The organism is Ensifer sp. LC163 (assembly GCF_001695855.1).
GTDB lineage: Bacteria > Pseudomonadota > Alphaproteobacteria > Rhizobiales > Rhizobiaceae > Ensifer.
Genome location: NZ_MBSS01000045.1, coordinates 1 through 54,770, shown reverse-complemented (window position 1 = coordinate 54,770; position 54,770 = coordinate 1). Strand labels below are relative to the sequence as shown.

At 60.4% G+C, this 54,770-nt stretch carries 59 protein-coding genes, 4 tRNA genes and 1 pseudogene (1 of these 64 running past the window's edge); 27 read left to right on the top strand and 37 right to left on the bottom strand.

Annotated features, from left to right (window positions below; genetic code table 11):
• The 3 genes in view from glmS to BC360_RS25010 are tightly spaced (at most 18 nt apart) and all read left to right on the top strand, a layout consistent with a single transcriptional unit that may run on beyond the window.
• Positions 1-1,042: the 3' portion of a glutamine--fructose-6-phosphate transaminase (isomerizing) gene (gene glmS, locus BC360_RS25020; RefSeq protein WP_065797261.1), read on the top strand. The gene continues 785 nt to the left of window position 1, outside the view; the window shows 1,042 of its 1,827 coding nt (coding positions 786-1,827); the start codon falls outside the window, past its left edge; its stop codon occupies positions 1,040-1,042.
• The gene (locus BC360_RS25015; RefSeq protein WP_065781545.1) at positions 1,042-1,539 is read left to right on the top strand and encodes a GNAT family N-acetyltransferase; all 498 of its coding nucleotides are present in this window, start codon (positions 1,042-1,044) and stop codon (positions 1,537-1,539) included. Before glmS ends, BC360_RS25015 begins: the two co-directional genes overlap by 1 nt.
• Before the next feature lie 18 nt (positions 1,540-1,557).
• Positions 1,558-2,250 (top strand): DUF502 domain-containing protein, encoded by a 693-nt coding sequence (locus BC360_RS25010; protein ID WP_065797260.1) that lies wholly within the window; start codon positions 1,558-1,560, stop codon positions 2,248-2,250.
• Between the two features lie 60 nt (positions 2,251-2,310).
• On the opposite strand, the gene recG is transcribed toward BC360_RS25010, so the two are convergent.
• Positions 2,311-4,416: an ATP-dependent DNA helicase RecG gene (gene recG, locus BC360_RS25005; protein WP_065797259.1), complete on the bottom strand. Its 2,106-nt coding sequence runs from the start codon at positions 4,414-4,416 to the stop codon at positions 2,311-2,313.
• A 118-nt stretch (positions 4,417-4,534) separates the two neighbouring features.
• Between recG and BC360_RS25000 the strand changes: the two genes are divergently transcribed.
• Together BC360_RS25000 and mfd are read left to right on the top strand one after the other, a co-directional pair.
• Positions 4,535-4,840, top strand: a complete 306-nt coding sequence (locus BC360_RS25000; protein WP_065781472.1) for a succinate dehydrogenase assembly factor 2 — start codon at positions 4,535-4,537, stop codon at positions 4,838-4,840.
• 4 nt (positions 4,841-4,844) lie between these two features.
• Positions 4,845-8,354: a transcription-repair coupling factor gene (mfd, locus tag BC360_RS24995; protein ID WP_065797258.1), complete on the top strand. Its 3,510-nt coding sequence runs from the start codon at positions 4,845-4,847 to the stop codon at positions 8,352-8,354.
• Positions 8,355-8,431: 77 nt separating this feature from the next.
• Here mfd and BC360_RS24990 read toward each other — a convergent pair whose 3' ends face one another.
• Positions 8,432-9,088 carry a DsbA family oxidoreductase gene (locus tag BC360_RS24990; protein ID WP_065797419.1) on the bottom strand — a complete coding sequence of 219 codons (657 nt, stop codon included), beginning with the start codon at positions 9,086-9,088 and terminating at the stop codon, positions 8,432-8,434.
• A gap of 195 nt (positions 9,089-9,283) precedes the next feature.
• On the bottom strand, positions 9,284-11,098 hold the full coding sequence (locus BC360_RS24985; RefSeq protein ID WP_083222724.1) for an extracellular solute-binding protein: 1,815 nt from the start codon (positions 11,096-11,098) through the stop codon (positions 9,284-9,286).
• A 271-nt stretch (positions 11,099-11,369) separates the two neighbouring features.
• Between BC360_RS24985 and BC360_RS24980 the strand changes: the two genes are divergently transcribed.
• Positions 11,370-11,999, top strand: a complete 630-nt coding sequence (locus tag BC360_RS24980; protein WP_065781470.1) for an invasion associated locus B family protein — start codon at positions 11,370-11,372, stop codon at positions 11,997-11,999.
• A gap of 85 nt (positions 12,000-12,084) precedes the next feature.
• Here the strand turns inward: BC360_RS24980 and hspQ are convergent, their stop codons facing one another.
• The 3 genes from hspQ to BC360_RS24965 form a co-directional block, all read right to left on the bottom strand.
• Complete coding sequence (gene hspQ / locus BC360_RS24975) at positions 12,085-12,414, bottom strand: heat shock protein HspQ (protein WP_025427014.1); 330 nt, start codon at positions 12,412-12,414, stop codon at positions 12,085-12,087.
• 214 nt (positions 12,415-12,628) lie between these two features.
• Entirely contained in the window at positions 12,629-14,038 is a 1,410-nt protein-coding gene (gene glnA / locus BC360_RS24970) for a type I glutamate--ammonia ligase (protein WP_053247387.1), read from the bottom strand.
• Positions 14,039-14,104: 66 nt separating this feature from the next.
• On the bottom strand, positions 14,105-14,443 hold the full coding sequence (locus BC360_RS24965) for a P-II family nitrogen regulator (RefSeq protein WP_025427016.1): 339 nt from the start codon (positions 14,441-14,443) through the stop codon (positions 14,105-14,107).
• Here BC360_RS24965 and BC360_RS31945 point away from each other — a divergent pair.
• Complete coding sequence (locus BC360_RS31945) at positions 14,421-14,693, top strand: hypothetical protein (protein ID WP_139110194.1); 273 nt, start codon at positions 14,421-14,423, stop codon at positions 14,691-14,693. The two genes, BC360_RS24965 and BC360_RS31945, sit on opposite strands and share 23 nt — an antisense overlap.
• Positions 14,694-14,786: 93 nt before the next feature.
• Positions 14,787-16,262 (top strand): NAD(P)H-hydrate dehydratase, encoded by a 1,476-nt coding sequence (locus BC360_RS24960; RefSeq protein ID WP_065797257.1) that lies wholly within the window; start codon positions 14,787-14,789, stop codon positions 16,260-16,262.
• A 79-nt stretch (positions 16,263-16,341) separates the two neighbouring features.
• Here the strand turns inward: BC360_RS24960 and gpt are convergent, their stop codons facing one another.
• Together gpt and BC360_RS24950 are read right to left on the bottom strand one after the other, a co-directional pair.
• On the bottom strand, positions 16,342-16,839 hold the full coding sequence (gene gpt / locus BC360_RS24955) for a xanthine phosphoribosyltransferase (RefSeq protein ID WP_025427018.1): 498 nt from the start codon (positions 16,837-16,839) through the stop codon (positions 16,342-16,344).
• Between the two features lie 164 nt (positions 16,840-17,003).
• A complete protein-coding gene (locus BC360_RS24950; protein WP_065781468.1) occupies positions 17,004-17,759 on the bottom strand; it encodes a competence/damage-inducible protein A in 756 nt (251 codons plus the stop codon).
• Between the two features lie 437 nt (positions 17,760-18,196).
• Between BC360_RS24950 and BC360_RS24945 the strand changes: the two genes are divergently transcribed.
• Both BC360_RS24945 and BC360_RS24940 read left to right on the top strand, forming a co-directional pair.
• A complete protein-coding gene (locus BC360_RS24945; protein ID WP_065797256.1) occupies positions 18,197-18,439 on the top strand; it encodes a DUF2188 domain-containing protein in 243 nt (80 codons plus the stop codon).
• Between the two features lie 93 nt (positions 18,440-18,532).
• Positions 18,533-18,751 (top strand): hypothetical protein, encoded by a 219-nt coding sequence (locus tag BC360_RS24940; RefSeq protein WP_065781466.1) that lies wholly within the window; start codon positions 18,533-18,535, stop codon positions 18,749-18,751.
• Positions 18,752-18,843: 92 nt separating this feature from the next.
• On the opposite strand, the gene BC360_RS24935 is transcribed toward BC360_RS24940, so the two are convergent.
• The 8 genes from BC360_RS24935 to BC360_RS24915 form a co-directional block, all read right to left on the bottom strand.
• Positions 18,844-18,928: transfer RNA gene (locus BC360_RS24935), tRNA-Leu, on the bottom strand.
• A gap of 315 nt (positions 18,929-19,243) precedes the next feature.
• Complete coding sequence (locus BC360_RS33005) at positions 19,244-19,366, bottom strand: hypothetical protein (RefSeq protein ID WP_274533950.1); 123 nt, start codon at positions 19,364-19,366, stop codon at positions 19,244-19,246.
• A 388-nt stretch (positions 19,367-19,754) separates the two neighbouring features.
• Positions 19,755-19,919 (bottom strand): hypothetical protein, encoded by a 165-nt coding sequence (locus BC360_RS32450; protein WP_167590860.1) that lies wholly within the window; start codon positions 19,917-19,919, stop codon positions 19,755-19,757.
• Positions 19,920-20,339: 420 nt separating this feature from the next.
• Positions 20,340-20,585, bottom strand: coding sequence for a DUF982 domain-containing protein (locus tag BC360_RS24930; protein WP_065797417.1), 246 nt, complete (start codon positions 20,583-20,585; stop codon positions 20,340-20,342).
• Between the two features lie 182 nt (positions 20,586-20,767).
• Positions 20,768-21,025, bottom strand: a complete 258-nt coding sequence (locus BC360_RS31940; RefSeq protein WP_139110193.1) for a hypothetical protein — start codon at positions 21,023-21,025, stop codon at positions 20,768-20,770.
• A 160-nt stretch (positions 21,026-21,185) separates the two neighbouring features.
• Positions 21,186-21,890 (bottom strand): HAD family hydrolase, encoded by a 705-nt coding sequence (locus tag BC360_RS24925; RefSeq protein ID WP_065797255.1) that lies wholly within the window; start codon positions 21,888-21,890, stop codon positions 21,186-21,188.
• A gap of 4 nt (positions 21,891-21,894) precedes the next feature.
• Positions 21,895-22,440: a hypothetical protein gene (locus tag BC360_RS24920; protein ID WP_413813775.1), complete on the bottom strand. Its 546-nt coding sequence runs from the start codon at positions 22,438-22,440 to the stop codon at positions 21,895-21,897.
• A 125-nt stretch (positions 22,441-22,565) separates the two neighbouring features.
• Positions 22,566-24,020: a TrkH family potassium uptake protein gene (locus BC360_RS24915; protein ID WP_065797254.1), complete on the bottom strand. Its 1,455-nt coding sequence runs from the start codon at positions 24,018-24,020 to the stop codon at positions 22,566-22,568.
• A gap of 153 nt (positions 24,021-24,173) precedes the next feature.
• Between BC360_RS24915 and ilvA the strand changes: the two genes are divergently transcribed.
• Positions 24,174-25,424, top strand: a complete 1,251-nt coding sequence (gene ilvA, locus BC360_RS24910; RefSeq protein WP_065797253.1) for a threonine ammonia-lyase — start codon at positions 24,174-24,176, stop codon at positions 25,422-25,424.
• Between the two features lie 80 nt (positions 25,425-25,504).
• On the top strand, positions 25,505-25,825 hold the full coding sequence (locus BC360_RS24905) for an HlyU family transcriptional regulator (protein ID WP_065781460.1): 321 nt from the start codon (positions 25,505-25,507) through the stop codon (positions 25,823-25,825).
• Between the two features lie 219 nt (positions 25,826-26,044).
• Here BC360_RS24905 and BC360_RS24900 read toward each other — a convergent pair whose 3' ends face one another.
• On the bottom strand, positions 26,045-28,027 hold the full coding sequence (locus BC360_RS24900) for a bifunctional 2',3'-cyclic-nucleotide 2'-phosphodiesterase/3'-nucleotidase (RefSeq protein WP_065797252.1): 1,983 nt from the start codon (positions 28,025-28,027) through the stop codon (positions 26,045-26,047).
• A gap of 230 nt (positions 28,028-28,257) precedes the next feature.
• Between BC360_RS24900 and BC360_RS24895 the strand changes: the two genes are divergently transcribed.
• The gene (locus tag BC360_RS24895) at positions 28,258-29,505 is read left to right on the top strand and encodes a GGDEF domain-containing protein (RefSeq protein WP_065797251.1); all 1,248 of its coding nucleotides are present in this window, start codon (positions 28,258-28,260) and stop codon (positions 29,503-29,505) included.
• A 15-nt stretch (positions 29,506-29,520) separates the two neighbouring features.
• On the opposite strand, the gene BC360_RS24890 is transcribed toward BC360_RS24895, so the two are convergent.
• The gene (locus BC360_RS24890; protein WP_025427034.1) at positions 29,521-29,982 is read right to left on the bottom strand and encodes an Lrp/AsnC family transcriptional regulator; all 462 of its coding nucleotides are present in this window, start codon (positions 29,980-29,982) and stop codon (positions 29,521-29,523) included.
• Between the two features lie 155 nt (positions 29,983-30,137).
• On the opposite strand from BC360_RS24890, the gene ald reads away from it, so the two are divergent.
• Positions 30,138-31,256, top strand: a complete 1,119-nt coding sequence (ald, locus tag BC360_RS24885) for an alanine dehydrogenase (protein WP_065797250.1) — start codon at positions 30,138-30,140, stop codon at positions 31,254-31,256.
• A 42-nt stretch (positions 31,257-31,298) separates the two neighbouring features.
• On the opposite strand, the gene BC360_RS24880 is transcribed toward ald, so the two are convergent.
• From BC360_RS24880 to BC360_RS31925, 6 genes are all read right to left on the bottom strand, one after another.
• Positions 31,299-31,766: a DUF1203 domain-containing protein gene (locus tag BC360_RS24880; protein ID WP_065781456.1), complete on the bottom strand. Its 468-nt coding sequence runs from the start codon at positions 31,764-31,766 to the stop codon at positions 31,299-31,301.
• Between the two features lie 91 nt (positions 31,767-31,857).
• A complete protein-coding gene (locus BC360_RS31935; protein ID WP_065781455.1) occupies positions 31,858-32,421 on the bottom strand; it encodes a GNAT family N-acetyltransferase in 564 nt (187 codons plus the stop codon).
• Between the two features lie 4 nt (positions 32,422-32,425).
• The gene (sseA, locus tag BC360_RS31930) at positions 32,426-33,280 is read right to left on the bottom strand and encodes a 3-mercaptopyruvate sulfurtransferase (RefSeq protein ID WP_065797249.1); all 855 of its coding nucleotides are present in this window, start codon (positions 33,278-33,280) and stop codon (positions 32,426-32,428) included.
• Between the two features lie 15 nt (positions 33,281-33,295).
• Positions 33,296-34,045: an alanyl-tRNA editing protein gene (locus BC360_RS24865; protein ID WP_065797248.1), complete on the bottom strand. Its 750-nt coding sequence runs from the start codon at positions 34,043-34,045 to the stop codon at positions 33,296-33,298.
• An 8-nt stretch (positions 34,046-34,053) separates the two neighbouring features.
• Positions 34,054-35,094: a cysteine synthase A gene (locus BC360_RS24860; RefSeq protein WP_065797247.1), complete on the bottom strand. Its 1,041-nt coding sequence runs from the start codon at positions 35,092-35,094 to the stop codon at positions 34,054-34,056.
• Positions 35,069-35,251 carry a hypothetical protein gene (locus BC360_RS31925; RefSeq protein ID WP_139110192.1) on the bottom strand — a complete coding sequence of 61 codons (183 nt, stop codon included), beginning with the start codon at positions 35,249-35,251 and terminating at the stop codon, positions 35,069-35,071. The genes BC360_RS24860 and BC360_RS31925 overlap by 26 nt, the downstream gene beginning before the upstream one ends.
• A 166-nt stretch (positions 35,252-35,417) precedes the next feature.
• Here BC360_RS31925 and BC360_RS24855 point away from each other — a divergent pair, with 166 nt between their 5' ends.
• Positions 35,418-36,260, top strand: coding sequence for an SDR family NAD(P)-dependent oxidoreductase (locus tag BC360_RS24855; protein WP_065797246.1), 843 nt, complete (start codon positions 35,418-35,420; stop codon positions 36,258-36,260).
• Here BC360_RS24855 and BC360_RS24850 read toward each other — a convergent pair.
• From BC360_RS24850 to BC360_RS24830, 5 genes and pseudogenes are all read right to left on the bottom strand, one after another.
• Positions 36,248-36,574 carry an SMR family transporter gene (locus BC360_RS24850; protein WP_065781450.1) on the bottom strand — a complete coding sequence of 109 codons (327 nt, stop codon included), beginning with the start codon at positions 36,572-36,574 and terminating at the stop codon, positions 36,248-36,250. The genes BC360_RS24855 and BC360_RS24850 overlap by 13 nt on opposite strands.
• Positions 36,561-36,932 carry an SMR family transporter gene (locus BC360_RS24845; protein WP_065781449.1) on the bottom strand — a complete coding sequence of 124 codons (372 nt, stop codon included), beginning with the start codon at positions 36,930-36,932 and terminating at the stop codon, positions 36,561-36,563. Before BC360_RS24845 ends, BC360_RS24850 begins: the two co-directional genes overlap by 14 nt.
• Positions 36,933-37,013: 81 nt before the next feature.
• Positions 37,014-38,267, bottom strand: a complete 1,254-nt coding sequence (locus BC360_RS24840; RefSeq protein ID WP_065797245.1) for an SAM-dependent methyltransferase — start codon at positions 38,265-38,267, stop codon at positions 37,014-37,016.
• Between the two features lie 105 nt (positions 38,268-38,372).
• A pseudogene (locus BC360_RS24835) lies at positions 38,373-38,779 on the bottom strand (FAD-binding domain-containing protein); the annotation flags it as partial.
• A gap of 172 nt (positions 38,780-38,951) precedes the next feature.
• A tRNA-Asn gene (locus BC360_RS24830) sits at positions 38,952-39,026 on the bottom strand.
• Positions 39,027-39,173: 147 nt separating this feature from the next.
• Here BC360_RS24830 and BC360_RS24825 point away from each other — a divergent pair.
• The 4 genes from BC360_RS24825 to BC360_RS24810 all read left to right on the top strand — a co-directional run bounded on the left by BC360_RS24825 (position 39,174) and on the right by BC360_RS24810 (position 42,034).
• A complete protein-coding gene (locus BC360_RS24825; RefSeq protein WP_413813770.1) occupies positions 39,174-39,467 on the top strand; it encodes a hypothetical protein in 294 nt (97 codons plus the stop codon).
• 353 nt (positions 39,468-39,820) lie between these two features.
• On the top strand, positions 39,821-40,522 hold the full coding sequence (locus tag BC360_RS24820) for a thermonuclease family protein (RefSeq protein ID WP_065797243.1): 702 nt from the start codon (positions 39,821-39,823) through the stop codon (positions 40,520-40,522).
• Positions 40,523-40,989: 467 nt separating this feature from the next.
• Positions 40,990-41,063: transfer RNA gene (locus BC360_RS24815), tRNA-Cys, on the top strand.
• A 638-nt stretch (positions 41,064-41,701) separates the two neighbouring features.
• Entirely contained in the window at positions 41,702-42,034 is a 333-nt protein-coding gene (locus tag BC360_RS24810; protein ID WP_053247415.1) for a hypothetical protein, read from the top strand.
• Between the two features lie 119 nt (positions 42,035-42,153).
• Here the strand turns inward: BC360_RS24810 and lexA are convergent, their stop codons facing one another.
• Positions 42,154-42,870 (bottom strand): transcriptional repressor LexA, encoded by a 717-nt coding sequence (gene lexA, locus BC360_RS24805; protein ID WP_065781445.1) that lies wholly within the window; start codon positions 42,868-42,870, stop codon positions 42,154-42,156.
• Between the two features lie 180 nt (positions 42,871-43,050).
• Between lexA and BC360_RS24800 the strand changes: the two genes are divergently transcribed.
• The gene (locus tag BC360_RS24800) at positions 43,051-43,293 is read left to right on the top strand and encodes a hypothetical protein (protein WP_244512894.1); all 243 of its coding nucleotides are present in this window, start codon (positions 43,051-43,053) and stop codon (positions 43,291-43,293) included.
• Positions 43,294-43,330: 37 nt separating this feature from the next.
• Here BC360_RS24800 and BC360_RS24795 read toward each other — a convergent pair whose 3' ends face one another.
• From BC360_RS24795 to BC360_RS24785, 5 genes are all read right to left on the bottom strand, one after another.
• Positions 43,331-43,618: a hypothetical protein gene (locus BC360_RS24795; RefSeq protein ID WP_065781444.1), complete on the bottom strand. Its 288-nt coding sequence runs from the start codon at positions 43,616-43,618 to the stop codon at positions 43,331-43,333.
• A 455-nt stretch (positions 43,619-44,073) separates the two neighbouring features.
• A complete protein-coding gene (locus BC360_RS32445) occupies positions 44,074-44,217 on the bottom strand; it encodes a hypothetical protein (protein WP_167590859.1) in 144 nt (47 codons plus the stop codon).
• A 181-nt stretch (positions 44,218-44,398) separates the two neighbouring features.
• Complete coding sequence (locus BC360_RS24790; protein ID WP_065781443.1) at positions 44,399-44,686, bottom strand: DUF4242 domain-containing protein; 288 nt, start codon at positions 44,684-44,686, stop codon at positions 44,399-44,401.
• Between the two features lie 363 nt (positions 44,687-45,049).
• The gene (locus tag BC360_RS32440) at positions 45,050-45,214 is read right to left on the bottom strand and encodes a hypothetical protein (RefSeq protein WP_167590858.1); all 165 of its coding nucleotides are present in this window, start codon (positions 45,212-45,214) and stop codon (positions 45,050-45,052) included.
• Between the two features lie 225 nt (positions 45,215-45,439).
• Positions 45,440-45,529: transfer RNA gene (locus BC360_RS24785), tRNA-Ser, on the bottom strand.
• A 276-nt stretch (positions 45,530-45,805) separates the two neighbouring features.
• Here BC360_RS24785 and BC360_RS24780 point away from each other — a divergent pair.
• From BC360_RS24780 to BC360_RS24765, 4 genes are all read left to right on the top strand, one after another.
• Positions 45,806-46,837, top strand: a complete 1,032-nt coding sequence (locus BC360_RS24780; protein WP_065797242.1) for a septal ring lytic transglycosylase RlpA family protein — start codon at positions 45,806-45,808, stop codon at positions 46,835-46,837.
• 60 nt (positions 46,838-46,897) lie between these two features.
• Positions 46,898-48,058 carry a D-alanyl-D-alanine carboxypeptidase family protein gene (locus tag BC360_RS24775; RefSeq protein WP_065781441.1) on the top strand — a complete coding sequence of 387 codons (1,161 nt, stop codon included), beginning with the start codon at positions 46,898-46,900 and terminating at the stop codon, positions 48,056-48,058.
• A gap of 80 nt (positions 48,059-48,138) precedes the next feature.
• Complete coding sequence (gene tmk, locus BC360_RS24770) at positions 48,139-48,819, top strand: dTMP kinase (protein ID WP_065781440.1); 681 nt, start codon at positions 48,139-48,141, stop codon at positions 48,817-48,819.
• Positions 48,816-49,847 carry a DNA polymerase III subunit delta' gene (locus BC360_RS24765; protein WP_065797241.1) on the top strand — a complete coding sequence of 344 codons (1,032 nt, stop codon included), beginning with the start codon at positions 48,816-48,818 and terminating at the stop codon, positions 49,845-49,847. The genes tmk and BC360_RS24765 overlap by 4 nt, the downstream gene beginning before the upstream one ends.
• On the opposite strand, the gene BC360_RS24760 is transcribed toward BC360_RS24765, so the two are convergent.
• On the bottom strand, positions 49,842-50,147 hold the full coding sequence (locus tag BC360_RS24760) for a pyrophosphatase (protein WP_065797240.1): 306 nt from the start codon (positions 50,145-50,147) through the stop codon (positions 49,842-49,844). The two genes, BC360_RS24765 and BC360_RS24760, sit on opposite strands and share 6 nt — an antisense overlap.
• Positions 50,148-50,326: 179 nt before the next feature.
• Between BC360_RS24760 and metG the strand changes: the two genes are divergently transcribed.
• From metG to BC360_RS24745, 3 genes are read left to right on the top strand one after another with little or no spacing between them, the layout of a single operon-like run.
• A complete protein-coding gene (gene metG, locus BC360_RS24755) occupies positions 50,327-51,880 on the top strand; it encodes a methionine--tRNA ligase (protein ID WP_065797239.1) in 1,554 nt (517 codons plus the stop codon).
• 12 nt (positions 51,881-51,892) lie between these two features.
• Positions 51,893-52,672, top strand: a complete 780-nt coding sequence (locus tag BC360_RS24750) for a TatD family hydrolase (protein WP_065797238.1) — start codon at positions 51,893-51,895, stop codon at positions 52,670-52,672.
• 1 nt (position 52,673) lies between these two features.
• On the top strand, positions 52,674-53,510 hold the full coding sequence (locus tag BC360_RS24745) for an MBL fold metallo-hydrolase (RefSeq protein WP_083222723.1): 837 nt from the start codon (positions 52,674-52,676) through the stop codon (positions 53,508-53,510).
• A gap of 34 nt (positions 53,511-53,544) precedes the next feature.
• On the opposite strand, the gene BC360_RS24740 is transcribed toward BC360_RS24745, so the two are convergent.
• The gene (locus tag BC360_RS24740) at positions 53,545-54,492 is read right to left on the bottom strand and encodes a phosphoribosylaminoimidazolesuccinocarboxamide synthase (RefSeq protein WP_065797416.1); all 948 of its coding nucleotides are present in this window, start codon (positions 54,490-54,492) and stop codon (positions 53,545-53,547) included.
• Between the last annotated feature and the right edge of the window lie 278 nt (positions 54,493-54,770).

Here is a 54,770-nt window from a genome sequence, read left to right as displayed (position 1 = left end):
GATCTCCCATGCGCTCGGCCATTACATCGACTTTGCCGAAAACCGGGTGAAGGCCCTCACGGGCTCGATCGATTTTGCCGACGTGCCGAGCCTGGCGATCTCTGCCTGCGGCACCGCCTATCTTGCCGGTCTCGTCGGCAAATACTGGTTCGAGCGCTATGCCCGCCTGCCCGTCGAAATCGACGTCGCCTCCGAGTTCCGCTACCGCGAAATCCCGCTGTCGTCGCAGTCGGCAGCCCTGTTCATCTCGCAGTCGGGCGAGACCGCCGATACGCTCGCGTCGCTCAGGTATTGCAAGGACCATGGCCTGAAGATCGGCGCTGTCGTCAACACCCGTGAATCGACCATCGCGCGTGAATCCGACGCCGTGTTCCCGATCCTCGCCGGCCCTGAGATCGGTGTTGCCTCGACCAAGGCGTTTACCTGCCAACTGGCGGTACTTGCCGCGCTGTCGATCGGCGCCGGCCGGGCCCGCGGCACGGTCTCGGCCGATGAGGAGCAGACGCTCGTTCGCCACCTTGCCGAAATGCCGCGGATCATGGGCCAGGTGCTGAATGCGATCCAGCCGAAGATCGAGATGCTGTCGCGCGAACTTTCGAAGTGCCGCGACGTGCTCTACCTCGGCCGCGGCACCAGCTTCCCGCTGGCGATGGAAGGCGCGCTGAAGCTCAAGGAAATCTCCTATATCCACGCCGAGGGTTATGCCGCCGGCGAGCTGAAACATGGCCCGATCGCGCTGATCGACGAAAACATGCCGGTCATCGTCATCGCCCCGCATGACCGCTTCTATGAGAAGACCGTGTCGAACATGCAGGAGGTGGCAGCCCGCGGCGGACGGATCATTCTGATCACCGACGAAAAGGGCGCAGCCGCCTCGAAGCTCGAGACGATGGCGACGATCGTGCTGCCGAATGTCGACGAAATCATCGCGCCGATAATCTTCTCGCTGCCGATTCAGCTGCTTGCCTACCACACGGCCGTGTTCATGGGTACCGACGTCGATCAGCCCCGCAATCTGGCAAAATCGGTAACGGTCGAATGATCGTCATCCGGCCGGAAAGAAAGGGCGACGAGCGGGCGATCCACGACGTAACCGCCGCTGCTTTCGCAGGGCATCCGCACAGCGACCAGAGCGAGCCCTTCATCATCGAGCGCCTTCGGGATCAGGGCGCGCTGACGCTCTCGCTCGTTGCTGAAGATGAAGGCCGGATCGTCGGCCATGTCGCCTTCTCGCCGGTGACGCTCACGCCGCCAGTATCCGGCTGGTTCGGGCTTGGGCCTGTGGCGGTCTTGCCGGGGCGACAAGCGCAGGGCGTGGGCAGCCGGCTCATCCGCGAGGGCCTTGCGATGCTTACCGCCGACGGCGCCTTGGGCTGCGTGGTCGTGGGTGATCCCGACTATTACCAAAAGTTCAGATTCCGTAACGAATCTTCTCTTGTATTCCCGGGTTGTGCGCCGCAATACTTCATGGCGCTGGCCTTCTCCGGCGCGGTGCCGGCAGGCACGGTTGCCTATCATCCGGCTTTCGGTTCGGAGTGAGGTTTAAACGGAAGAGGCATGACGGAAAATTCGAAGAGCAGCTTCATTGCGACCCGGCTGCGGAACTATTTCCTGACGGGGCTGATCATCTGCGCGCCGCTGGCCATTACCGTCTGGTTGGTCCGCACCTTCATCGAATGGGCCGACGGATGGGTGAAACCCTATCTGCCGAATTTCTATAATCCTGACACCTATTCGCCTGTGGCTATTCCCGGATTCGGGCTTCTGGTCGCGCTCATCGTGATCACATTGGTCGGTTTCCTCACCGCCAATCTGGTGGGGCGGTCGATCGTTGCCTTCGGCGAGTCCCTTGTCAGCCGGACGCCGCTCGTTCGCACTATCTACAAATCGCTGAAGCAGATCTTCCAGACCGTGCTTCAAGAGCAATCTTCGTCGTTCAAGAAGGCGGGCTTGATTGAGTATCCGAGCCCTGGCCTCTGGTCGCTTGTGTTCATCGCAACGGATGTGAAAGGCGAGGTCGCCGCCAAATTCGACGAGCGTGGCATGGACATGGTGACCGTGTTCTTGCCGCCGACGCCGATCCCGACGGCCGGCTTCCTGTTGTTCGTGCCCCGCGACAAGATCATCCCGCTTGAAATGAGCGCCGAGGATGCGGCCAAGCTGCTGATCTCCGGCGGCCTCGTCGCTCCCGACTACAGGCCACTTGCCAACGCTCCGCCGCGCAAGATCGCGCAGCAGAAGACCGCCTGACGCTTTTGTTTTTACGCATTTCCTGACGGAGAACCGCCTCCCACTTTTCCTGGAAATGCTCTAACCGGCGCGCAGGAAGCGGATCGCTTCGTCGCGGCGGTGAAGATAAAGCAAGGTTCTCAACGCCTCGCCACGCGGCGAGGTGAGATCCGGATCCCGCTCGATCATATAGGCGGCGTCCTTGCGGGCGATCTCGAGCAGGTCACCATGCGCTTCGAGGCTGGCGATACGAAAGCCGGGCGTGCCGGATTGGCGCGTTCCCAGCAACTCGCCTTCGCCGCGCAGTTTCAGGTCTTCCTCGGCAATCAGAAAGCCGTCCTCGCTGTCGCGCAGGATCGAAAGCCTTGCACGGCCGGTTTCGCCAAGCGGGCTCTTATAGAGCAGGATGCAGGTCGACGCCTCGTCGCCACGACCGACGCGGCCACGCAACTGGTGCAATTGCGCCAGGCCGAAGCGCTCCGCATGCTCGATGACCATGATGGTGGCATCCGGTACGTCGACACCGACTTCGACGACCGTCGTGGCGACGAGCAGGCGGATTTCACCGTTCTTGAAGGCGAGCATGACGGCGTCTTTTTCCGCCCCGTTCATGCGGCCGTGCACAAGGCCGACATCCCGGCCGAAGCGCTTGGAGAGCCCCTGGTATCTTTCATCGGCGGACATGACGTCGATCGCTTCGGATTCCTCGACGAGCGGGCAGATCCAGTAGGCTTTCTTGCCTTCCTTGATGGCTGCAGCCAGGCGGTCGACGATCTCGTCGGTCCGCTCGGTCGGGATGGTGACCGTCTGGATGGGTTTTCGCCCGGCCGGCTTTTCCGTCAGCTTGGAGACGTCCATGTCGCCGAAGGCGGCGAGCACCAGCGTGCGCGGGATCGGCGTGGCGGTCATCACGAGCATATGCGGGGAAATACCCTTGGCGGTCAGGCGCAGACGCTGGTGGACACCGAAGCGATGCTGTTCGTCGACGACCGCAAGCGTCAGCCTGTCGTAATTGACGGTGTCCTGGAACAGCGCATGCGTGCCGACCACGATCCGTGTCTCGCCAGAGGCAATGCGCTCCAGGATCGCATCGCGCTCCTTGCCCTTGGTGCGCCCGGTCAGAACGTCCATGGTGATGCCGGCGGGAGCAGCCATTTTCGACAACGTCGCGAAATGCTGTCGGGCAAGGATTTCCGTCGGGGCCATCAGCACCGCCTGGCCGCCCGATTCGACCGCCGCCAGCATCGCCATCAGCGCGACCATGGTCTTGCCGGAGCCGACGTCGCCCTGCAGCAGCCGCAGCATCCGGTCGCTACCGGACATGTCCTTGAGGATGTCAGCAATCGCGGTCGATTGGCTCGCTGTGAGCGAGAAGGGGAGAGCGGCGATAACGGGGCCGGAGAGTTTGCCCGTCGCATGCACCGGGGTGCCGGCAACCTTGCGAAGGCGCTGGCGAACGAGGGCAAGCGACAGTTGACCGGCCAGGAACTCGTCATAGGCGAGCCGCCTGCGCGCCGGCGCCTGCGGGTCGATATCAGTCGCGTCGCGAGGTTCATGCAGCGCGCGGAAGCTGTCGGCCGCACTCCGAAATCCCTGTTTCTCGGCCAGAGTGTTGTCGATCCACTCCGGCATCTCAGGCACGCGTGCGACGGCCGCCTCGATTGATTTGCGCAATATGCGGGCGGAGAGGCCGGCCGTTAGGCCGTAGACGGGTTCGACGAGCGGCAGGTTGTCCGCCTCGCTCGCCTTGACCATATAGTCAGGATGAACCATCGACGGCCGGCCGTTGAACCAGTCGACCTTCCCGCTGACGATCACGGTCTCGTCGACCGGCAGCGATTTTTCCAGCCAATTGCCTTTGACGCGAAAGAAGGTGAGCGCCAGTTCTCCGGTGTCGTCATGCAGGAAGATACGGTAGGGCAGGTTCTGCTTGCCCGGCGGCGGCGGCTGATGGCGATCGACCCGACCGGTGATCGTGACCACGACACCTTGCGGTGCATTCGCGATTCCCGGCTGCTGCCGTCGATCGATCAACGAATGCGGCGCATGGAATGCCAAGTCGATGACGCGGCAGTCTTCGATGCTTTCACGGCCGAGAAGGCGGGCATACAGCTCGCCGATCTTCGGGCCGATGCCGGGCAAAGTATTGAGCGGTGAAAAGAGCGGGTCGAGCAGGGCAGGGCGCATGGCGATGAAATTGCGACGACAATTCGGAGTTTGGCAAGGCTGACAATCATCTATTCAGCGTTTATAGAGCCCATTGACGACAAACCGTACCTCCTCGGGCGGCAGGAAGGAATCCCCCATGACTGGCATTTCACGCACCAGCGCCGATCTCGATCCGCGTCGCCGCCGGATTCTGTTTCGCGCCTGGCATCGCGGCATACGCGAAATGGACCTGATCCTAGGACAGTTCGCGGAGGCGGAGCTTTCCGCCTTGTCTGAGGTTGAGTTGGACGAGCTCGAAATCATCATGGCCGAGGAAGACAACGATCTCGTCAAGTGGATCATCGGCGAAAAGCCGGTGCCTGAGCGCTACCAGACGGCGATGTTCGAGCGCATCGCTGCCTACCGCCCCGATTTCGAGCGGCTCCCTGAAGAGATGAAATAGATCGATGCTGGCTGGCCTTGACCCGAAGAAGATTGCCGCTGCGACGCGTGAAGTCACGATCGGCCCGGTTCCATCAGGCGCCGAAGCGCTGGTGCTTGCCGATCTGGCGCGTGCCGGTACGCCGGTCGCCTACATCCTCTCGGATGGACAGCGCATAGCCGATCTGGAGCAGGTCCTCGGTTTCGTCGCCCCCGATATTCCGGTCCTGACTTTGCCGGGTTGGGATTGCCTTCCCTACGACCGCGTATCGCCGAGTGCTGATACGTCAGCGCGCAGGCTCGCAGCCCTCAGCGCCTTGATTGCCCACCGCAAGAAGCCGCATGCCGCCATCGTGCTGGTGACGGTCAATGCCGCCCTGCAGAAGATTTCACCGCAGGATGTGATCGAAAACCTCGCCTTCTCGGCGCACCCCGGCAACCAGGTGCGCATGGACGATGTCGCAGCGCGCCTGGAGCGCAACGGCTTCGAGCGCGTGGCCACCGTTCGTGAAGTCGGCGAGTACGCCGTGCGCGGCGGCATCCTCGACGTCTTCGTTCCCGGCAGTGGCGATCCGCTGCGGCTCGATTTCTTCGGCGACACGCTTGAGACCATCCGCTCCTTCGATCCGGCCAGCCAGCGCACGACCGGCCAGGTTCGTTCGCTCGACCTCAATCCGATGAGCGAAGTGTCGCTGACGCCGGAAACGATCAGTCACTTCCGCAAGCGGTATCTGTCGCTCTTCGGCGCTACGACCCGGGATGATGCGCTCTACCAGGCCGTCTCCGAAGGGCGCCGCTATGCCGGCATGGAGCATTGGCTGCCGCTCTTCTACGATCGCCTCGAAACCGTGTTCGACTATCTCGGCGGTTTTCGCATCGTTACCGATCATCTGGCGCGAGAAGCCGCCGCCGAACGTTCGAAGCTCATTCTCGATTACTATGACGCCCGCCACACGGCGGCATCGCCGGGCAAGTCGCTCGCAACACAGGGAACGCCCTATAAGCCTGTTTCGCCGGAACTGCTGTATCTGAACTCGGAAGGCTTTACGGCCGCGCTCGCTGAGCGCAACGCGGTCCGCCTCACGCCTTTCAATGAGCAGGAAGGCGAGACCCGCCAGGTCGTTACCGTCGATGCACGGCAAGGCGTGCGCTGGGCAAAGACGGCCGGAGAAGGCGAGGCCGAGAGCGACCGCGTCAATGTCTTCGACCAGGCGGTCAAATACATCGCCGAGAAGCGCTCCAAAGGTCTCAAGGTCGTTGTATCAGGTTGGAGCGAGGGATCTCTCGATCGTCTGCTGCAGGTGCTGGTGGAACATGGTCTCGGCAACATTCGCCAGATCAAGGCTCTGGCCGACGTCAAGACGTTGAAGCCGGGCGAAGCTGCATCGGCGGTTCTCAGCCTTGAAGCAGGTTTTGAAACGGGCGATCTCGTTGTTATCGGCGAGCAGGATATTCTCGGCGACCGTATGGTCCGCCGCTCCAAGCGGCGCAAGCGTGGTGCCGACTTCATTGCCGAGGTCGCAGGCCTTGATGAAGGCAGCTATGTCGTGCACGCCGAACACGGTATCGGCCGTTTCGTCGGATTGCGCACGATCGAGGCGGTCGGCGCGCCGCACGATTGTCTCGAGCTCGTCTATGCAGACAACGCCAAGCTCTTTCTCCCGGTCGAAAACATCGAGCTCCTCTCCCGTTACGGTTCAGAGGGTACGGACGCGATCCTCGACAAGCTTGGCGGCGTCGCCTGGCAGGCTCGCAAGGCAAAGCTCAAGAAGCGCCTGCTCGATATGGCAGGCGGTCTCATCCGTATCGCAGCCGAGCGCCACACCCGGCATGCCCATGTTCTGGTGGCCCAGGACGGTGTCTATGACGAGTTCGTCGCACGCTTTCCCTATGACGAAACCGAGGATCAATTGAACTCGATCGAGGCGGTGCGCGAGGATCTCGGCAGTGGCCGGCCGATGGACCGCCTTGTCTGTGGCGACGTCGGTTTCGGCAAGACGGAGGTTGCGCTCAGGGCAGCCTTCATTGCGGCAATGAACGGGGTACAGGTCGCCGTCGTCGTGCCGACGACGCTGCTTGCACGACAGCATTTCAAGACGTTCATCGAGCGTTTTCGTGGCCTGCCGATCCGCATCCAGCAGGCCTCGCGCCTTGTCGGCTCGAAGGAACTGGCACTGACTAAGAAGGAAGTGGCTGATGGTAAGACCGACGTCGTGGTTGGCACCCATGCCCTGCTCGGAACCTCGGTCAACTTCGCCAATCTCGGCCTGCTCATCATCGACGAAGAGCAGCATTTCGGCGTCAAGCATAAGGAACGGCTGAAGGAGCTGAAGTCGGACGTGCATGTGCTGACGCTGTCGGCGACGCCGATCCCGCGCACGCTGCAACTGGCGTTGACCGGGGTGCGCGAACTGTCGCTCATTACCACGCCGCCCGTCGACCGCATGGCGGTCCGCACCTTCATCTCGCCGTTCGACGCGCTGGTGATCCGCGAGAGCTTGATGCGGGAGCATTATCGTGGCGGCCAGAGCTTCTATGTCTGCCCGCGCCTCAGCGACCTCTCGGAGATCCATGATTTCCTGAAATCCGACGTGCCGGAGCTGAAAGTTGCCGTCGCCCATGGCCAGATGCCGGCAACGGAACTCGAAGACATCATGAACGCCTTCTATGACGGGCGTTATGACGTGCTGCTGTCGACGACCATCGTCGAATCCGGTCTCGACGTGCCGACGGCCAATACCTTGATCGTCCATCGCGCAGACATGTTCGGTCTGGCGCAGCTTTATCAGCTTCGCGGCCGTGTCGGTCGTTCAAAGGTGCGCGCCTTTGCGCTGTTTACGCTGCCGGTCAACAAGACGCTGACGGCAACCGCCGAGCGGCGGTTGAAGGTGCTGCAGTCGCTCGATACGCTCGGCGCCGGCTTCCAGCTGGCAAGCCACGACCTCGACATCCGCGGGGCCGGCAATCTGCTCGGCGAAGAGCAGTCAGGCCATATCAAGGAAGTCGGGTTCGAGCTCTATCAGCAGATGCTCGAGGAAGCGGTCGCCGAACTCAAGGGCGAGGAAGAGGTTCACGATACCGGCTGGTCACCGCAAATTTCTGTCGGCACGCCGGTGATGATTCCGGAACACTACGTGCCGGATCTGCATTTGCGACTTGGCCTTTACCGACGCCTGGGCGAGTTGGCCGACCTCAAGGAGATCGACGGTTTCGGCGCGGAGATGATCGACCGCTTCGGCCCGCTGCCGATCGAGGTGCAACACCTCCTGAAGATCGTCTATATCAAGTCGCTCTGCCGTACGGCCAATGTCGAAAAGCTCGATGCCGGTCCGAAGGGTGTCGTCGTCCAGCTCCGCAACAAGGAGTTCCCGAACCCTGCGGCGCTGGTTGGCTACATCGCCAAGCAGGGCACGCTGGCGAAGATCAGGGCGGACCACAGCATCTTCTTCCAACGCGAGTTGGTTACGCCTGAAAAGCGCCTCTCGGGCGCGGCGATGGTGATGACGCAGCTCGCCGGGCTGGCGAAACAGGCGTAGTTGCCTTCGCGCTGCCGGTCCGATTGGCGGCGCGAGGGGACTTTACGTCGGTTCGGCGCGGCGCTGTGCAACTTAAACTATGCAGTGGCCTTCATCTGAGCGATTTCGCGCAAGGCATTGCTGAGCACGTCGACCGATTGCGCGCCCATCACGGCATATTGGCCGTCGAGGATGAAGCAGGGGACGCCGGTCACGCCCATTTCGCGGGCCATACCGATCTCTTCCCTGACGGCATCCTTGTCGGCATCCGAGTTGAGGAGCGCCGCGATCACTGGCCGGTCGAGGCCGGCTTCGGTGGCGATATCGAGCAGAACCGACTGATCGCCGACATTGCGGCCCTCTTCGAAGTTTGCCTTGAAGAGCAAGCCGACGACGGCGGATTGCGCAGCTTCGCCATTGGTCGCTGCCCATCGAATGAGCCGGTGCGCGTCGAGCGTATTCGGGCTGATCTTCACGGCGTCGAAATCGAAAGCAATGCCATCGGCATTGCCGAGTGCATTCAGCGTTTCATGTGCCCGGTCGACCGCCGCCTGACCGCCGAGCTTGGCGGCGAGATGTTGCTTGTGATCCACGCCTTCCGACGGAAGGTCGGGATTGAGTTGGTAGGGGCGCCACTGTACGGCGACCTGTACTTCCGAGCCGACATTGGCGATCGCCTGATCGAGTCTGGCCTTGCCGAGATAGCACCACGGGCAGACGACGTCGGAGACGATATCTATGCTGACGGTTTGCATGGTGCAGGTGCCTTTCCTCTTGGACAAAGCTGCGAGATAAGCCAGCTCCATCAGGCTTTCAATGCGTTACCTTCTGTATGTTTTTATCCTTAAATCGCATTCGGTTTAAGGATAAAAACATGCAGCAATTCAAAGTGCTACAGCGACCTTGGCGCGTCTGATAAGACGCGCGGCGCTGTAGAGGGACCCGACCCTTTATTGGACGTTCTCGTCCCACCATGCGGGCAACTGGTAGCCGTAGAGCGGTGCCGTGGCCGGCCGGCCGATATGCTTGCGCCGCGCGACCCACTGAGCATCCAGATGGTAGAGCGGCACAAGATAGGAATTGTTGATCAGCAACCGGTCATGGGCACGAACGGCCGCGGTGAAATCCTCTGTCGTTCTGGCCTGGAGGATGTTCTCGACCATACGGTCGACGTCCTTGTCGGCAACGCCGGCAAAGTTGTCGCTCCCCTGGCGATCACGCGACTGCGAGGTCCAGCGCCCGACCTGCTCGATGCCCGGCGCGAGCGTGGAGGGGAACGACTTGATGATGACGTCGTAGTCGAACGACTGGCTGCGCTGCTGGTACTGCGAATCGTCGACCGTGCGCACGGAGGCCTTGATGCCGAGCGGCGCCAGGAAGCGCTGGTAGGCAAGGGCGATCTTCTCCTGGCCGGCATTCTGGCTCATGATCTCGAAGGCGAGCGGCGCCCCCTTGGCATCGACCATCTTGCCGTCCTTGATCTGATAACCGGCCTCGCGCAGCAGCGAGACGGCGACGCGCAGCACATTGCGGTCGCGGCCCGATGCATCCGTCACCGGCAGGCGATATGTACCGTCGAGGATCGCCGGGTTGATGTGTTCGCGCACGTCACCGATCAGCCCGAGTTCGCGGTCGTCCGCCGCGGCCCCCAGGAACGAAAGCGCCGAGTTCTGCCAATAGCTTTGGGTCCGCGTATAGGCGCTGTCGAACAGGTTCTTGTTGACCCACTCGAAGTCGAACACCAGCGCCAACCCCTGACGGAGCTTGAGGTTGTCGAACATCGGCTTGCGCGTGTTGAAGACGATGCCGAGCATGCCCGACGGCGTCTTCGGCGTGAAAGTCTCCTTGACGACGTCACCGGAGCGGACAGCGGGAAAATCGTAGCCACGCGCCCATTTCGTGGCGCTGCCCTCCGGGTAGATGTCGATTTCGCCCTTCTTGAAGGCTTCGAAGAGGGAGTTCTCCTGGAGGAAGTATTCGACGGAGATCTCGTCGTAGTTGTCGAACCCGACTTTCGAAGGCAGGTTCTTTGCCCAATAGTCCGGGTTGCGGCGATAGACGATGCGTTCGCCCGGTTTTACATCGGCAACGCGATAGGGGCCTGAGCCAAGTGGGGCCTTAAGCGTCGTCTGGTCGAAGGTCGCCACGTCGGTTGCATGTTTCGGCAGGACTGGAGAAAGTCCAAGCAACAGCGGCAGTTCGCGGTCGGCATCTTCGTTGAAGGTGAAGCGGACGCTGAGGTCGCCGACCTTTTCGAGTTTGGCCACCTTCGCCATGCGGTTGCTGAAGGGAACGCGACCCTTGTCGCGCATCAACTCGAAGGTGAAGATGACATCATCAGCTGTTACCGGCTGCCCGTCGGCCCAGCGCGCATCGGGATTGATATTGAACTGAATGAATGTCCGGTCGTCGTCCCATTCCACCGTCTGGGCGAGCAGGCCGTACATCGTGAACGGTTCGTCGCGGGAGCGTTGCATCAGCGATTCGTAGACGAGATTGCCGTATTCCGGATCCCACATGCCGCGCGCCGTCGTCCGCATGCTCTTCAGGATGAAAGGATTGAGGCTATCGAAGGTCCCGACCACGCCGTAGGAAATCTTGCCGCCCTTCTTTGCATCGGGATTGACGTAGGGGAAGCTCTTGAAATCCGCGGGCAGGGCGGGCTCCCCGTGCATCGAAATGGCGTGCACGGGAGCGGCCGTCGCGGCGCCACCGAATGCGGTTGCGGCCAACAGGATGGCCAGACCGGAAAGAATTGTGCGCAACGTTATCTCCAGTGAAGTGGCATTTGGCCGATTCCCGGCACGTTACCAATGCCGGTCGACAATTCCAACCGACGCTATACCCAAATTCCGGCCGGCAAGAGGTCAAAAAAAAGCAAGAAACACTGGATAAACCGCACGAGCCAATGTAACAGGTGTTTCCGGAAACGGGGTCATGCATTTGCCTTATTTGGCCAACAGGACAACGGCGGCTGACGATACTCACCTGCGGAACGAATTGTTCCGTTACCGGATTTCAGGAGACGGAATCACAATGATCTTCAAGTCAAACTTCACCAAACGTGCGGGACTGGCAACGCTGGCGCTTTCTGTAGCAGCTGCGGGCGTTCCGGGCGTTGCATCTGCCCAGCAGGCAGGTGGCAAGCCCCCGCAGGGTTGGTTCAAGGTCTGCACCAAACAGGAAGACAACGATGTCTGCATCGTTCAGAACCTGCTGACGGCAAACAACGGTCAGCTCGTGACCGCCGTTGGCCTCATCACCGTCACGGGCAAGGTCAACCGCAAGGTTCTGCAGATTTCCGTGCCGTCTGCGCGACTGATCCCGACCGGCGTTCAGATGCAGATCGACGGCGGCAAGCCGGTGAAGCTCGACTACGCAATCTGCATGCCGGACAAGTGCGTGGCTGAGGCCCCGCTGTCCGACCAGCTGATCGCAAGCCTGAAGAAGGGTAACGAGGTGGTCTTCACCTCCGTCAACTTCCAGCGCGCTCCGAACCCGATCAAGATGGGTCTTGAAGGCTTTACCGGCATTTTCGACGGCGAGCCGATCGAACAGTCGCAGCTCGAAGAGCGTCAGCGCCTGCTGCAGGAAGAAATGCAGAAGAAGGCTGAAGATGCGCGCAAGAAGCTTGAAGAAGCCCAGAAGGCAGCCAAGCAGAACTAAGCCTTTCGGCTCACGTCAAGAATAAAGAAACGCCCGGACCAAGTCCGGGCGTTTTTCATTTGAGCGAGTGCAACAAGCCAAGCCGCTAGTGGCGGAACGTCACCTTGGGCTTGTAGTGCCCGATGTCGTCCTTCTCGAACAGGGCGTCGACTTGGGCGTGGCGTATCGGCCGATCGCTTTCGTCGGATACCAGGTTCTGCTCGGACACGTAGGCGACATACTCGCTGTCGTCGTTCTCGGCGAACAGGTGGTAGAAGGGCTGATCCTTGCTTGGGCGGATCTCCTGGGGGATGGCATTCCACCATTCCTCGGTGTTTGCGTATTCCGGATCAACGTCGAAGACGACGCCGCGGAACGGGAAAACCCGATGGCGAACCACCTGTCCGATCTCGAATTTCGCGTTTCTCTGTTTCATGACGCAACACATCCTTTCAAGGGATTATCTGGGTTGCCAAACCCAAAACATCAATAGGGTGCCATGCGCGGCTTCGTGTACGCCTGCCTTGCCTTCTTGCGCCTCGCGGCAGCATGCTCCCAAAAAACAAGCCGGCGGGGTTCCTTGAACCCCGCCGGCTTGCCACGTCTCGCTTTCAGACCGGGCGCGGCATCCGCCGCCCGGCCCGTCGGTCTTAGACCGAGTAGTACATGTCGTACTCGACCGGGTGCGGGGTCATGTCGTAACGCATGACTTCCTGCATCTTCAGTTCGATGAAGGAATCGATCTGATCGTCGTCGAAGACGCCGCCGGCGGTCAGGTACTTGCGATCCTTGTCGAGGCTTTCGAGCGCTTCGCGCAGCGAGCCGCAAACGGTCGGGATCTTCTTCAGTTCCTTCGGCGGAAGGTCATAGAGGTCCTTGTCCATGGCTTTGCCCGGATGCAACTTGTTCTTGATGCCGTCGAGGCCGGCCATCAGCATCGCTGCGAAGGCGAGGTAGGGGTTGGCGGTCGGATCCGGGAAGCGGACTTCGACGCGCTTGGCCTTCGGGTTGGTGCCGAACGGAATGCGGCACGAAGCCGAACGGTTGCGGGCGGAGTAGGCGAGCAGGACCGGGGCTTCGTAGCCCGGGACGAGACGCTTGTAGGAGTTCGTCGACGGGTTGGTGAAGGCGTTCAACGACTTCGCATGCTTGATGATGCCGCCGATGAAGTAGAGGCAGCTTTCCGACAGGCCGGCATATTCGTCGCCTGCGAAGGTCGGCTTGCCGTCCTTCCAGATCGACAGGTGCACGTGCATGCCCGAGCCATTGTCGCCGAAGATCGGCTTCGGCATGAAGGTCGCGGTCTTGCCGTAGGCATTGGCAACCTGGTGCACGACGTACTTGTAGATCTGCATCTTGTCGGCGTTGCGAACCAGCGCGTCGAACTTGACGCCGAGTTCGTGCTGGGCAGCCGCCACTTCATGGTGATGCTTTTCGACCGTCACACCCATTTCGGAGAGAACCGTCAGCATTTCGGAGCGCATGTCCTGGCAGCTGTCGATCGGCGGGACCGGGAAATAGCCGCCCTTGACGCGCGGGCGGTGACCAAGGTTGCCGGTCTCATAGTCGGTGTCGTCGTTGGACGGCAGTTCCGAGGAGTCGAGCTTGAAGCCGGTGTTATACGGATCGGCCTTATACTTGACGTCGTCGAAGACGAAGAATTCGGCTTCCGGACCAACAAAGACGGTGTCGCCGATACCGGAGGCCTTGAGGTAGGCTTCGGCCTTCTTCGCCGTGCCGCGCGGGTCGCGGTTGTAGGATTCGCCCGAAACCGGATCGAGAATGTCGCAGATGATGACCATCGTCGACTGCGCGAAGAATGGGTCCATATGCGCTGTTTCCGGATCGGGCATCAGCACCATGTCGGACTCGTTGATCGCCTTCCAGCCGCCAATCGAGGAGCCGTCGAACATGACGCCGTCGGCGAACATGTCTTCGTCGACACAGACGACGTCCATCGTTACGTGCTGCAGCTTGCCCTTGGGGTCGGTAAAGCGCAGGTCGACGAACTTGACGTCGTTGTCCTTGATTTGCTTCAGAATATCGCTTGCAGTCGTCATTTTCCGTAATTCCCTGTGTGAGATGACGAGGTTTGAAAAGTGGCAGGGCCGAGCGGCCCTTGAGGATCAGATGGCGTCGAGGCCGGTTTCGCCGGTACGAATTCGGATGACTTCCTCGATGTTGGAAACGAAAATCTTTCCGTCGCCAATCCGGCCGGTTTGTGCGGCATTGCGGATCGCCTCGATGACAGCCTCCGCGTTTTCGTCAGCCAGCACCACTTCGACCTTTACCTTCGGCAGGAAGTCCACGACGTATTCGGCGCCGCGATACAGCTCCGTGTGACCTTTCTGTCGACCGAAGCCCTTTGCTTCCGTGACGGTAATGCCCTGCAGGCCGACTTCCTGAAGGGCTTCCTTCACTTCGTCGAGCTTGAAGGGTTTTATGATCGCTTCGATCTTTTTCATGAGAAAATGTCTCTCCGCTTCTCCCTTTAAAGCAGGATCATGCCCGCTCGCCGCTCAATATGCACGTTGCATGCCAGTTTTTCTGCAAAATGATTGCCAAGCGGCAAAATTTCTTGCCGTCGAGGGGCGGGGGCTGCTTTGCATACCTTTGCCACCAGGCAATCTGCCTATTTTTTATGAGTTTTCCGCCGGTGTCGCCGGGTTTGAGATGATAGTCGCGCCATTGGAGGCGATGCAGCACGTTATTTGAGCAATAATTATGTGCAAATGCACGAATTGTGAGCAGGTGGCATTTCGTGTGTGCCACTTGCCGAAGGCCGGTACAGAGGGATAAGTCTGAGACATGCACTCTTCGCTTTGTGATCTGTTGATTACCCCGGCCGAAATGGCGGCAATAGACTTGGCGGCCGCGCAATCGGGCATCGACAGCTTCCTGCTGATGCGCAGTGCGGGGTTGGCAGTGGCTGCGGCGGCGCTCAGGTTGTTTCCGCAGGCGCAACGCTATGTCGTACTGTGCGGACCCGGCAACAATGGTGGCGACGGCTATGTCGCAGCATCAGCCCTGTCGGAGAGCGGTGCCAACGTTGCCGTGTTCGCCTTCGGCGATCCGGCCGCGCTTGCGGGCGACGCCGCCCGTGCGCGGCTGCTGTGGGCCGGTGTGATAGATCCGCTAGATTCCCTGTTGCCGCAGAGCGGAGATGTCATCGTCGACGCGCTCTTCGGCGCGGGCCTCGCGCGGGATCTGCCCGAGCCGGTGAGGGAAACGATCGAAAGCGTCAACGAGCAGGGCTTGCCCATCATTGCTGTCGACTTGCCGACCGGCGTTGATGGGCGAACGGGACAAATTCGCGGCGCGGCATTCGCCGCCAGCCACACAGTCACCTTCATGGCGAAGAAGCCGGGCCATCTGCTGCTTCCGGGCCGTTCCTTGTGCGGCACGCTCGACGTCTTCGATATCGGCATTCCGGCACGAACGGTGAGGGCCGGGGGGAGTGGTTTGCGCATCAACACGCCGGCGCTCTGGTCGGATCAGGCGGCGTGCCTCGACGCGTTGACACACAAATTCCGCCGCGGTCATCTCGTCGTGTTCTCGGGCGGGGCGCAGGCGACCGGTGCTGCGCGGCTGTCGGCTACGGCCGGTCTCGCCGCCGGGGCCGGTCTGGTGACTGTGGCGTCACCGAAATCTGCTCTCGACATCAACGCCGCGCACCTGACCGCCGTGATGCTGAAGGCGATTGACGACCGGAAGGAGCTCAAGCGCTGGTTGGAAGACAACCGGCTCGGCGCATTTGTCCTTGGTCCAGGGTTCGGAGTTGGTGATCGAGCGCGCGACTTTGCGCTTGAGCTATGCGGCCGCGCGCTCGTCCTCGATGCCGACGGCATCACCTCTTTCCAGAAGCACAGGTCAGAATTGTTCGAGCGGCTCGCAGCGGCTGCGGGCAGGGTGGTGATGACGCCCCACGAGGGCGAATTTTCCCGGCTCTTTCCCGAGATCGCCCGCGACGAGAAACTGTCGAAGATCGAAAGGGCGCAGGCGGCGGCTCGGTTGAGCCACGCCACGATCGTCTACAAGGGAGCCGATACGGTCATCGCCGGTGCGGATGGGACGGTTGCTGTCAATGCCAATGCTCCACCGTCGCTGGCAACGGCGGGATCCGGAGACGTTCTTGCAGGCATCATCGGCGCACACCTGGCGCAGGGCATGCCGGCGTTCGAGGCGGCAGCTGCCGGTGTCTGGCGCCATGGCGCTGCCGGTACGAAGGCCGGGACAGGGTTGACTGCCGAGACGTTGGTTGCGTCGATCCCGTCGCTTGGCTGAAGCGTTTGGCCCAGTCGTCACTGAGCGACAGATAAAGCGCCCTCGGCTCGCCAGCGCAAGCCGAGGGCGGATGCCGGTGTTAACCGCGCGTTCCCTTGGCGATCGGCTCCTGATAGGTGAAGCCCAGATCCCAAGGGAAGTAGATCCAGGTGTCCTGGCTCACTTCGGTGACGAAAGTGTCGACCATTGGCCGGCCCTTGGGCTTGGCATAAACGGCGGCAAAATGCGCCTTCGGCAGCATGGCGCGAACTTCGGCTGCCGTCTTGCCGGTATCGGTCAGATCGTCGATGATCAGCACGCCTTCGCCGCCGTCCTTGGCGATCTCAGGCGCGATGCCTTTCAGCACCTTCATCTGCCCCTGCGTGTCATAATCGTGGTAGGAGGCGATGCAGACCGTCTCGATCATGCGGATATTGAGCTCACGGCAGATGATGGCCGCCGGCACCAGGCCGCCGCGCGTGATGCAGACCATGGCGCGCCATTCCTGCCCCTGATCGGCCAGCCGCCAGGCAAGCGCACGCGCATCGCGGTGAAACTGATCCCAGGAAACGGGGAAGGCTTTATCGGGCAGGGACATTTCTGGGCTCCGGCTTGTCTGGACGAGGTAAGGGCGAAGCATCCGGCAGATCGGGCAGGCGCAGACGCTTCATCCTGATTTGTCGACATGCAATAGCGGCAATGACGGCCGATGTGCAAGAGCTTCGCGCCCAAGCCCTATCTGCCGCTGCTTCCGTCAGGTCGTCAGCCTTTGGCGCGGGATGCGGTAATCGCCTCGATCATCGCCTGCACATCTGTGGCGGCGGCCGATAGAGCCTGCGGGTCGCGGGCCCGCACGACGATATCGGTGGAGAAGACCTTGCCGTCGAACTTGGGATAGGATCCGATGCTGGTCTCCGGATGGTTCTTCTGCACCTCGGTCAGTGGCGTGCCGATATCGCCTTCGCCATAGGGTGAACGCACCGATTGCGAGAGCAGTGGCGTGCCGGTCTGCAGGTCCGGCATGATTGCGTCGAGCATCGCCTGGAACACCTGCGGCACGCCGGCCATCACGTGTACATTGCCGATGGCAAAGCCAGGCGCGGTGGAGACCGGGTTGGGGATCAGCCGCGACCCCTCCGGCATGCGCGCCATGCGCTTGCGGGCGTCGGAGAATTCCATGCCGCGGCGTTCGTACATGGCGCCGAGCAGCGCCATCGCCCGCCCATCATAGATACAGCTGACGCCGAAGGCCTTCGACACCGCGTCGGCCGTAATGTCGTCATGGGTCGGGCCGATCCCGCCTGAAGTGAAGATGTAATCGTAGCGTGCGCGCAGGGCGTTGATGGCTTCGACGATTGACCCTTCCTCATCGGGAACGATGCGGACCTCGCGCAGGTCGATCCCGACCATCGTCATCATGTCGGCGAGATGGCCGATGTTCTTGTCCTTTGTTCTGCCGGACAAGAGTTCGTCGCCGATGGCGACCATGGCGGCAGTAACGATCTTAGGGCTGCTCATTGGCGATCCTGCTTATGTAAGTCGATTGTTCAGTAGTATCTCGTGATTGCTCGAGAATTGAGAAGGCTCTGTTAACCGTACGGCTGCCGGCAGCCGGACGCATGTTGATAAGTCTTCGCGGCGACGGTGATCAAGCGGAATTGCCTGAATACCGCCCGCTACCAGGGTGAGCATGTCGCCAGGATTGCGGCGAATCAGTCGGCCTAAACCGCGGAAAAGACTTGAAAGATTGCAAAGAAAGCGGTCCCTGCAAAGGGCCGCTTTCTCGTCTTGACACGCCCTGTCACATTCTGATTCGCGAAAGTGGCCTATCGGCCTGTTCCTGTGTTAATATCCGCCCCGTTCGGCATGAGAATGCCATTGACGAGGAGGAATATTGGGCCGGGCGGACGGCCCGCGAAAGGCGGGATTGCCTTTCGGAGTGCAGGGAGAGAAGCATGGCGCGCATTACGTACTCCATCGTTCCCCACGACGGCGGTTGGGCCTACAAGGCAGCCGACGCCTTTTCGGAACCCTTTCCCAGCCGAGAAATGGCTCTGGCGGCCGCCAAGGCCGTGGCAGCCGAGCAGCAGGTCGGCGGCGACGACGAGGATATCAGTTTCCAGGACGAAAAAGGAAACTGGCATTTCGAGCATACCGATGGCGGCGACCGCCCCGAGGCAACCGTCGAGGACGGTTGATAGATTTTCCGGACGTGCCTTTATCCGTCCGATCTTTATCTGAGTTCAGCGAGAGTATTGCGTCCACTGCGTCTGCATAGCGGAGGATTTTCAATGCAACACTACAGCGTTCAGATCTTCACCTGGACCGCCCGCAACGGCGTGCAGCAGGTAGGGTCGGCAATTGAAGTCGATGCACTCAACCCGAAGGCCGCAGCGGTTTCGCTGCTTGGTTTGCGGTTAGAGGACAAGGGAGCCTGCACGAAACTGGCGGTCAGGGTCTGGCACGACGATGTCCAGCGAGCCGAATGCGACTGCTTCTACTATCACTGAGCGGCAAATCGATTTAAGGCGTCAGGCCAAACCGTCCGTTGAGCGGGCGGCGGTGAAGTATTGTGTGTGAAGAATTTTCCTTAGCGGCCATCTGGTGCGGGCGGCGGGGATCGAACCCGCACAGCCGAAGCCGAGAGATTTTAAGTCTCTTGCGTCTACCAGTTTCGCCACGCCCGCACTGAGTGTTTTCAGTACCTTGCGCTCTTCGGTTTTGGAAGGGCTGCACAACGGATTTTTCGTTGTGCAGCTCATGTGCCTGTGTCGCTTTCACCAGTTTGAAACCCGGCTCGCGGAACGCGTCCGTATTCAAGGAGCCTCATAGGGTTCCAGCGGATGATTGCTTCAACATCCCATTGATCGTTGACGAGTGCGTTGTTCTGTCCGTGTTTCGCGGTTGTTACAGACGATGGAGATAGCTCGGCTTGCGTCAGCGGAAGCTTCCGCCCGGCCATACGCCCGCCAGTGGTGTGCGGGATGACCAACGGGTGAAAATCAGAAGTTGGTGGTGATGCTGTGGCTGTATATCCGGCCCTGTTCCGCTTTCTTGGCGACAAGGGGCACCACAACGATGAAGGCAACGAGAGCGAGAATGAAAGCTGGTCCAGGAAGCGCCACCAGAGGTTCCCTCAATTTATGATTGTCCCCATTATCCGGGAAATAGGCTTAATTGAAACTGAATGATGCCTGTCGAATTGCTGTCAAAGACGAGAAAAACGCTCATGGCCCAACGCACGATCCTGCCGCCTCTCCACCAAGCTATGTGCCGTTCTCCTGGAGTTTTTGAGGGACAAGCCATGGCGCTATCCGCGCCTCGAATCTATTTCGGATAGGAGCTGAACGTGGCGTACATCACGCCCGCTGCTGTGGTGCCGGTAGCATCGAGGACGAATCTATCCCCCTGCCTGTCAACGACTTTTCCTGCATCAAGAAGTTGAAATAGTTTTGGCGAACAACCGTACCGGCAGACTGTCGGCCACCGCCAGCCTGGTCGCCTGGGTCAGGTTTAGTAACCCGCACCCATGCTTTCGTTAGCGGTGCCCGTGGGATCGATATCGGGGTCGACCCCTTGGGCTTGTGAGTAGGTCGTATTGCCGGAGCCACTGGTCGCACATCCTGAAATCGCCAAGAGTGCTGTTACCGCCATTGTCGTGAGAAGTCTGATCGCCATGATGTCCTCCAGTTTTGGGGCTGTTGTGCGGTCCGGTTGCCCGGCAGCGGCTTCAACCTGTCTTGGTCGGCAGGTTCGCCCACACGACCCGAAAACGCAAGTGGGCGTACTATTGCCCGGCGCCCGCAATCTCTGTGGGGGATGCCGATCTTCACCAATTGTTCTTCCCTCAAATGGGTTACTTGGAGGATGGCAGGCCGGGTTCGTACTGGGGATGTTCGCCCCTCGTTCGACGTGTTTTAGCTGTTGCTTTGAAGTGGGCGCGACCAATTCTAATTTAACCGGCAACGGAGATTTGGCGCCGTCGGCGGAGGAAGCCGTTGCTTCCGCCAGAGCGGCACCTGAAGTTGGCGGCGCGTCGTCTCCTATGCCATAGACCGGAAGATGCACAGACGCGACCGACCGGGTCGTGCTGCCACGTTATTCCTTAATGAGAATCCCGGCCTCACGCGCAGCATCGATGAAGGCCTGGCGGGCGGCCTCCACCGATTGCTTGCCCTCGATCACCGCCGCGCATGTATCGAGCGCCCGCGTCAAGAGCGCGCTGTCTTCCAGCGGCCAGTCTTCGATCATTGCCCAGGACGCTTCGGTCGTGTTCGAGATGATCGTGTATTTTTCCGGCCCCTCCAGGGCCAAGGTCACGGGTTTTTCCCAATTTTCGGCCATGTCGATCACCTCGATTTCGATTTGTGGCGGCACATAGCATAGATCCGGCCGATTCCGCGAGCAGTGCGATGGGCACCTGTGTTGCCGCGACGTCGAGCCGTTCGCGCTAGGCTACAATTTCCGTGGCGCAACGGTGGGCGAACGTCATCGGGACATCGACGGGGGACGCCCTTGTGGGGCCCTTACGACGGCTGGCGCTTCGATCGCGAGAAATGGAAAATTGCGCCGGCAATCAACGCACCAAGGCCATAGGTGAAAAACGCCTGAAAGTATGGAGTGCCCGACGTCAGAAAGTAGACCGTCGGTGCGACGAACATCATGACTGCCAAGCCGACAAGGCGAGAGGCAAAGATGCTCATGACGGAGAATTTCCTGATAATCCAACCGATCAATATGCTGGTGAATGCCATTACTACGGTAGCTCCGATTAGCTGCGCCATGGTGATTCTCCTGTGATGCATCCTTCTGGATGCCCGCACATTTCTCCGACTCCCAAAGAAAGATGTCAGCTCACGCAATAAGCAATTAACGGCTGCATTGAGGGGCTAGGCTACCATCCTCTGCAGCTCGTCACGATCACTCTGGTTCATGGCGAGCCTGCTATTTGTCCAGCGTTTGCAGCACACCCGACAGACCACCGAGATCGGCGACCTCGCGGAAGCGTGGATGGCCGACGGGTTTGTCGTGATCCTCGAATGCCCAGGTGAGGGCATGCGGCACGTAGATGCCCCAGCTGCCGGCATCGAGTGCAGGGACAATGTCGGATTTCAACGAGTTGCCGACCATCAGGCTTTTCGATGGGCCGTCGCCGTGGCGTGTGAAGATGCGGTCATATGTGGCAACCGTCTTATCGCTGACGATCTCGACCGCGTTGAAATAGTCTCCCAATCCCGAGGCGGCAAGCTTGCGCTCCTGGTCGAAGAGGTCGCCCTTGGTAATCATCACCAGCCGGAAGGCGCCATGAAGCGCCTCGAGCGTTTCCTTGACATGCGGCAGCGGCTCTACCGGGTGGACCAGCATCTCGCGCCCGGCGGCAAGAATTTCGGCAATCACCGATGACGGTACGCGGCCGTCGGTCACATCGACGGCGGTCTCGACCATCGACAGCACGAAACCCTTGATGCCAAAACCGTAGAGGTCGAGGTTGCGCTTTTCGGCGGCCAGCAGGCGTGCGGGGAGATCATCGGTGTCGGCGTGGTCCTTGAGCAGTTCGGCGAAGCGCGCCTCGGTGAGGCGAAAGAATTGTTCGTTCTGCCAAAGCGTATCATCGGCATCGAAGCCGATCGTCGTAATCATGTCAGGCATTGTTTCACGGTCCGGCGATCTTGAACGGCTGGTCGATCGTCGCCGTCTTGCCGCTGTTGATATCGTTGAAATGGAAGCGCAGCACGTAGTCGCCGGCCGGGGCTCCGGACACATCGATCGTCAGGGTCGAATAGATCTCCTGGTTCTTGAGATAGCCGGTGAAGGTGAAGTCGCCGAATGCTTTCTGGCCGGCGAGGATCTCGCCCTTGGGATTGAGGATGTCGAAATCGACGGTAAAATGCGTCTCCAACTTGCCCTTGGTGGTCGCATCCTTCCAGGTCAGGCCGACCGGTTCGACATAGGATACGAGCGCTTCCCCGGTCTTGAAGACGGTTCCCTCCTTCGGCTCGTACATGGCGTAGCCGGCGGGCTCCTTGGTGATGAAAACGGCCTTGCCGATCGAGAACGGCAGGGTTTGCGAAAAGTCGCCGACGGCCTGCCGCAGGAGTTCCCGCGCTTTGGCTGCGTCGCCGGAGGTTGCCAGTTGTTCCGCCTTGGTGGCGGCGTCCACAAGCGGTCCAGCCTTTGCCTCGATACTTATGCAGAGCATGCTTGCTGCGGTCAGCACCGCCAGCCGTGACCGATGTTTCGCCATGACGCTCCCCTTTGTCCGGTTGATCCGACTTTCGGCATTTGCCGCATCGAGTCAAGACGATAGGGCCGGCGTGGCAATGGTCAATGTTTCCAGAAGATTGGCGTCAGAACCACGAGCACGGTCAGCACTTCCAGGCGGCCGAGCAGCATCATCAGCGAAAGAAGATAGAGCTCCGGATCCTGGAGCGTCGAAAAGTTGCCCGCTGGGCCTATGAGACTGCCGAGACCGGGGCCGACGTTGGAAAGGCAGGTAATCACCGCCGAAGTCGCGGTGATGAAATCGTAGCCGAGCGCGCCCATGCCGAGGCTGCCCAGCACCCACAGCAGGATATAGGTGGTGAAGAACAGGAAGATGGCGCGCTGTGTATCGGCATCGACCGTGTTGTTGCCGTAGCGCACCGCATAGATCGCATTGGGATAGATGAGCTTGTTGAGGCCGGAGCGGATGGCGTTGAAGAGCACGACGAAGCGATAGGCCTTGATCCCGCCGGCAGTCGATCCGGAACAGCCGCCCATGAAGGTTGCGATGAACGCGACCATCACCACGAACGGGCCCCACAGGCTGTAGTCCTCGCTCGCGTAGCCGCTGGTCGAGAGGATCGAGGTGATGTTGAAGAACGAATGGGCGAGCGCCAGGTGAAATTCGACGTCATTGGCAAGGCGATGATAGATCGCCACCGCGATCGAGAAGGCCGAGAGATATCCGAGGAAGACGATGATCTGCGGGTCGCGCAGCGCATCGAGGCGCCCACGTACGACGAGTACAATCAGGATCGAGAATGGCAGGCTGCAGAGCGCCATGAAGAACGTCGCCGTCCACAGCAGCGGGACGCTGCCGAAATAGGCAAAGGATGCGTCATGGGTGGAAAAGCCGCCGGTCGCCACCGTCGACATCGCGTGATTGATGGCGTCGAACCGGTTCATGCCCGCCATGTTGTAACCGATCGTGCAGAGAACCGTGATCGAGACATAGATGAAAAGGAAGGCGCGGCTGAAACTTGCAAGGCGAGCGAACGGCTTGTCGCTGGTATCGGAGGATTCCATCTTGAAGAACGACATGCCGCCGACCCTGAGATAGGGGATGATGAACAGGCCGAGCACGACGATGCCGATGCCGCCGAGCCAACACAACAGCGAGCGCCAGACGAGCAACCCGGGCGGCGCGTCGTCGAGGCCGACGATAACGGTCGATCCGGTAGTGGTGATGGCGGAGACGGATTCGAACAGGGCTTGCGCGAAGTCGAGCTTCAGCGAAGACAGCCACAGCGGGATGGCCCCGACGACCGAAAAGACGGCCCAGAGCAGATTGACGAGCAGGAAGCCGAATTTCTTCGAAAACGGCGGCGGGCCCATGCGTGTTGCCATGAACGTCGCTGCCGACAGGCCGCCGATCAGGAAAGCGGATACGGCAAAGATTTGCCAGTCCGGATGGCCATAATAAAGATCGACCATCGCCGGAACGAGCATCGCCAGCGACAGGTAGAGACCAAGGATCGCCGCGATATGCACAGCATGCCGGATCAGGGTTGCGTTCAAGCGTTCGATTTCCTGGAAATGAAACTACATGATCTGGCGAGGCGCGAGGCGGCGACATTGTCCACCGCCGGTCGATTCGAGTCAAAGCGATGGCCTCGGGCGCTGCAATGTGCAATAGCGGCAGCCATCGGCAAACTCAATGGATGACCTCACGTGACGAAGCAGGATGTTGACAACGCAACCACGGCGATGCGCGATATTTTTCCGGCCACGCCGCTGCAATTGAACGAACATCTGAGCGCCCGCTACGGCGCCAACATCTTCCTCAAGCGCGAGGATCTGTCGCCGGTTCGCTCCTACAAGATCAGGGGTGCGTTCAATTTCTTCCGCAAGGTGCTTGGTGCCGGTGCGACAGGCAAGACCTTCGTTTGTGCCTCGGCCGGCAACCACGCCCAAGGCTTTGCCTTCGTCTGCCGACACTTCGGTGTTCCCGGCGTCGTCTTCATGCCGGTGACCACGCCGCAGCAGAAGATCGACAAGACCCGCATGTTCGGCGGCGAGTTCATCACGATCCGCCTTGTCGGCGACATCTTCGACCAATGCTACAAGGCCGCGCGCGAGCACGTGGAAACGATTGACGGCGTGATGGTGCCGCCGTTCGATCATCTCGACATCATCGAGGGGCAGGCGACCGTTGCCGCTGAAATTGCCGAGCAATTGCCCGAAGGCGTCAGGCCCGATCTCGTCGTACTACCGGTCGGCGGTGGTGGCTTGTCGGCCGGGGTCACCGGCTATCTGAAGGACGACGTTGCCGCCGACCATTTCGTCTTTTGCGAACCGTCCGGTGCGCCGAGCCTCAGGCAAAGCCTCGAAACCGGCAGCGTCGTTACGCTCGATCAGGTCGACAACTTCGTCGATGGCGCAGCTGTAGGGCGGATCGGCGATCTGAATTTTGCGGCCCTTCGGCGCTTCTCTGCCGATCAGGTCATGCTGCTGCCGGAAAACGCGATCTGCATGACGATCATCGACATGCTGAATGTCGAGGGCGTCGTGCTCGAGCCCGCAGGCGCTCTGTCGATCACCGCGCTGGACGCGATCGGGCGCGAGAAGCTCGAAGGCAAGACCGTCGTCGCTGTCGTCTCCGGCGGCAATTTCGACTTCGAGCGTCTGCCCGACGTCAAGGAAAGGGCGATGCGGCACGCCGGGCTCAAGAAGTACTTCATCCTGCGCATGGCGCAGCGCCCCGGTGCCTTGCGCGACTTCCTCAACCTGCTCGGCGACGAGGACGATATCTCGCGCTTCGAATATTTGAAGAAATCCGCCCGCAACTTCGGCTCGATCCTTATCGGCATCGAGACAAAGCATGCGGAGAATTTCCCGATCCTCAAATCGCGGTTCGACGCTGCCGGCTTGCGTTATCAGGACATCACCGAGAACGAGATCCTGTCCAATCTGATCATCTGACAGCGGCGAGGTCTGAGAGCCTGGTGCCGTGATGACACTTTGGCTTTGACAGCTTTCGCCGTCGCGTCTAAGTCTTGCTCATGGCATCATTTTTCTCAAAATTGTTCGGCCGCTCCGGCTCTGGTGAAAACGAGGCTCAAGGCGCGTCGGGGAAAGCCGAGGCCTATGCCGAGTGCACGATCCGCGCCACGCCTATGCGCGAGGGCTCGCAGTTTCGCCTGGCCGGCAGCATCGAGAAGGCGATCGCTGAAGGCGACGTGAGGGTGCGCAGCTTTATCCGCGCCGATCTCTTTACGTCCGAGCAGGACGCGATCGATGCCGCTTTCCGCAAAGGCCGCCAGATCATCGACCAGACCGGACCATCGCTGTTTGCCGACGATGCGCAGACCCGACAGGTGTGATTGTCAGCGGCAGGCCGCTGGAGCCTATCCGTAAAAATAAAGACATACAGTCTCTTCGTACTGAAAGCTCGCGCTGCCCGTAAGCGCGGTGGGCACACGAATGCCGGGACGGATGGCTGCTTCAGCATCCGCGTTGCTGCTTTTCGCCAGTTGCCGACAGCGGCACTTCCGCTCTCCATGCCGGGGAGAGCGTGCCCCCGCTGGCAGGGGCACGAAGCGTCACAGCTTGATGCGGAAACGGGCAAATCCTTCGGCGGCTTCACCCGCATCCTCGATCGTCACGCCCTTGACCTGCGACAGGAACTGCCTTGCCTTCGGGCCACTGTCGAAGGTGACGCTGGTGTTTGCAAGCGGCGCGAAGGTCCAGTTGGCATCCGCAGCCGGGTTTATGGTTCCCTGGTCGATGATGTAGCGAACCACGACGTCGCGGTTGGTGTCGGGCGCGACGAAGACTACCTTGTCGGCAGCGATGTCAGGAAAATGGCCGCCGCCACCGGCGCGATAGTTGTTTGTCGCAACGACAAATTTCTTCTCATGATCAATCGGTTGCCCATTGAAGTTCAAGTTCTTGATGCGGTTGGATGACGGGTTGACGGCGTTGCCGTCCTTGTCGAACTTGGGCGGCTCGGAAAGATCGATCTGGTAGGTCACGCCGTCGATGACATCGAAGTTATAGGACGGGAAGTCTCCATTGATCAGGGCGGCGTCCGATGAACCCGCCTTGATCTGGTTGAATATGCCCGCTGACATTTCCAGCCAGTTGCGCACTTGCTCGCCGGTAATGACCACGGCCTGGACCGTGTTGGGGTAGAGATAGAGATCGGCGACGTTCTTGATGGCGATGTCGCCGGCCGGAACGTCGGTGTAGTAGTCCGCGCCGCCGCGGCCGCCGGCCTTGAACGGAGCCGCCGCCGAAAGCACGGGCAGGTCCTTGTGCTCCGTGTCCTTCAGCATGTCCTTGATGTACCAGGTCTGCGCCTGGCTGACGATCTGGACCGATGGATCGTCGGCGACCAGGGCGAAGTAGGAATAGAGCGGCACCGCGCTCTTGCCGACCGGGGTGCGGACATAGGCCAGCGTCGCCTCGTGCTCCTTTTGTGCCGCCGCCAGCACTTGCCGCTTGTCGGCGACCTCGGCGATCACCTTCTTTTCCTCGCGCCGGTAGATCGGACGCGCTTCGCTGGTGGAACTGACGACGCGCCAGGCGCCGCCTTCGCGTTCGATGAGCAGGTCGATGAGGCCGAGATGCGAACCCCAGAAACCGCCCATGACACCCGGCTTGCCCGAAATCAGCCCCTTGGCATTGTCGACGCCGGCAATTTTGTCGAACTTCGGACCCGGGAAGTCGAGATGGCTGTGGCCGGTCACAATGGCGTCGATGCCTTCGACCGCGGCCAGCGGCACGGACGCGTTTTCGAGATTTTCGGCGTAGTCCTGCTGACCGATGCCGGAATGGGAAAGCGCGATGACGATATCGGCACCTTCCTCGCGCATCTGCGGAACCCAGGCTTCTGCCGCCTTGACGATATCGCGGGTGCTGGCCTTGCCCTCAAGGTTCTTCGCATCCCAGGTCATGATCTGCGGCGGCACGAAACCGATGAGGCCGACCCGGATCGCATGTTCGGTACCAGCGCCGTCCTTCACCTTGCGATCGAGAATGACGTAGGGCTTGAGGAACAATTGATCCTGGCGGGCATCGGCGGCGAGCGCGCCCTTGGTCAGGTTGGCGCAGACGAGCGGGAAGTTGGCGCCGTTCAGCACCTTGAACATGAAGTCCAGGCCATAGTTGAATTCGTGGTTGCCGAGCGTGCCGCAGTCGTAGCCGAGCACGTTCATCGCCGCGATGATCGGATGGATGTCACCATCCTTCATGCCGCGCTGATAGGCGATGTAGTCGCCCATCGGGTTTCCCTGCAGGAAATCGCCGTTGTCGACAAGGATCGAATTCGTCGCCTCCACCCGGATGGCGTCGACGATCGAGGCCGTGCGCGCAAGGCCCAGCGTGTCATTCGGCTTGTCACCGTAATAGTCGTAGGGAAAGACGTGAACGTGCAGGTCAGTCGTTTCCATGATGCGCAGGTGCGCCTGGTTGGCTGCGGCACGTGCGGAGAAGGGATGAAGCATCACGAGTGCTGAGGAGGCGACGACGCCGGACAGAAGCGAGCGGCGCGAGAGGTGGAACGGAGATGTCGTCGATTGCATGCTTGCCCTCCATTGATGAATGCCATTGCGGTCGATGCGGGTGCAATCCGCGGTTTCTTCGTCGATACGCGAACCACGGTGGGTTGATCGCGACTATGCCGGAAAGGCAACACTTCGCAAAGCAGTTGATTCTCGCATTGCAAATCCAGGCCGTGTGCAACCAGGATAAAGCCTTCCTTAAACTTTCCACCTAACGGTTTGCCTGGCGAAACCGGAACCTTTTCAAGAGCATGCCCAACGCCAATCTCATTCTTTTTGTCGGCGAAGCACTGGTCTACGTCACGGCGATGATCTGGCTGTTGCAGCTTCGTGCCCGGTTGGGTCTCGGCGTTTTCGTCGCTGCCCTGGGTGTGATGCATTTCATCGAGACCTATTTGGCGGCGGTCTTTTACGTACAACTGCCGTTCGGGATCGTCTCGCCGGGATCGGTCGTGCTTTTTTCCGGCAAGCTGATGGTCATCCTGCTGCTTTACGTGAAGGAAGATGCAGCGACCGTCCGCCAGCCGATCTATGGTCTGCTCGCCGGCAATTTGCTCACGGTCATTCTCAGCTTTCTGTTGCGCCAGCACGAGATCGTCTCGATCGTCCCCGGTCGTTCGGCCGACATCGCCTTCATCGATGAGATGGGTGGGCTGATGGTGTGGGGGACGTTGATTCTCTACCTCGATACGCTTCTGATCATACTGCTTTACGAGCGTCTCGGAAAATGGTTGCGCCGTTTCGTGACCGTCCGCTTCCTGATCTGCGGCGTCGTGATCCTGAGTTTCGATCAATTGGCATTTTATGCGGCTCTACACTGGCTGAAGGGTGCGCCCACCGAGGTGCTGTGGGGCGGATGGATCGCGAAGATGCTGGCGGCCACCTTCTACGCCATCGTCATCGGCCTTTACCTCAACGTTTCGCGCCATCCTTTCCTGGCGATGTCGGACCGGCCGCTCGGCGATATCTTCAACGATCTGACCTTCCGCGAACGCTATGAAGACCTGCTGTCGCGGTCTGGCCAGGACACGCTGACCGGATGTCTCGATCGCAGCCGCTTCGATATCGAGGGGCCGCAGATGCTGCGCGCGAGCGCAGCCACGAATGCCGCTGTCAGCCTGTTGATCATCGACGTCGATCATTTCAAGGGCGTCAATGACCGCTTCGGCCACCAGCAGGGCGACCGTATCCTCCAGAAGCTGGTTGAAGCGGTGAAGACGAGCTTGCGTCCGGGCGACCGGCTCTTTCGCTATGGGGGCGAGGAGTTCGTCGTGCTGTGTCAGGGACTGCCGCATGCCGATGCGCTCAAACATGCAGAGGATATCCGGCATGCGGTGTCGGCCCGCATTTCCACACCTGATGGTAAGCCTGTGACAGCCAGCATCGGATTGTCGTCGACGCCACGTGATGGTGTCGCGATCGAGCACCTGCTTTCCCAGGCTGATCTCAGGCTCTACGCGGCGAAAGGGCGTGGCCGCGATTGCGTCGTCGGCCGCTAACGCAGTCGCAGGCGATCAGATCCCGACGTTCGGCCGGTCGATGACTTCGCGCAGGGAGAAGCTGGAGTTGATCTTGACCACGTGGGGCAGGGCGGAGAGCCAATCGCGATGGATGCGCTCGTAGTCCTGCAGATCCTTGGCCGCCACCCTGAGAATATAGTCGTACTCGCCCGACATCAGGTAGCAGACGAGAACATTGGGGCAGAGTTTTACCGCCGCCTCGAACTCTGCCAGCGTCTTCGCAAACTGCCCGGACAGCGAAATATGCACGATCACCATGATCTGGTAGTCGAGCGCCTTGTGGGCAAGGCGGGCATGGTAGCCGCTGATCGTGCCGGATTTCTCCAGGATATCGACCCGGCGCGAGCAGGCCGATGGTGACAGCCCCACCTTAGCTGCCAGATCGGCATTCGAAATCCTGCCATTCTGCTGAAGAATGCGCAGAATCGCATGATCGATGGCATCAAGTTCACTCATTCGCGATTTCCATCAATAGACCGGCCAACGGCGCAATACTCTTCGAAATTACTGCCTTTGCGGAGACATCTTTGCAAGGACATTCGTTTCGTCGCGTGATTTGCTGAGCGGGTGTCAATGAGGCAAAATTGCCCACAACAGGAGAGGAACGCTCGATGCGTGTCGGTTGCCCGAAGGAAATCAAAAACCATGAATACCGAGTCGGCCTGACCCCCGCGTCGGTACGTGAATATGTCGCTCACGGCCACGAGGTTATCGTTGAAACCAAGGCAGGAGCGGGGATCGGCGCGGATGACGATACCTACCGTGCCGCTGGCGCGAAGATCGTCGCGACGGCAAAAGACGTGTTCGAAAAGTCGGACATGATCGTCAAGGTCAAGGAGCCGCAGCCTTCCGAATGGGCACAGCTGCGCGAAGGCCAAATTCTCTATACCTACCTGCATCTCGCTCCGGATCCGGAACAGACCAAGGGGCTTCTGAGTTCCGGCGTCACCGCCATCGCCTATGAAACCGTCACGGACGAGCGTGGTGGTTTGCCGCTTCTGGCGCCGATGTCCGAGGTGGCAGGGCGCCTGGCGATACAGGCTGGTGCCACGTCGCTGCAAAAGGCCAATGGTGGTCGCGGCATTCTGCTCGGCGGCGTGCCCGGCGTGCTTCCGGCGAAGGTCGCGATCATCGGCGGCGGTGTCGTCGGTCTCCACGCGGCCAGAATGGCCGCCGGTCTCGGCGCCGACGTCAGCATCCTCGATCGCTCGATCCCGCGCCTGCGCCAGCTCGACGATATCTTCGGCGGCCGGGTGCACACCCGTTACTCCACCATCGACGCTCTTGAGGATGAGGTCTTTTCTGCCGATCTCGTCATCGGAGCCGTTCTCATTCCAGGCGCCGCGGCACCCAAGCTTGTAACGCGGGAAATGCTGACCGGGATGAAGAAGGGTGCGGTCATCGTCGACGTCGCCATCGATCAGGGCGGCTGCTTCGAGACATCGCACGCGACCACCCATTCCGACCCGACCTACGAGGTCGACGGCATCGTGCATTATTGCGTTGCGAACATGCCTGGCGCCGTCCCTGTGACATCGGCCCATGCGCTCAACAACGCGACGCTGCACTACGGCCTGCAACTGGCTGATCGCGGCCTGAAGGCCGTTGCGGAGGATCGCCACCTGCGCGCCGGGCTCAACATTCACCGCGGACGTGTGACCAACGCCCCCGTGGCCGAAGCGCTGGGTTATGACGCCTATGCGCCGGAAGCGATACTCAACGTCGCCTGAAGCCTGTGATGGTGCCGGTCCGGCCAAAACCGGTCCGGCGCTTCAGGCGCGCTCCATTCTGCACTGATAACAATTGTTCTTGGCCGATCGTACATGCACGCTTGCCACCTCGGGCATGGCGAGCAGGGCTTCAGCGCGGGCTTCGAGCTGCTCGGTGGGAACCACACCGCCTGTCCCGTAGATGATGCGTTCGTTGCTGCCATAACCGCGCAACAGATAGTCCTTGCTCGATCTCAGGATGGGTGGCCGAGCTCTTTCGGTATAGGTCGGGCATTCGTCGGCATGTATGAAGACAGGACCGGTCTCGGCATAGGGCTGCAGCGACGTGAAGGGTCGCAGCGCGAAGATCAGATAGGCGTCGCCCGCCTCGACGTTACGAAGGCAATGCCGGCAGGGCACGCCATCGCCGTCGGATATATGCCGTTCCGGCGGGTTGCCATAGGCATCTTTTCCGCCATGCCTCAGGCGCTCGGCCTGATCGGTGGACATCGGGATATAGCGCAGGGCCATGGTGCATCTCCAGATCGATTGGGATCATTCGATGGACACTGTGCTCCCACCGGTGCGGTGGCGACACCCGGAACGTGCCAATGCGCCGAGGTCAGAGATTCTTCGCGAAGGCCAGCAACTCTTCGTCCGTCAGCGGCTCGACGGTCGCCTCGCGGGTGGCGACAGGCGAGAAGCCGAATTGCTGATAGAGCTGGAGCGCCCGGGGGTGATCGAGATTGTTGGTTGTGACCGTCACCTTGCTCGGGTTCAAGGTCCAGGCGGCAAACAGCGTCTGCAGCAGGAACCATTTGCCGAGGCCAAGCCCCAAGGCGTGCTCCATCAACCCGAAATGGGTGAGCTCGACGACGTCGTCCTCGGCCTGATGGAGCTCGAAGAAGCCGGCAGGCGCGCCGTTGACATAGAGCACCGTGACGCTCGTGCGTTTGTCGGCAAGCAGTGCAGCCAATTTTTTGTCGCTCATGCGGATGCGATCGGCCCAGTGCCAGCGTTTGCCGACCCGCAGATAGAGGAATCTGTAGTAGTTGAGCGGGATGTCGGACACACGCAGGATTGCCGTGTGGATGTTGACGGGCATCGGCAAGCTCTGCTTGGGCGGTGTCGTCATTTCCAGTTCGGTGACATGCGCGGTCAGTGAGGCGAGCTTGGGAGGGCGCATGATGTCACTCGCTGCCGGTCACAACGGCGGTATCGGCGCGGCCACCCCATTCGGACCAGGAGCCGTCGTAGAGCGTATTGTCGGTATGGCCGAGGGATTGTAGCGCAAGCGTGATGATCGCCGCCGTGACACCCGAGCCGCAGGTTGTCACCACGGGTTTGGTAAGGTCGACCCCCGCATCGGCAAACGTCTTGCGCAGCGTATCGAGATCTCGGAACTTGCCGTTCTCGGAGAAAATACCGGAAGGCAAGCTGTGTGCGCCCGGCATGTGGCCGGACCGCATTCCAGCACGCGGCTCCGGTTCCTCGCCGAGGAAGCGCCCGGCGCCCCGCGCATCAGCAATCTGGATCGTGCCCGACTGCACGATGTCCTTCATGCGCTCGAATGACGTTACCGCCGAGGGCGCGAACGTGACGTTGAACGTGACGGGCGTGGGCGCGGGCACTTCTGACGTCACCGGGCGCCCGTCCTTCTTCCAGCCGTCCATGCCGCCATCAAGCACATAGACGTCCTTAGCGCCCATGATGCGCAACATCCACCACACGCGCGGCGCGGTCATGATGCCCGGGCCGTCATAAACGACGATCGTATCGGTCTCGCTGACACCGAGCGCACCGACGGCTTTGGCGAAGGCCTCCGGCGTCGGCAGCGTATGCGGCAGGCCGCTGGTGTGGTCGGCGATCGCATCCTGGTCGAAGAACACGGCGCCGGGAATGTGGCCGGCGTCGTATTCCGCTTTCGGATTCCTGTTCTGCACCGGCAAGTACCAGGCGGCATCGAGGATGCGAATGGAGGGATCGGCGAGCCGCTGCAACAACCAGTCCGGAGAAACGACGAAAGCGCTTTTGTTGTTGGTCATGGTCGTATCTCCTGTTCAGATTGCCTGGCGGTCGTCTGGCGCGCCGAAGCGGATGCGGAAGCGGCGGTTTTCCTTGCCCTTCTTCTCTATCTTGGCGATGTGGATCTCGCCGACTTCCTGCGTTTCGGACACATGTGTGCCGCCGCAGGGCTGGCTGTCGATCGCCGAGTTTTCGCCGATGCAGACGAGGCTGACGCGACCAAGGCCGATGGGCGGGCGGACGTTCTTCGATTTGACGATGCCGGGGTTGGCTGCAAGCTCCTCGTCGGTGATCCACTGCAGATAGACCGGGTGGTTCTCGTCGATGAGCTTCTTTAGCGCCGCCGTCACTTCGTCCTTGTCGATCGTCTCGCTCATGTCGAAGTCGACGCGGCTTTCGTCTTCGCCGACGGCGGCGCCCGTGATCGGGAAGGGACAAACGACGGAGAGTAGATGGCAGGCCGTGTGCATGCGCATCAGCCGGTAGCGGCGTGGCCAGTCGATATGTAGGACCAGCTTTTCGCCGACGGCTGGAGCAGACTGTCCCTCCGCCGGCACATGGACGATGATGTCCTTCGTGGCGCCATGGCGTGCAACCGCAATGTCGATGCGGCTGCCATCGCTCCGCTCCAGGAAGCCGCTGTCGCCCGGCTGCCCGCCCGACGTGGCGTAGAAGCAGGTCTGATCAAGCTCGATCCCGCCATCCTCCAGAATTCCGGTCACGCTTGCTTCGCAAGTCGCAAGATAGAAATCTTCGCGGAAGAGGGCAGTCACGGTCTTGGTCATTGCAAATCTTATCCAACTGATTCGTATGGAACGGTGATGCTTGAAGACCCCTTCAACCAGGCTGGTACAGGCAGGCCCTTCGAGGCCAGGAAGTCCGGGTTGAAGAGTTTCGATTGATAGCGGTTACCATAGTCGCAAAGGATCGTCACGATCGTATGTCCCGGACCGAGCTCCTTGGCGAGCCTGACCGCGCCGGCAATGTTGATACCCGTCGACCCGCCGACGCAAATGCCTTCGCGTTCGATCAGGTCGAAGACCAGCGGCACAGCCTCGGCATCGGAGATCTGGTAGGAAAAGTCCGGCGTGAAACCTTCGAGATTGGCGGTGATGCGGCCCTGGCCAATGCCCTCGGTGATGGAGCTTCCACTCGCCTTCAACTCCCCGTGCGCGTAGTAATTGTAGAGTGCCGCACCGTCCGGATCGGCAAGACCGATCTTGATCGAAGGGTTTTTCGCCCGCAGGCCTTGTGCCACGCCGGCAAGCGTACCGCCGGAACCGACCGCGCAGATGAAGCCGTCTACCTTGCCGTCCGTATCACGCCAGATTTCGGGGGCCGTGGTCGCGACGTGCGCGTCACGGTTGGCGACATTGTCGAACTGGTTTGCCCAGATGGCGCCGTTCGGCTCTGTCTTTGCGAGTTCAGCGGCCAGACGCCCGGAGATCTTCACGTAGTTGTTCGGGTTCTTGTAGGGCACAGCCGGTACTTCGACGAGTTCTGCTCCAAGAAGACGCAGCGCATCCTTCTTTTCCTGGCTCTGGGTTTCCGGAATGACGATCACCGTCCGATAACCTAGCGCCTGGCCGACGAGGGCGAGACCGATGCCGGTATTGCCTGCAGTCCCTTCGACGATGACGCCACCCGGCTTCAACTGCCCGGCCTTCTCCGCCTCTCGGATGATCCAGAGCGCGGCGCGATCCTTCACCGACTGTCCTGGATTGAGAAATTCCGCCTTGCCGAGGATCGTGCAGCCGGTCGCCTCGGATACGGTCTTCAGCCGGATCAGGGGCGTGTTGCCGATTGCTTCAAGAACGGACGGAAGAATGGCCATTTGCAGAACCTCGTGCTTGAGAACGGCCGCCGAAGCGGGCCGCGTTACCGAAGAAAAACGCCGAGTGGCCGGCGAACATTGAGAACGACACCGGATCGCCGAAATATTGGCGTGTTTTCGGCTCAGCCTGTTTCTCAGGCAAGAAATAGCGTTTCACCGCTGCCCTGTCCCGAACAAAAAACGTCTTCGAGGGGAAAGCTTAGGGTTGAGGCCGCTCTGAGTGCGCGCTGGATATTGGAGGGGACTGGTCTGGGCCGGGCATGTCATTCCTTGGCCCCTTGAGTTGAGCGTGCACCGCGCGGGTGCGTGCCGAGGTATGGGCAATGAGTATGCACAGGACAAATTCCGAGCACGGGTTGGCATGGGTAACGGGCGCGAGTTCGGGAATGGGCAGAGCGCTGGCGTTGCGATTGGTTCGGGGCGGCTATTCGGTGGTCGTCACCTCCAGGAATCACGACAAACTGGTGGCCCTGCAACACGAAGCCGCCGCCGACGGCCGCATCATCGTTCTCGACGGTGATGTCACCGACCCGCAGGACATGGACCGTGTGCTCGCATCGATCGAATATGAACATGGCGACCTGTCTCTCGCCGTGTTCACGGCGGGCGTGACGATCCCCGTGAGAGGCGACGACCTGCATCGCGAGGCATTTGAGCGTAGCTTTGCGGTCAATGTGAACGGTGTCGTCAATTGTCTGTTGCCGGCTGTGGCGCATATGAAGGCCAGGGGGCATGGCCACATCGCCATCGTGTCGGGGGCTGCCGGATATGGCGGGCTGCCCGGCAACGCCGCCTACGGCGCCACGAAGGCGGCGCTCATCAATCTGGCGGAGAGCCTGAAGTCCGATCTGGAGCGGATCGGCATTCGCCTGCAACTGATCAACCCTGGCCTAGTCGACACGATCGGCTCGCCCCGTCCTGGACTTCCAAGATCCGGCGCGATCAGCGCTGACGAGGCTGCCGAGCACATCATCGAGGGCCTGAAGTCGAAACATTTCGAAATCAGCTTCCCGAAACGATCCACGACCATGGCAAAGATATCACGGCTGTTGCCTTACGGTGTCTACTTCGCGCTGGTTGACCGGCTGAGCCGTCAAAGCGCGGCGCCGCCAATAGCGACGACGAAGCACGCCAGCGCCAAGGGGCGGCCACATCAGGCCGTGTGAAGCACCAGAACTGCGCCGAAGATCAAGGCGAGGCCGACCCAGCCGATCGGCTTGAGTTTTTGGCCGAAAAGCAGTCGGCCGCAGATGGCCGTCCCGAAAATCCCGGTTGCGCCGAGAACGGCATAGGCGATGGCAAGTTCCATGCCCTTGACCGCTTCTGCGAGGAAGGCGAAAGCGGCAAGCACAAGAACGATCGAAAGCGCGCCCCAGCCGCGGCGCGCAAAGCCATTCGATTTGGTCGAGGCGAGATTGGCCGCGACGTCGAGGATGCCGGCAATGACGGCAAAGACGAAGTAAAGGCTAGGCGCGCTCATCGACGATGCCCTCGGAGGCTGTAGCTTCCTCTTCGCGGTGTTCGCCCGCATTGACAAGCAGGATGCCGGCCACCGCCATCGACAGGCCCAGCATTTCCCGGCCGGTCAGCACTTGGCCAAACACGAACACCGAAACAAGCGTGATGATCGCGACCCCGGATCCCTCCCAGATGGCATAGGCCACACCGACGGAAATGGTCTTCACGGCCTTTGCCAGGAAGACGTAGGAAAGCGCGATGGAGACGTACATCGCCACGTGACCGATGTAGGAGCCATTGGCAGACGCGGCCTTCATCGCCGTCAGGCCCGCCACTTCAGTCGCGATGGCGAGCGCCAGGAAAAACCATGCGAGGCGCATGAGGAACCTTCAAGAAGAGATCTGGATCGGTTGCCTCATAGGCGTTGTCGGGCGATCGGTAAAGCCTGCCGGCGCGTCCGCTCACTCGAAGACGATCTGGCGGACATCGATGTTGCGGGCGCGGAAGCCTGCTTCGCAGTAGTAGAAGTAGAATTCCCAAAGGCGCTTGAAGCGCAGATCGAAGCCCAGTGGCTCGAGCTTGCTCCACACCGACCAGAAGCGCTGCCGCCATTCGCCGAGCGTGCGGGCGTAGTCGCCACCGAAGCCGAAATCGTTGATCATGCGCAGACCGACGTTGCGCCCGAGATCGACCAGGTGCTCGCGCGTCGGCAGCATGCCGCCGGGGAAAACGTACTTCTGGATGAAGTCCGGATTGGACCGGTATTCCTCATAAGCTTCCGGCTTGATGGTGATGATCTGCAGGCCGGCCTTGCCGCCGGGCTTCAGGCAGCGCTTCAACTGCGAGAAGTAGGTCGACCAGAATTTTTCGCCGACCGCCTCGAACATCTCGATCGAGACGATTCGGTCGTAAAGACCTTTCTCTTCGCGATAGTCCTGGAACTTCAGCTCGACGCGGTCTGCGATGCCAGCCCTGTGTATGCGTTCGCGGGCAAAGGCGAGTTGCTCGCGACTGATGGTCAGGCCCGTGACCTTGCAGCCGATCTCGGTCGCTGCAAATTCTGCAAAACCGCCCCAGCCGCAGCCGATTTCAAGCACGTGGTCGCCGGGCCGCAGATTCGTTGCCTCGGCCAGTGCTCGATACTTGGCGGTCTGGGCCGACTGCAGATCGTTGGCGCCGCTTGCGTAAAGCGCCGACGAATAGGTCATGCTCGGGTCGAGCCACTCACGGTAGAAGGCGTTACCGAGATCGTAATGGGCCGAAATGTTGCGCTGGGCACCCGTCCTGGTGTTGGCATTGCGCCAGTGGAGGAACTTCTCAACCAGCCGCATCAGGCCGGCCGCCCGGTTCGGGAATCTATTGCCGATGTCTGCGTTGACAAGGAAAAGCTCGAGAAACGCCCCGACATCAGGGCTGTCCCAATCGCCATCGATATAGCTTTCCGCGGCGCCGATGGTGCCGCCGGTGATTGCCCGGTGCGGAAGATTCCAGTTGTTCAGCGTCACGGCGGCGCACGGCCCCGGCACCTTTCCCTTGACCAGCAGCCGGCGGCCACTGGGCAGCACAAGCGCCAGCGCGCCGGCCTCGAGATGAACGAGGCCGCGCAGGACCAATTGGGCCTTGAGCGGAAAGTCCTTCAGCACCTGTGAGAAGTTTTCAGTCGAAAGGAGCTCGGCGTTGTCGAAATCGGCAAAGCAGGCTTCTGTATCATGCATAAACCACCCCCCGGCAATCGTTGCATCCGTAACGTGAGCCTAGCGATAATCCGGCAAGAGGCCAACCACGGATTTGTACCGGCGGCGGTGCGATTGTGGCGATCTTTAGGTGGCGTTTCTGATTTCTTGAAACGTGGCCAGCGCGCGGTCGCGCGCAAAGGCGCGTTCGATGATGGGGGTGGGGTAGGTCATCCCAAGCGCGATGCCGGCCGCAGAAAGTGCGGCAGAAGGGGCCGAGAACGGCCGGTGGGTATAGCGGGCTTCAAGCTCGGCCAATTCCGGAACGAAGCGCTTCACGTACAGCCCCTCCGGATCGAACTTCTCGCCCTGAAGCATGGGGTTGAAGTTGCGGAAAAATAGCGAGGCATCGGCGCCTGATCCTGCCGTCCACTGCCAGCTGGCGGCGTTCGAGGCTGGGTCTGCATCCACCAACGTGTCGCGGACCAGGCTTCTCCGCGCCGCCAGTCGACGAGCAGGTCCTTGATCAGGAAGGAAGCGGCGATCATCCTGATTGTCGTGAAGGCGTAGATCTCGACGAAACCAGATCAGAATCGGCGCTGTCGAATTGGCGCTCCTGACATTCCCGGAAACAATGGCGGAGGAACAGGCAGGCGTCGTTGGTACCATGGCCGCAAAATGAAAAAGAGCCATTCGGGCGTTACCGCGAATGGCTCTTTTAGAAACTGGCTCCCCGGGCCGGATTCGAACCGGCGACCTGTCGATTAACAGTCGAATGCTCTACCGCTGAGCTACCAGGGATCATCTGCGCGGCGTGTCCTGCAGAAGTGAGGCTGCTAATACAAATGCTTTTCCGATTTGCCAAGCGGTTTTTTCAAAAAAAGTGACAAGTTTTGTTGCGAGCCTGTGGAGAAGCCCCCAATTGTGGGAAACGCAGCCGGATCGGGAATGATGAATAAAAACAGAAAACAGACGCATTTCGGCATAGACCCGCATACTCGGCAGATCGTGTTGGGCAAATGGCGCCTTACCCTGCCGGAATCACCGCTGCTGCGCATGCTAGTCGGTGGGCTTTTGGTATTCGGCGGCTTTCTCGGCTTCCTGCCGGTGCTCGGCTTCTGGATGGTGCCTTTGGGGCTGCTTGTCCTGTCGCATGATATTCCGTCGGTTCGCCGCCTCCGGCGCAGGTTCGCCGTGTGGTGGGCGCGCCGCCGCAACGGGACGGACGCCTCGAACAAGTAATGATTCTTTTGTGATGGCCGCCCACGTCAATGTGGCGTCGCACCACAGGGATGCAGACCTGTCCGGGCGAGGGAGGGCAAGTCTGGCCTATCGGCTCGTCCACACCGGTTCATGGTCGTGGGGTTTGCTTGGCGGGCAGTTTGCCTTTGTTGCCGATACGCTCTTGAACGTTGCCGCGCTTTGCGGCGACGATCTGCGCGTAGCACTTTCGGAGTGAAAAGCTCGTGGGCCGCCGTACTCCGTTGCGCCATCCCAAAGGTCGTGCACTCAAACTCCCGCTTTCGGGCTGTCGGTGAAAACCATTCGGCAACGGATCGGCAGCATAATGCCGGCCGGATCAAGGATGGGGTGGAATGGGTAAGACCACGACACGCCGCGGGCGTCGCCGCGGCAGCCGGACAAAAAAGCAAGGCGGCATGCTGCCGTGGTATCTCGCCGCTGTGCTGACAGTCGGTGGCGTCGTTGCCTATGACCACCGCGGACAATTGCCGGATCTGCCGGGCGTTTCGGGTGTGTTCGCATCGGCACCCAAGTCTACATCGACATCCAGAGCGGAAGATCGGCCGAAGGCACAGGTTCGTGCCGCCGTGCCGCCGGCCGCACACAAGACGAAGCCTGTCGACGGACCGATACCCGCAGTCAACGTCGGGTTGGCAGCGCCAACACCGATTGAGCGCCCTGTCGCGCAGCCAGCAGCTCTCCAGGCCAAGGCGAATCAGTTCTATTTCTGCGGTATCCGCAACGACAACTGCGTCATCGACGGTGCCACGTTCCGCTATCAAGGTGAAGCGATCCGCGTCGCCGATATCGACGCCCCGCGAATCAAGCAGGCAAGTTGCGATGGCGAGCGCGCACGCGGCTTTTACGCCAAGCAGCGATTGCGTGAACTGTTGAACTCTGGAGATTTCAGGCTGATCGAAGCGATCGGCAGGGACGACGACAAGACCAGCGAGAAGCTGCGTGTGGTGATGCGCGACGGCCGTTCGCTCGGTAACATTCTCGTCTCGGAAGGCCTGGTTCGCCCCTGGAAGGGACGGTCAACGCCGTGGTGCTAGATCCTTGCGAAAGCGCTTCCGCGGCCGTGAAGGCGCGATCCGGCGCTGCGGCTCAAAACCTGTCGGCGATGCGCCGGAAAAACGTCCAGTGAGAAAATGTTGCCGTCATCGGGCGGCAGCCAAACACGTCGAATCTTCATGAGGTGTGAAAGTCTGAGCGGCGGCGCTGCGTGCGAAGCTGGCACCGGACGGCCCAGGATGTCTATTCGTCCGACTCTGCGCGCCGTGTTCGCAGACGGCGCCGGTCAACTGCCTTGTCGTTCCGCGGGGGAGGACCGGGACTCGAATGATCATATCCGTTCTTCTCGAAAAAGAGGGTAGGGCTGGGGCATGCAGCCGCAATCCACAGAACGGAATGGAAACGCTTGTTCAGAATGAAAAAAGGATCGCATTCAGAATGAACCCTCTTGCACTCTGTCTATATTCATTCTAAACGCTCGCCACGACTTGATAATCTCAGTCGGTGAGGCCTCGTGGCGGAGTGGTGACGCAGAGGACTGCAAATCCTTGTACCCCGGTTCAATTCCGGGCGAGGCCTCCAAAGCCACACCTAATTATTTGATTTTGCGTTGTAATTCAGGGTGCTCAATTGCAGCACCTGCCACGCTTTTTCTATATGTGGGAATTTGTTCCCCGTTCCTCCTGCTTCGTTATCCTCGACCGCCAGCAATTGCTTGCCGATTCCGTCCCAACTAAAGCGGGCGGCCCCGCCGCCGTGGCGAGGCGTGCGCGCTCGGCATCTTGCCCGGCAAAGCTAGTCGCCGACCGATTGCCGATGCCTGTGCGACGATGGCCCCATTGGCCCGGCGTCCACTCCCTGGGAACTGATTGCTGGGTTAAATCTACCTTACGCAGACGACTGCGCCGCACACGGTGGAGATAGTGGGGTGGGGTGGGGTGATGCGGCGAGCGATGACACCCGCCAGCCCCTGCTTACTGCGAGCATGGGTTTGAAGATAAGCCGCGCCATAAGTCGGTCGTGGCCCATCCGCGTTGCCGTGCGCGCGAACAGGCGTCAACCTGCATGGCCTGCCAAGGACACACCCCGAAATGGTGACTCGGCTGGTATTGTCAGTGCAAGGAATATTGTCTCTAGACGGGTTCGGGAATGAATATTCCGGCGGCACGACCCGTACAGGTAGTGTCAAACAAAACCGACGATGGAGGAGATGACATAAAATGAAATGTAAGATCGCCCTGACTGCTCTTGCCGTTCTTGCCGCGTCGACGGCCACCGCAAGCGCTGAGGATCTCGTCTTTCAGCTGAAGAACAAGACGGAAGCGGTTCTGACGAACTTCTACACGTCGCCGGTCGGTGTTGATCAGTGGGAGGACGACGTCTTCGGGCGGCAGGTACTCAATCCGGGCGAAAGCATGGAAATCACCATCGCCGACGGACGTGATGTCTGCAAATACGACATGCGCTTTGAATTCGAAGAAGGCTCCGGTCTCGACACGACTGAAGACACGCAGGACCTCTGCGAACTGGGCGAGTACTCGATTCACCAGTAACATTTTTCGAGCGTGCAAGCCGCACGAGTTGGAGATGCCCGTCTCGCTACCCCAAGGTGGCGAGACGTTCAAGGAAGAGGAAGGCAGGCCAGCACGAAGGCAGCTGGCTTGAGCAAGGCTTAGTGGTAGCGGCGGATCAAGCCAACGAGCTTGCCCTGAATCTTGACGCGGTCGGGGCCGAAAATACGCGTCTCGTAGGCCGGATTGGCCGCCTCGAGCGCAATCGACGCGCCCTTGCGCCGGAAGCGCTTCAGCGTTGCTTCCTCATCATCGACGAGCGCGACGATGATGTCGCCGGGATTGGCCGAGGTGGCATTGCGGATGATCACCGTATCGCCATCGAAGATGCCGGCCTCGATCATCGAATCGCCCTTCACTTCAAGGGCATAGTGCTCGCCGCTGCCGATCATATCGAGCGGAACGGAGATGTCGTGAGTGTTGTTCTGTATCGCCGAGATCGGAACGCCGGCGGCAATGCGTCCCATAACCGGAACCGACACGGAGCTGTTGTCAGCAACCGGCGGCGCTTTCGCGGCGGGGGCAGGGGCCGGCGGCTTCCCGAGGCTGCCCTCGATGACGCTCGGGGAAAACCCGCGACGGGGTTGGGCGCTTGCTGCATAGGCTTCCGGCAGCTTGATGACCTCGAGCGCTCTGGCGCGGTTGGGAAGACGGCGTATGAAACCGCGTTCCTCCAGCGCCGTAATAAGCCGGTGAATGCCCGACTTTGAAGCCAGGTCGAGTGCATCCTTCATCTCGTCGAAAGACGGCGGCACACCCGATTCCTTCATTCGTTCGTGGATGAAAAGAAGCAATTCCTGTTGCTTGCGGGTCAGCATGGCAAGTCGCTCCAGAAGCGTGAAACAAATCAAGAACAGACACTATCTGTTCCATATGTGTTCCGCAAGTGCCTAAAATTCCGTGAATGTGGGATCAAGCGTGCGCGCATCGGCCAACTAGACGCTGCGCGTGCCGCAAGGCGCCGATATGCCTCGTTCCGTTTACGCAATGAGGGTGCAATGAAGAAGCTGGTTCGAATCCTGCTGACGATCGTTGTGCCGGCGACCGCGGTCCTTGGGTTCCGCTGGTATCAATATGTGGACAACAGGGAGAGTCCGTTCGACGAAGTCGGCATCGCGTTGAATGCGGCAATGCCGGGGCCGATCAATCTTTGGGGTTGTGACCGGCTCAAGCTTACCTCTCGCAACGCCGCTCGGTTGCGCCACCGTCGATGGAGCGAAGTGGAAATAGACTGGCATTGAGCGATTGCTGGGCGAGCGTCGCGAAGGAGAGAGTGGTTCAAGCCGGCTGCGTGGCGGAACAGGCGTCTTCGAACTCCTTGACGGTCTCAGCCGAGTTGTCCTCCGGCAGGACGGCGTCCGCCGCGTCGGTCGCTACGGGCGTGTCGCCTTGATAGACGAAGGACTGGATATAGTAGGCGATCGTTCCCTTCCAAACGTTCCGGCCATCGATCTGCTGGCAGGGCACGGCGGTTTCGAAATCGGCTTGCAGGTCGTCGACCGTAGCAGCGCTGAGGGCGATGTTAGGCGATGCGATAATCGAGGCGATAAGCAATGCTGCAAGCACGGTGAACGTCCGCTAGATCAGAGGTGGTGCCGATAGTTTGGTTAACGATGTGAACCGCGCTTTCGTTCCAAAGTCCAGCAAGCATGCCGGGCACTGTGCCGTGTTCAACAGTTCTTTGCCAAAGGTGATGACGGCTGCTCACGGTGTGGCAGGGAAGGCACAAAGATTTGCATGAACAGGGTGCGTGTCGGCGTTTTCGATCTTCCGACGCCTACCACATGCGGCGTGTCGCCGGCCGATCAGGCCTGGCAGCAGACATGGGAAGCGATTGGCCAGTGCCGCCGCCCGCAATGATCTTTGCATTTCAGGGGCGCGCGCGACGTGCAAGCGTGCTGGGGTTTCTGGCATTGCAGCGACCAGTCACGCAGGGTGTGCGGAGACGTGCACCCCCAGTCCAATTGGTCACTGACAAAACTCTCCCGACTATTTGGTTCGCGAGGTTAGAGGCGGTTGTCCTATTTCTTGTCTTTCTTGCCGAGCGAAAAGCTGCTGCCTGCCAGCTTCACCTGTGAGCCTTCTGTCGTAACGGCGGCTTTGACGGCCTTGTCCTTCTTGGGTTTTCTAACCTCGCGGTTACTTCGCACTTGACCCTTTGCCATGATCGTCTCCTTGAAAAGGTGTGCCGGGGAACCCTCATGGGCGCCGAATGACCGGCAGACTAGCCTGCATTGATGCCGCCGGAAGTCAATGACGGCGCGCGGGGAGCATTGGCCCAGGCGGGCGGTTCGGGCGTGTCATGACGCCGATGTTCCGCCCGCGGTGATTATAACACCGCTTCGGCTATTTGCCGCGCCCTTGAGATGCTGTCGAAGGCCCGATCACGGCGGCGACTTCCGTTATCCTGTTGGCCGGAAACCCGCCGCGTTCGGCGTGTTCGCGAATGACGTCGGCGCTCGGTGCCTCGTGGACGCAATAGAGCTTGTCGCCGGCGACATAGCTCGTGATCCATGTGTACGGCACGCCGAGATCGGCGACGACAGCATTGGATTTCGCCGACAGTGCACAGAGGTCGTCCTGACTGAGCTTGTCAGCGCCTGGCACGTCGCGCTCGATGATGAAAGTGGGCATCGCTCAGTTCCTTGACTTTTGGATGACCAATACATCAAGCCTCCCTAATGAAATGGGAGTCAATGCCTGCGATTGGATGCAAGGCGATTTGCATGTGGCACCGCGTCGGACAACGGCAGTCCTTGCCTTTTTCGGCTAGCAGACCAGCAGGTGCGCTTCGCAGCTTTGAAGCCAGCGAGAGCAAATGTTTGAAGGGTCTTGCGCGAACCGCAAGTTACATCCCCAAGCATTATGGAGTGCAGAGCGACCGCGTGCACGGGCTCCGTTCGGAGCCGATTGCTACAGGGGGAAATCATGCAGCAGGTCTAACGCGCTACCGCGCCATTGGCCTGTCGTATTGGATGCGCGCTGCTGTCATGAAACTCAGTAGCTGAGACGGAAACCGCCCGGACTTGCGGCAGACGGATCGGGCACGGGCAATGGCCCCTGCCATTGCGCATAGGTTGTGTTCGCATCGCCGGTGCTTGCACATCCGGAAAGCGTCAGAACAGCGAGAAAAGCGGCTGTCATCAGATATTTAAGAGGCATGGTTTTCTCCAGTTGTGGGAGATTGGCCAGGCCTCGAGGGGCCGGAATCGGATTCTCCCTCAAATCATCCGGGATGGCAAGCGGACCTGGCTGCAGGTTGGCAATTGCACGCGCCAGTGTTGCTGCGATGGCGGGCGTTGCCCGCAAAACTGGTATGCGGCCGCGGTCGGAACACCTGTTTGGCGGTGCAACTCAGTAACGGGTGGAGAAAAATGAGGCAGTCGATGGCGGAGGAGGTGGGATTCGAACCCACGGTACGCTTTCACGCACGCCGGTTTTCAAGACCGGTGCCTTAAACCGCTCGGCCACTCCTCCGGGCAGGGCGTTATTGCGCGAAGCCTTGCCGCTTTGCAAGATTTAACATGCGCGGGCTGCAAGATTTTCTCAGCGGATCCGCTGCTCACTTCGTCGCCATAACCATTCGTAAACCATAACTGGAGATTTCGGGCGGCTGGCCATTCGCCGGTTCGCAATTTTGCCTTGTTGCTGTCATGATTACTCGACTGTTCCGTTTCGGGACGCCGAGATTTCCGCTGGGGGCAAGAGTGGAAGGTTTCGAGTACGGCTTGTTCGAATGATGTTGTGGGACAGATGACATCCAGTAAAAATGCGGCATATTTGATCAAGGGACTGCACCTTGCGGCGGTTCCCGTGCTTTGCGCAACGCTTGCGGCTTGCGGATCCACGTCCAGTATCAAGAAGAGCAAGCCGAGAAGCAAGGAATACTTCGCCGAGTCGGTTTACGGCGTGAAGGCAAGCCCCCGTGTCGCCACCGGCAAGAATATCCCGAAGGGCGGCGGCCGATTCCAAGTCGGCAAGGCCTATCAGGTCAAGGGCAAGTGGTATCAGCCGAAGGAAGATTTCGGCTACAACAAAACAGGTGTCGCGTCCTGGTACGGCTCGGCTTTCCACGGTCGCTTAACCGCCAATGGCGAAGTCTATGACAAGCTCCATCTTTCGGCGGCCCATCCGACATTCCCGTTGCCGAGCTATGCGCGCGTTACCAATACGGAAAACGGCACATCGGTCATCGTTCGCGTGAACGATCGCGGTCCTTATGAGTACGGCCGTATCATCGACGTGTCGTCGAAAACAGCAGATCTGCTCGATATCAAGCAGAAGGGCAGCGCCAAAGTTCGTGTGCAATATGTCGGCCGCGCACCGCTCGAAGGCAACGATATGCCATATCTGATGGCATCCTATGTCACCAAGGGCGATCGCAGCCCCGGCGTCATGCCGGAAGGCCAGATCGCGACCGGCGTGATGGTTGCCTCGAATGAGCCGATGCGCAACCAGTTGGGAACGCTGACCATTCCATCAAAGTCATCGCTTGATACCGGTGGCCCGGTGACGGCCCTTGCTGCGCCTGTCCCGCAGTTTGCTGCGCCGCAGTCGCTGAACGAGTTCGTCATGCTGCCGGACATCGGGCCGATACCGCGCGAGCGGCCGGAATACATTCCGGTGCCAGACGGCAACATGGCCTATGCGGCCGCCTACGTGGAAGTGCGGGTAAGCGATGCGGAATCGCCGTTTGAAGCGATCATGGTCGAGACCAATCCGCTTACACCCGAATCCATCGTTGCCCATGCCAAGCGCCAAGGCAGATCCGGGTCGATCCGGTAATCCCGGGCGTTGTGCCATTCTGACGACGCTGCTATGCCCAATGGGAAACCGGAGTTTCCCATGCGCTTGAAGATGCTTTCGGTCGCGTTCTGCTGTGCGGCGTTGCTCGCGGGTGCTGCGGCGGCCCAGACACAGCCGGTGGCGTTCGACACCAAGGCGAAGCAGATCCTGCTGGTGGATGCCGAAACCGGCACCGTCCTGTTTTCCCGCGCCGAGAACGAGCCGGTTCCGCCCGCCTCGCTTGCCAAATTGATGACGATGGAGGTGGTCGCCGAGGCGATCGCCAAGGGCGAGCTTTCGGCCGAGACGGTCTTCGACGTTTCCGAACACGCATGGCGCACCGGCGGTGCGCCGTCCGGCACCTCGACGATGTTTGCGGCGCTGAAGTCACGCATCCGCGTGGCCGATTTGCTGCAGGGGGTGGCGGTTCAGCTTGCCAACGATGCCTGCATCATCCTCGGCGAGGGTATGGCTGGCAGCGAAGCTGCCTTTGCCGACAAGATGACCGCGCGGGCCCGCGAGCTCGGCATGCCGATCGCCACGTTCCGCAATGCCACTGGGCTGCCTGATCCGCAAAACCGGATCACCATGAGTGAACTGGTGACGTTGACCCGTCATTTGCACGAGGCGCACGCTGATCTCTATCGGCTCTACTCTCAGCCTGAATTCGAGTGGAACAAGATCCTTCAACGCAACAAGAACCCGTTGATCGCGGCCAATGTCGGCGTTGACGGCCTCGCCACGGGGTTTGCGGAGGGCTACGGCTTTTCGCTGGCGGCATCGATGCAGCGTGGCGATCGCCGCGTCTATCTCGCGATGGGCGGGCTGGAGACGGATAAGGAGCGCATCGAGGAGAGCCGCAAGGTGCTCGACTGGGCGATGACGGCATTCGAAAAGCGACGGATCTTTGCCGACGGCGAAGTGATCGGCGAGGCCAGCGTTTATGGCGGGGCAACCTCCCATGTGGCGCTCGTGGCCGGCGGCCCGGTCGATGTGCTGTTGCCGGTCAACAACCCGGAGCGCCTGACGGCCCGTGTCGTCTACAAATGGCCGCTGCGCGCACCGGTAGAGGCTGGAGCCGTGGTCGGCTTGGTGCGGCTTTGGAACGGCGAGCGGTTGCTGCGCGAGGTTCCGGTCAAGACGGCCGGGGCGGTGGGCCAAGGCACTCTGGCGAGCCGAGCGCTCGACGCCCTGCAGGAACTGCTCTTCTTCTGGCTGTAACAAAACCGGTGCTAACGGTTTCATCGGCTGGACCAATCGGCTAAACAGGGCCAAATCGCATGCCGATATAGGAAAGCACTGTGCCGCTGGCAAAAGGTCTGTTTGTAACATTCGAGGGCGGGGAAGGGGCCGGCAAATCGACCCAGTTGCGCCTGCTCGCCGATTCTCTGCGGGCGCTCGGCCATGAGGTGCTGACGACACGTGAGCCGGGTGGATCGGTCGGGGCCGAAGCGGTGCGCCATGTGCTACTTTCGGGAGCGGCCGAAGCGTTCGGTGTACGAATGGAGGCGATCCTGTTTGCTGCGGCGCGCAGCGACCATGTCGAAGAGGTCATTCGGCCGGCGCTGGCCAAGGGAACCATCGTGCTCTGCGACCGATTCATGGATTCGTCGCGCGTATACCAGGGTATCACCGGCAATCTGGAGCCGGCCTTCGTCGAGACGCTGGAGCGGGTTGCCGTCAACGGCGTCGTTCCGGACCGGACGGTGATTTTCGATCTGCCGGCGACTATCGGTCTGGAGCGCGCCCAACGCCGCGCCGGAGACGAAAGCCCGGATCGTTTCGAGAAGGAGGAGTTGGAGACGCATGAAAAGCGGCGCGAGGCTTTCCTCGATATCGCAAACACGAATCCGGACAGGTGCCGTGTCATCGACGCGACGCAGTCTGCCGAGGCGATAGCTGCGGAGGTGCTCGGGCTCGTCGAGAGCTTGCTTGCCAACGCCGACGTGCCCGCGCCTTCGAACGCGGGATCCACACCATGACGACGGAAGCGCCAGGGGTGCTTGAGGGGGCAATCGCGCCGGTGAAGAACAGCCGGTTGTTTGGCCACGAGCAGGCTGAAGCGTTTCTGGCGCAGAGCTACCGATCGGGCAAGGGACACCACGCCATTCTCATCGAAGGGCCGGAGGGTATCGGTAAGGCTACACTTGCGTTTCGCTTCGCCAGCCACATCCTCAATCACCCGGATCCGGCGAGCGCGCCCGAAAGCCTGCAGGATCCCGACCCCGCATCGATCGTCGGGCGGCAACTGGCCTCCGGCGCATCGCACAATCTTCTGCACCTGACACGGCCGGTCGACGAGAAGACGGGCAGGGTCAAGGGGGCGATCACTGTCGACGAGGTCCGACGGGCCGGCAAGTTTTTCTCGCAGACATCCGGTACCGGCAACTGGCGCATCGTCATCATCGATCCGGCCGACGATCTCAACCGGAACGCGGCCAACGCCATCCTGAAAATTCTCGAGGAACCGCCGCGCCGGTCGCTGTTCCTGGTGCTGACCCATGCGCCTGGTAAGCTGCTGCCGACGATCCGTTCGCGCTGCCTGCCGCTGCGGCTGAAGCCGTTGGAGCCGCCGGCATTGCGCCAGGCGCTCGATCATCTCGGCTTCGATCCTGAGAGCGAAAATGCCGACCGCGTTCTGGCCGCTGCCAATGGCAGCGTCGCGGAGGCGCTGAAGCTCATCAATTACGGCGGCCTGGAGATCGCCGCGACGTTCGAGGCGATCCTTGCAGGGCAGGGGCCGGCGATCCGCAAGGACATCCATAAGCTTGCGGACGTTCTTTCGGCAAAGGACAGCGAAACGATCTTCGATTTCTTCACGTCGCTGCTGACAGGTCGGCTCATGCGGGAAGCCCGCGATGCGGCCGTTGCCGGAGATATCATGCGCGCCGAGCGTTTCGCCCGGCTTTCGGCCACGACTGGGGAACGCCTCACGGTCAGCGACGCCTATAATCTCGATCGCAAGCAAACCATTCTTTCGCTGCTGGACGACGTCAAGGCAGCGCTATAGCTCGACCTGAAACTTCCATTTGCGCTTGATTGCCGCGACGAGATCCAGATCGTGATGGTGGGCGAAAAGCAGCACGTGACCCAGCAGGTCCGCAGCTTCGTCCGCCATATCGATCTGCAATTCGCCTTCTGATTTTCCATGCCGCCTGCCGCGGCCGGTGCGCTCGTTCCAGGCTTGGGTCAGTTCGCCGATTTCCTCCTGCATCTTGAGTATGAACCAGTCCGCATCCCGCTCGATGCCATTGTCTTCTGCATAGCGGGCCGATGCCATTTCAAATTGATGTCCAAGCCGGCGCAACATGGCGGTTCCTTTGAGTCAGTTTCTGTTTTGTTCTATTATTTCCTTCGTTCCGACACAAGCGGGCAGGGATGTCGACCAAGGCTTCCGGTTCGGGCTTTTCTCCTATCTCCCGGTTCCTTCCTCGCGGCGTATGCGCTAAGAGCGTCGGTAGCTTTATCCGAGATAGATTGAATCCGCCTATGAGAGACACGTCCCCCTTTTACATCACCACCGCGATTTCCTACCCGAACGGCAAGCCGCATATCGGCCACGCCTATGAGTTGATCGCCACGGATGCGATGGCGCGCTACCAGCGCCTGGACGGACGGGACGTATTCTTCCTGACAGGCACGGACGAACACGGGCAGAAGATGCAGCAGACGGCGCGCCGCGAAGGCGTGACGCCGCAGGAACTTGCCGACCGGAATTCCTCGGAATTCCAGAAGATGGCGGTGCTTCTGAACGCATCCAACGACGACTTCATCCGCACCACCGAGAAGCGCCACCACGAGGCGTCGCAGGACATCTGGAGCCGCATGGGCGAGGCGGGCGACCTCTACAAGGATTCCTATGCCGGCTGGTATTCCGTGCGCGACGAAGCCTACTACCAGGAGAACGAAACCGAGCTTCGCGCCGACGGCGTGCGTTACGGTCCGCAGGGCACGCCCGTCGAATGGGTGGAGGAGCAGAGCTACTTCTTCAAGCTGTCGGAGTATCAGGAAAAGCTGCTGAAGCACTACGAGGAGACCCCTGATTTCATTGGCCCGGCCGAGCGCCGCAACGAGGTGATCTCCTTCGTGAAGTCCGGCCTCAAGGACCTGTCGGTTTCGCGCACCACCTTCGATTGGGGCATCAAGGTGCCTAACGATCCTGGCCACGTCATGTATGTCTGGGTGGACGCGCTCACCAACTACCTCACCGCAACTGGCTATCTCGACAATCCGCAGGGCCCGCGCGCGAAATTCTGGCCGGCGAACATCCACATCATCGGCAAGGACATCATCCGTTTCCACGCGGTCTATTGGCCCGCCTTCCTGATGTCGGCCGGCCTGCCGCTGCCCAAGCGCGTCTTCGCCCACGGCTTCCTGCTCAACAAGGGTGAGAAGATGTCGAAGTCGCTCGGCAACGTCGTCGATCCGTTCAATCTTGTCGAGCATTTCGGTCTCGACCAGATCCGCTACTTCTTCCTGCGCGAGGTTTCCTTCGGCCAGGACGGAAGCTACAGCGAGGAGGGGATCGCAACCCGCATCAACTCCGATCTTGCCAACGGTATCGGCAATCTGGCGAGCCGTTCGCTGTCGATGATCGTCAAGAACTGTGACGGCCAGATTCCGGTCTGCGGCGCGCTGACCGATGAAGACAAGGCGATGCTGGCTGCTGCCGACGCGCTGCATGAGATCACGCGCGACGAAATGGGCAAGCAGATGATCCACCGCGCTCTTGCCGCGATCATCGCGGTCGTTTCGGAAACCGATCGTTATTTCGCCGGTCAGGAGCCCTGGGCGCTGAAAAAGACCGATCCGGCACGCATGGCAACCGTTCTTTATGTTACTGCAGAAGTCGTGCGCCAGATCGCCATCCTGCTGCAGCCCTTCATGCCGGAATCGTCAGGAAAGCTGCTCGACCTGGTGGCCGCACCGGCCGACAAGCGCGACTTTGCCGCACTCGGCGAGGCGGGCCGCCTCGTCTCTGGAACGCCACTGGAAGCCCCGAAGCCGGTCTTCCCGCGTTACGTCGCGCCGGAAGCGCAATAAGGCACGATCAGCATGCTTATCGATACGCATTGCCATCTGGATTTCCCCGACTTCGAGGCCGAGCGCGACGCCATCATCGAGCGTGCGCGTGCGGCCGGCGTCGGCCAGATGATCACGATCTCCACCCGCGTGAAGCGGTTCGACACGATCCTTGCGATCGCCGAGGCCTATCCGAACGTTTTCTGTTCCGTCGGTACGCATCCGCACAATGCGGATGAAGAGCTGGATATCACCGTAGACGATCTCATCCGGCTTTCGGCGCACCCGAAGGTGGTGGCGATCGGCGAGGCGGGTCTCGACTACTTCTACGACAACGCACCGCGCGACGCTCAGGCTGAAGGCCTGCGCCGGCACATCGCTGCCGCGCGCCAAACCGGTTTGCCGCTTGTCATTCACAGCCGCTCGGCCGATGAGGACATGGCTGCGATCCTGACCGAGGAGACGGGGAGAGGGGCCTTCCCCTTCCTTCTGCATTGCTTTTCGTCGGGTCCGGAACTGGCGCGCGTCGGCGTCGAGCTCGGTGGCTACGTTTCCTTCTCCGGCATTCTGACGTTTCCGAAATCGGAGGAGCTACGCGAGATCGCCAAGGCGGTTCCGCATGATCGGATGATCGTCGAGACGGACGCGCCCTATCTTGCGCCCAAGCCATTCCGCGGCAAGCGCAACGAGCCCGCCTATGTGGCGCACACGGCGGAAGTTCTAGCCGACACGATCGGGGTTACGAAGGACGAGATCGCATCGCTCACCACCGAAAATGCCTTGCGTATCTTCTCCAAGATGCCGAGGCTCTGACGTGGCATTCAGGCGCGCTTTCACCATTCTCGGCTGTGGTTCGTCGCCTGGCGTGCCGCGTATTACCGGTGATTGGGGCGCCTGCGATCCCGAAAATCCGAAGAACCGCCGCATGCGCGCCGCCTTGCTGGTGGAACAGATCGCGCCGGATGGCGGCAAGACGACCGTGGTCATCGACACAGGCCCAGACTTTCGCGCGCAGATGGTGGCCGCAAATGTCCACCACATCGACGCTGTGCTCTTCACGCATGCGCATGCGGATCATCTGCATGGCATAGACGACTTGCGCGGCTTTGTGATTGAAAACAGGAAGCGCGTGCCGATCTGGGCCGATGCCTTCACGATGGGCCGGATTCGCGAAGGGTTTCATTACTGCCTGGAATCGCCACCCGGAAGCGGTTATCCGCCGATCGTCGATGGGCACATAATCGCCGACGATCTGTCGCCAGTGGTCATTGCAGGGGCAGGCGGTCCGATCACATTCCAGCCCTTGATGCAGTTTCACGGCAATATTCATTCACTCGGATTTCGCGTCGGCGATTTCGCCTATTGCAGCGATGTCAGCGACTTTCCGCCGGAAACGATCGGCAAACTTGATGGTCTCGATCTTCTGGTGCTCGATACGCTGCAGTACAAGTTTCACCCGAGCCATCTGTCGCTGGTGCAATCTCTCGGCTGGATCGAACGGCTGCGCCCGAAAAGAGCCGTGCTCACTCACATGCATGTGCCGCTCGACTACGACACTGTCCAGGGCGAAACACCCGACCATGTCGAGCCGGCTTACGACCTGATGCGGCTCGAGTTCGAGGTCGACGTCCCCGTGCTCGGCGACGCCTGAATTTCATATTGTTCGAAATATCGAATATTCTGATCTATTTCGTGAAATAGGGGGCTAGGTTCTTGCGGATGCGCTCCAGAACGGTGGCACCCGAAAGGTTCGGAACGAACGTCCGCCCGGTGATCTTCTCATAGGCTTCGATGTAGACGACCGAGGTCTGCTCGACGAGTTCCCTCGGGATCTCCGGGACTGGGTCCTTGTAGGGGTCGCAGCGTTCGGTGACCCATGCGCGCACGAAATCCTTGTCGAAGCTTTTCGGCCGTTCGCCGTTTTCGAAGCTCTGCTGGTAGCTGTCGGCGATCCAGTAGCGGCTACTGTCGGGCGTGTGGATCTCATCGGCAAGGATGATGGTGCCATCCTTGTCGGTGCCGAACTCGTACTTCGTATCGACGAGGATAAGGCCGCGTTCGGCGGCGCGCGCCTGGCCGCGTGCAAATAGCGCCAGCGCATAGCTCCAAACGGTATCGAGCTGCTGCTGCGTCAGGAGGCCTTGCTCGAGAATTTCGTCGGCCGAAAGCGGTTCGTCATGGCCGCCGTCGAAAGCCTTGCTGGTCGGCGTGATGATCGCTTGAGGAAGCTTTTGATTGTCGCGCAGACCGTCGGGCAAACGGATGCCGTACATGTCGCGCTCGCCGTTGCGATATTTCGTCAGGATCGACGTGCTGGTGGTGCCAGCGAGATAGCCGCGCACGACGATTTCGACCGGCAGGATGTCGAGTCGCTTGCCGATTACGACATTCGGGTCGGGATAGCTGATCACATGGTTCGGGCAGATGTCGGCGGTTTCTTCGAACCAGTAGCGCGCCGTCTGCGTCAGCACATGACCCTTATGCGGAATCGAGGTCAGAATGATGTCGAAGGCGCTCAACCGGTCGGTCGCGATGATGATGCGTTCGCCTCCAGGCAGATCATAGTTTTCGCGCACTTTGCCATTGTAGCGGTTTGGCAGTTCTGGAATGAAAGCATCTGAAAGAACGCGCAATTCGCTCATCGCATCGGGCCTTGAAAAACGAGGGTTTCGTCGCGAATGACTAAGCAGCCGGGGCCGGCCCGGTCAAGCTAAGAGTGGGGACAACACGCCCATAAACCGGTATTTGGGCACATCGGATAGTTCCATAATCTATCTTATCTGATCAAAGTTTGTAGTGGCTATTTAGTAATGCGACAGTTGGGCCAGTTAGAGATGCGACACTCTCGCCTCTCGACGCGCTGGTCAATGTCAACGTTGGGAGCAAGGATGACGACCTTCCGCCTGGTGGA

Bases quoted from the DNA above. Each gene is read 5' to 3' on its own strand.
- BC360_RS25010 (WP_065797260.1), top strand. From the start codon at position 1,558: ATGACGGAAAATTCGAAGAGCAGCTTCATTGCGACCCGGCTGCGGAAC.
- recG (WP_065797259.1), bottom strand. From the start codon at position 4,416: ATGCGCCCTGCCCTGCTCGACCCGCTCTTTTCACCGCTCAATACTTTG.
- BC360_RS25000 (WP_065781472.1), top strand. From the start codon at position 4,535: ATGACTGGCATTTCACGCACCAGCGCCGATCTCGATCCGCGTCGCCGC.
- mfd (WP_065797258.1), top strand. From the start codon at position 4,845: ATGCTGGCTGGCCTTGACCCGAAGAAGATTGCCGCTGCGACGCGTGAA.
- BC360_RS24990 (WP_065797419.1), bottom strand. From the start codon at position 9,088: ATGCAAACCGTCAGCATAGATATCGTCTCCGACGTCGTCTGCCCGTGG.
- BC360_RS24980 (WP_065781470.1), top strand. From the start codon at position 11,370: ATGATCTTCAAGTCAAACTTCACCAAACGTGCGGGACTGGCAACGCTG.
- hspQ (WP_025427014.1), bottom strand. From the start codon at position 12,414: ATGAAACAGAGAAACGCGAAATTCGAGATCGGACAGGTGGTTCGCCAT.
- glnA (WP_053247387.1), bottom strand. From the start codon at position 14,038: ATGACGACTGCAAGCGATATTCTGAAGCAAATCAAGGACAACGACGTC.
- BC360_RS31945 (WP_139110194.1), top strand. From the start codon at position 14,421: ATGATCGCTTCGATCTTTTTCATGAGAAAATGTCTCTCCGCTTCTCCC.
- BC360_RS24965 (WP_025427016.1), bottom strand. From the start codon at position 14,443: ATGAAAAAGATCGAAGCGATCATAAAACCCTTCAAGCTCGACGAAGTG.
- BC360_RS24960 (WP_065797257.1), top strand. From the start codon at position 14,787: ATGCACTCTTCGCTTTGTGATCTGTTGATTACCCCGGCCGAAATGGCG.
- gpt (WP_025427018.1), bottom strand. From the start codon at position 16,839: ATGTCCCTGCCCGATAAAGCCTTCCCCGTTTCCTGGGATCAGTTTCAC.
- BC360_RS24950 (WP_065781468.1), bottom strand. From the start codon at position 17,759: ATGAGCAGCCCTAAGATCGTTACTGCCGCCATGGTCGCCATCGGCGAC.
- BC360_RS24945 (WP_065797256.1), top strand. From the start codon at position 18,197: ATGGCGCGCATTACGTACTCCATCGTTCCCCACGACGGCGGTTGGGCC.
- BC360_RS24940 (WP_065781466.1), top strand. From the start codon at position 18,533: ATGCAACACTACAGCGTTCAGATCTTCACCTGGACCGCCCGCAACGGC.
- BC360_RS32450 (WP_167590860.1), bottom strand. From the start codon at position 19,919: ATGGCGATCAGACTTCTCACGACAATGGCGGTAACAGCACTCTTGGCG.
- BC360_RS24930 (WP_065797417.1), bottom strand. From the start codon at position 20,585: ATGGCCGAAAATTGGGAAAAACCCGTGACCTTGGCCCTGGAGGGGCCG.
- BC360_RS31940 (WP_139110193.1), bottom strand. From the start codon at position 21,025: ATGGCGCAGCTAATCGGAGCTACCGTAGTAATGGCATTCACCAGCATA.
- BC360_RS24925 (WP_065797255.1), bottom strand. From the start codon at position 21,890: ATGCCTGACATGATTACGACGATCGGCTTCGATGCCGATGATACGCTT.
- BC360_RS24920 (WP_413813775.1), bottom strand. From the start codon at position 22,440: ATGCTCTGCATAAGTATCGAGGCAAAGGCTGGACCGCTTGTGGACGCC.
- BC360_RS24905 (WP_065781460.1), top strand. From the start codon at position 25,505: ATGGCATCATTTTTCTCAAAATTGTTCGGCCGCTCCGGCTCTGGTGAA.
- BC360_RS24900 (WP_065797252.1), bottom strand. From the start codon at position 28,027: ATGCAATCGACGACATCTCCGTTCCACCTCTCGCGCCGCTCGCTTCTG.
- BC360_RS24895 (WP_065797251.1), top strand. From the start codon at position 28,258: ATGCCCAACGCCAATCTCATTCTTTTTGTCGGCGAAGCACTGGTCTAC.
- BC360_RS24890 (WP_025427034.1), bottom strand. From the start codon at position 29,982: ATGAGTGAACTTGATGCCATCGATCATGCGATTCTGCGCATTCTTCAG.
- ald (WP_065797250.1), top strand. From the start codon at position 30,138: ATGCGTGTCGGTTGCCCGAAGGAAATCAAAAACCATGAATACCGAGTC.
- BC360_RS24880 (WP_065781456.1), bottom strand. From the start codon at position 31,766: ATGGCCCTGCGCTATATCCCGATGTCCACCGATCAGGCCGAGCGCCTG.
- BC360_RS31935 (WP_065781455.1), bottom strand. From the start codon at position 32,421: ATGCGCCCTCCCAAGCTCGCCTCACTGACCGCGCATGTCACCGAACTG.
- sseA (WP_065797249.1), bottom strand. From the start codon at position 33,280: ATGACCAACAACAAAAGCGCTTTCGTCGTTTCTCCGGACTGGTTGTTG.
- BC360_RS24865 (WP_065797248.1), bottom strand. From the start codon at position 34,045: ATGACCAAGACCGTGACTGCCCTCTTCCGCGAAGATTTCTATCTTGCG.
- BC360_RS24860 (WP_065797247.1), bottom strand. From the start codon at position 35,094: ATGGCCATTCTTCCGTCCGTTCTTGAAGCAATCGGCAACACGCCCCTG.
- BC360_RS24855 (WP_065797246.1), top strand. From the start codon at position 35,418: ATGAGTATGCACAGGACAAATTCCGAGCACGGGTTGGCATGGGTAACG.
- BC360_RS24850 (WP_065781450.1), bottom strand. From the start codon at position 36,574: ATGAGCGCGCCTAGCCTTTACTTCGTCTTTGCCGTCATTGCCGGCATC.
- BC360_RS24845 (WP_065781449.1), bottom strand. From the start codon at position 36,932: ATGCGCCTCGCATGGTTTTTCCTGGCGCTCGCCATCGCGACTGAAGTG.
- BC360_RS24840 (WP_065797245.1), bottom strand. From the start codon at position 38,267: ATGCATGATACAGAAGCCTGCTTTGCCGATTTCGACAACGCCGAGCTC.
- BC360_RS24825 (WP_413813770.1), top strand. From the start codon at position 39,174: ATGATGAATAAAAACAGAAAACAGACGCATTTCGGCATAGACCCGCAT.
- BC360_RS24820 (WP_065797243.1), top strand. From the start codon at position 39,821: ATGGGTAAGACCACGACACGCCGCGGGCGTCGCCGCGGCAGCCGGACA.
- BC360_RS24810 (WP_053247415.1), top strand. From the start codon at position 41,702: ATGAAATGTAAGATCGCCCTGACTGCTCTTGCCGTTCTTGCCGCGTCG.
- lexA (WP_065781445.1), bottom strand. From the start codon at position 42,870: ATGCTGACCCGCAAGCAACAGGAATTGCTTCTTTTCATCCACGAACGA.
- BC360_RS24800 (WP_244512894.1), top strand. From the start codon at position 43,051: ATGAAGAAGCTGGTTCGAATCCTGCTGACGATCGTTGTGCCGGCGACC.
- BC360_RS32445 (WP_167590859.1), bottom strand. From the start codon at position 44,217: ATGGCAAAGGGTCAAGTGCGAAGTAACCGCGAGGTTAGAAAACCCAAG.
- BC360_RS24790 (WP_065781443.1), bottom strand. From the start codon at position 44,686: ATGCCCACTTTCATCATCGAGCGCGACGTGCCAGGCGCTGACAAGCTC.
- BC360_RS32440 (WP_167590858.1), bottom strand. From the start codon at position 45,214: ATGCCTCTTAAATATCTGATGACAGCCGCTTTTCTCGCTGTTCTGACG.
- BC360_RS24780 (WP_065797242.1), top strand. From the start codon at position 45,806: ATGACATCCAGTAAAAATGCGGCATATTTGATCAAGGGACTGCACCTT.
- BC360_RS24775 (WP_065781441.1), top strand. From the start codon at position 46,898: ATGCGCTTGAAGATGCTTTCGGTCGCGTTCTGCTGTGCGGCGTTGCTC.
- BC360_RS24765 (WP_065797241.1), top strand. From the start codon at position 48,816: ATGACGACGGAAGCGCCAGGGGTGCTTGAGGGGGCAATCGCGCCGGTG.
- BC360_RS24760 (WP_065797240.1), bottom strand. From the start codon at position 50,147: ATGTTGCGCCGGCTTGGACATCAATTTGAAATGGCATCGGCCCGCTAT.
- metG (WP_065797239.1), top strand. From the start codon at position 50,327: ATGAGAGACACGTCCCCCTTTTACATCACCACCGCGATTTCCTACCCG.
- BC360_RS24750 (WP_065797238.1), top strand. From the start codon at position 51,893: ATGCTTATCGATACGCATTGCCATCTGGATTTCCCCGACTTCGAGGCC.